The sequence below is a fragment of the Pseudoxanthomonas sp. 134C1 genome, from assembly GCF_057773065.1.
This window is the reverse complement of the sequence record NZ_JBYMTH010000009.1, coordinates 1-54,493: the sequence shown is the minus strand read 5'-3', so window position 1 is coordinate 54,493 and position 54,493 is coordinate 1. Positions and strand designations below refer to the sequence as shown.

54 protein-coding genes and 1 riboswitch (1 of these 55 cut by a window edge) are annotated in these 54,493 nt (G+C 67.7%); of the genes, 17 read left to right on the top strand and 37 right to left on the bottom strand.

The annotated features are described in order from the left end of the window. From AC3DEZ_RS15700 to AC3DEZ_RS15680, 5 genes are all read right to left on the bottom strand, one after another. Nucleotides 1–1,656, bottom strand: partial view of an AsmA family protein gene (locus tag AC3DEZ_RS15700; protein ID WP_488389052.1) — the 5' portion only. It extends 285 nt beyond the left edge of the window; the window shows 1,656 of its 1,941 coding nt (coding positions 1–1,656); its start codon is at nucleotides 1,654–1,656; its stop codon lies beyond the left edge, outside the window. Between the two features lie 86 nt (nucleotides 1,657–1,742). Then, on the bottom strand, nucleotides 1,743–2,414 hold the full coding sequence (trhA, locus tag AC3DEZ_RS15695; protein ID WP_488389051.1) for a PAQR family membrane homeostasis protein TrhA: 672 nt from the start codon (nucleotides 2,412–2,414) through the stop codon (nucleotides 1,743–1,745). A gap of 92 nt (nucleotides 2,415–2,506) precedes the next feature. Continuing rightward, nucleotides 2,507–4,111, bottom strand: coding sequence for a peptide chain release factor 3 (locus tag AC3DEZ_RS15690; protein WP_447104869.1), 1,605 nt, complete (start codon nucleotides 4,109–4,111; stop codon nucleotides 2,507–2,509). A 65-nt stretch (nucleotides 4,112–4,176) separates the two neighbouring features. Continuing rightward, nucleotides 4,177–5,157 carry a peptidoglycan DD-metalloendopeptidase family protein gene (locus AC3DEZ_RS15685; protein WP_488389050.1) on the bottom strand — a complete coding sequence of 327 codons (981 nt, stop codon included), beginning with the start codon at nucleotides 5,155–5,157 and terminating at the stop codon, nucleotides 4,177–4,179. Beyond that, nucleotides 5,154–6,260, bottom strand: a complete 1,107-nt coding sequence (locus tag AC3DEZ_RS15680; RefSeq protein WP_447104871.1) for a phytase — start codon at nucleotides 6,258–6,260, stop codon at nucleotides 5,154–5,156. Before AC3DEZ_RS15680 ends, AC3DEZ_RS15685 begins: the two co-directional genes overlap by 4 nt. Nucleotides 6,261–6,352: 92 nt before the next feature. After that, nucleotides 6,353–6,471, top strand: a riboswitch (SAM riboswitch). A gap of 78 nt (nucleotides 6,472–6,549) precedes the next feature. On the opposite strand from AC3DEZ_RS15680, the gene metX reads away from it, so the two are divergent. Genes metX through AC3DEZ_RS15665 form a run of 3 tightly spaced genes read left to right on the top strand, consistent with a single transcriptional unit; the run spans nucleotide 6,550 to nucleotide 9,889 of the window. Next, nucleotides 6,550–7,596, top strand: coding sequence for a homoserine O-succinyltransferase MetX (metX, locus tag AC3DEZ_RS15675; protein ID WP_488389049.1), 1,047 nt, complete (start codon nucleotides 6,550–6,552; stop codon nucleotides 7,594–7,596). After that, nucleotides 7,593–8,813, top strand: a complete 1,221-nt coding sequence (locus tag AC3DEZ_RS15670) for an O-succinylhomoserine (thiol)-lyase (RefSeq protein WP_447104873.1) — start codon at nucleotides 7,593–7,595, stop codon at nucleotides 8,811–8,813. Before metX ends, AC3DEZ_RS15670 begins: the two co-directional genes overlap by 4 nt. After that, entirely contained in the window at nucleotides 8,810–9,889 is a 1,080-nt protein-coding gene (locus AC3DEZ_RS15665; protein ID WP_488389048.1) for a Rossmann-fold NAD(P)-binding domain-containing protein, read from the top strand. The genes AC3DEZ_RS15670 and AC3DEZ_RS15665 overlap by 4 nt, the downstream gene beginning before the upstream one ends. A gap of 87 nt (nucleotides 9,890–9,976) precedes the next feature. Here the strand turns inward: AC3DEZ_RS15665 and AC3DEZ_RS15660 are convergent, their stop codons facing one another. Then, on the bottom strand, nucleotides 9,977–11,359 hold the full coding sequence (locus AC3DEZ_RS15660; protein WP_488389047.1) for an L-serine ammonia-lyase: 1,383 nt from the start codon (nucleotides 11,357–11,359) through the stop codon (nucleotides 9,977–9,979). Nucleotides 11,360–11,433: 74 nt separating this feature from the next. Between AC3DEZ_RS15660 and AC3DEZ_RS15655 the strand changes: the two genes are divergently transcribed. Beyond that, the gene (locus AC3DEZ_RS15655) at nucleotides 11,434–11,658 is read left to right on the top strand and encodes a glutaredoxin family protein (protein ID WP_447104876.1); all 225 of its coding nucleotides are present in this window, start codon (nucleotides 11,434–11,436) and stop codon (nucleotides 11,656–11,658) included. Between the two features lie 4 nt (nucleotides 11,659–11,662). Here AC3DEZ_RS15655 and AC3DEZ_RS15650 read toward each other — a convergent pair whose 3' ends face one another. From AC3DEZ_RS15650 to AC3DEZ_RS15615, 8 genes are read right to left on the bottom strand one after another with little or no spacing between them, the layout of a single operon-like run. After that, on the bottom strand, nucleotides 11,663–12,814 hold the full coding sequence (locus AC3DEZ_RS15650) for an FAD:protein FMN transferase (RefSeq protein WP_488389046.1): 1,152 nt from the start codon (nucleotides 12,812–12,814) through the stop codon (nucleotides 11,663–11,665). Nucleotides 12,815–12,839: 25 nt separating this feature from the next. Further along, a complete protein-coding gene (locus tag AC3DEZ_RS15645; protein ID WP_488389045.1) occupies nucleotides 12,840–13,475 on the bottom strand; it encodes a hypothetical protein in 636 nt (211 codons plus the stop codon). Between the two features lie 9 nt (nucleotides 13,476–13,484). Then, entirely contained in the window at nucleotides 13,485–13,982 is a 498-nt protein-coding gene (locus AC3DEZ_RS15640) for a nitrous oxide reductase accessory protein NosL (RefSeq protein WP_488389044.1), read from the bottom strand. Continuing rightward, the gene (locus AC3DEZ_RS15635) at nucleotides 13,979–14,803 is read right to left on the bottom strand and encodes an ABC transporter permease (RefSeq protein WP_447104880.1); all 825 of its coding nucleotides are present in this window, start codon (nucleotides 14,801–14,803) and stop codon (nucleotides 13,979–13,981) included. Before AC3DEZ_RS15635 ends, AC3DEZ_RS15640 begins: the two co-directional genes overlap by 4 nt. Beyond that, a complete protein-coding gene (locus AC3DEZ_RS15630; RefSeq protein ID WP_488389043.1) occupies nucleotides 14,800–15,726 on the bottom strand; it encodes an ABC transporter ATP-binding protein in 927 nt (308 codons plus the stop codon). Before AC3DEZ_RS15630 ends, AC3DEZ_RS15635 begins: the two co-directional genes overlap by 4 nt. Beyond that, complete coding sequence (gene nosD, locus AC3DEZ_RS15625) at nucleotides 15,710–16,981, bottom strand: nitrous oxide reductase family maturation protein NosD (RefSeq protein WP_488389042.1); 1,272 nt, start codon at nucleotides 16,979–16,981, stop codon at nucleotides 15,710–15,712. The genes AC3DEZ_RS15630 and nosD overlap by 17 nt, the downstream gene beginning before the upstream one ends. Further along, a complete protein-coding gene (locus tag AC3DEZ_RS15620; RefSeq protein ID WP_488389041.1) occupies nucleotides 16,978–19,203 on the bottom strand; it encodes a 4Fe-4S binding protein in 2,226 nt (741 codons plus the stop codon). Before AC3DEZ_RS15620 ends, nosD begins: the two co-directional genes overlap by 4 nt. A gap of 20 nt (nucleotides 19,204–19,223) precedes the next feature. Next, nucleotides 19,224–19,691: a c-type cytochrome gene (locus tag AC3DEZ_RS15615; RefSeq protein ID WP_488389040.1), complete on the bottom strand. Its 468-nt coding sequence runs from the start codon at nucleotides 19,689–19,691 to the stop codon at nucleotides 19,224–19,226. A 206-nt stretch (nucleotides 19,692–19,897) separates the two neighbouring features. On the opposite strand from AC3DEZ_RS15615, the gene nosZ reads away from it, so the two are divergent. Continuing rightward, entirely contained in the window at nucleotides 19,898–21,826 is a 1,929-nt protein-coding gene (gene nosZ, locus AC3DEZ_RS15610) for a TAT-dependent nitrous-oxide reductase (protein WP_488389039.1), read from the top strand. A gap of 120 nt (nucleotides 21,827–21,946) precedes the next feature. Here nosZ and AC3DEZ_RS15605 read toward each other — a convergent pair whose 3' ends face one another. From AC3DEZ_RS15605 to AC3DEZ_RS15590, 4 genes are read right to left on the bottom strand one after another with little or no spacing between them, the layout of a single operon-like run. Further along, entirely contained in the window at nucleotides 21,947–22,921 is a 975-nt protein-coding gene (locus AC3DEZ_RS15605; protein WP_488389038.1) for an alpha/beta hydrolase, read from the bottom strand. 9 nt (nucleotides 22,922–22,930) lie between these two features. Next, nucleotides 22,931–23,491: a YceI family protein gene (locus tag AC3DEZ_RS15600; RefSeq protein ID WP_488389037.1), complete on the bottom strand. Its 561-nt coding sequence runs from the start codon at nucleotides 23,489–23,491 to the stop codon at nucleotides 22,931–22,933. Further along, nucleotides 23,488–24,099, bottom strand: a complete 612-nt coding sequence (locus tag AC3DEZ_RS15595) for a cytochrome b (RefSeq protein ID WP_488389036.1) — start codon at nucleotides 24,097–24,099, stop codon at nucleotides 23,488–23,490. The genes AC3DEZ_RS15600 and AC3DEZ_RS15595 overlap by 4 nt, the downstream gene beginning before the upstream one ends. Further along, nucleotides 24,077–24,775 carry a YceI family protein gene (locus tag AC3DEZ_RS15590; protein ID WP_488389035.1) on the bottom strand — a complete coding sequence of 233 codons (699 nt, stop codon included), beginning with the start codon at nucleotides 24,773–24,775 and terminating at the stop codon, nucleotides 24,077–24,079. The genes AC3DEZ_RS15595 and AC3DEZ_RS15590 overlap by 23 nt, the downstream gene beginning before the upstream one ends. Before the next feature lie 104 nt (nucleotides 24,776–24,879). On the opposite strand from AC3DEZ_RS15590, the gene AC3DEZ_RS15585 reads away from it, so the two are divergent. Together AC3DEZ_RS15585 and AC3DEZ_RS15580 are read left to right on the top strand one after the other, a co-directional pair. Further along, nucleotides 24,880–28,425: a hybrid sensor histidine kinase/response regulator gene (locus AC3DEZ_RS15585; protein ID WP_488389034.1), complete on the top strand. Its 3,546-nt coding sequence runs from the start codon at nucleotides 24,880–24,882 to the stop codon at nucleotides 28,423–28,425. 138 nt (nucleotides 28,426–28,563) lie between these two features. After that, a complete protein-coding gene (locus tag AC3DEZ_RS15580; RefSeq protein WP_488389033.1) occupies nucleotides 28,564–29,469 on the top strand; it encodes a hypothetical protein in 906 nt (301 codons plus the stop codon). Between the two features lie 41 nt (nucleotides 29,470–29,510). Here AC3DEZ_RS15580 and AC3DEZ_RS15575 read toward each other — a convergent pair whose 3' ends face one another. From AC3DEZ_RS15575 to AC3DEZ_RS15555, 5 genes are all read right to left on the bottom strand, one after another. Next, a complete protein-coding gene (locus tag AC3DEZ_RS15575; protein WP_488389032.1) occupies nucleotides 29,511–29,696 on the bottom strand; it encodes a hypothetical protein in 186 nt (61 codons plus the stop codon). Nucleotides 29,697–29,773: 77 nt separating this feature from the next. After that, nucleotides 29,774–30,421 carry a hypothetical protein gene (locus tag AC3DEZ_RS15570; RefSeq protein ID WP_488389031.1) on the bottom strand — a complete coding sequence of 216 codons (648 nt, stop codon included), beginning with the start codon at nucleotides 30,419–30,421 and terminating at the stop codon, nucleotides 29,774–29,776. Nucleotides 30,422–30,444: 23 nt separating this feature from the next. After that, nucleotides 30,445–31,518 (bottom strand): uroporphyrinogen decarboxylase, encoded by a 1,074-nt coding sequence (hemE, locus tag AC3DEZ_RS15565; RefSeq protein ID WP_488389030.1) that lies wholly within the window; start codon nucleotides 31,516–31,518, stop codon nucleotides 30,445–30,447. 115 nt (nucleotides 31,519–31,633) lie between these two features. Then, nucleotides 31,634–31,885, bottom strand: coding sequence for a WGR domain-containing protein (locus AC3DEZ_RS15560; RefSeq protein ID WP_447104894.1), 252 nt, complete (start codon nucleotides 31,883–31,885; stop codon nucleotides 31,634–31,636). 29 nt (nucleotides 31,886–31,914) lie between these two features. Beyond that, entirely contained in the window at nucleotides 31,915–32,868 is a 954-nt protein-coding gene (locus AC3DEZ_RS15555; protein WP_488389029.1) for a GlxA family transcriptional regulator, read from the bottom strand. Nucleotides 32,869–32,961: 93 nt separating this feature from the next. Here AC3DEZ_RS15555 and AC3DEZ_RS15550 point away from each other — a divergent pair, with 93 nt between their 5' ends. Both AC3DEZ_RS15550 and AC3DEZ_RS15545 read left to right on the top strand, forming a co-directional pair. Further along, nucleotides 32,962–33,588: a cysteine hydrolase family protein gene (locus AC3DEZ_RS15550; protein ID WP_488389028.1), complete on the top strand. Its 627-nt coding sequence runs from the start codon at nucleotides 32,962–32,964 to the stop codon at nucleotides 33,586–33,588. Nucleotides 33,589–33,711: 123 nt separating this feature from the next. After that, nucleotides 33,712–34,023 carry a cupin domain-containing protein gene (locus AC3DEZ_RS15545; protein ID WP_488389027.1) on the top strand — a complete coding sequence of 104 codons (312 nt, stop codon included), beginning with the start codon at nucleotides 33,712–33,714 and terminating at the stop codon, nucleotides 34,021–34,023. Nucleotides 34,024–34,567: 544 nt separating this feature from the next. Here the strand turns inward: AC3DEZ_RS15545 and aroB are convergent. After that, on the bottom strand, nucleotides 34,568–35,677 hold the full coding sequence (gene aroB / locus AC3DEZ_RS15540) for a 3-dehydroquinate synthase (RefSeq protein WP_488389026.1): 1,110 nt from the start codon (nucleotides 35,675–35,677) through the stop codon (nucleotides 34,568–34,570). Next, entirely contained in the window at nucleotides 35,674–36,216 is a 543-nt protein-coding gene (locus AC3DEZ_RS15535) for a shikimate kinase (protein ID WP_488389025.1), read from the bottom strand. The genes aroB and AC3DEZ_RS15535 overlap by 4 nt, the downstream gene beginning before the upstream one ends. Before the next feature lie 102 nt (nucleotides 36,217–36,318). On the opposite strand from AC3DEZ_RS15535, the gene AC3DEZ_RS15530 reads away from it, so the two are divergent. Further along, nucleotides 36,319–36,522 (top strand): dodecin family protein, encoded by a 204-nt coding sequence (locus tag AC3DEZ_RS15530; protein ID WP_141453826.1) that lies wholly within the window; start codon nucleotides 36,319–36,321, stop codon nucleotides 36,520–36,522. A 428-nt stretch (nucleotides 36,523–36,950) separates the two neighbouring features. Here the strand turns inward: AC3DEZ_RS15530 and AC3DEZ_RS15525 are convergent, their stop codons facing one another. Next, nucleotides 36,951–37,766: a kinase gene (locus AC3DEZ_RS15525; protein WP_488389024.1), complete on the bottom strand. Its 816-nt coding sequence runs from the start codon at nucleotides 37,764–37,766 to the stop codon at nucleotides 36,951–36,953. 62 nt (nucleotides 37,767–37,828) lie between these two features. Here AC3DEZ_RS15525 and pdxH point away from each other — a divergent pair, with 62 nt between their 5' ends. Genes pdxH through AC3DEZ_RS15510 form a run of 3 tightly spaced genes read left to right on the top strand, consistent with a single transcriptional unit; the run spans nucleotide 37,829 to nucleotide 39,681 of the window. After that, on the top strand, nucleotides 37,829–38,431 hold the full coding sequence (gene pdxH, locus AC3DEZ_RS15520) for a pyridoxamine 5'-phosphate oxidase (RefSeq protein ID WP_488389023.1): 603 nt from the start codon (nucleotides 37,829–37,831) through the stop codon (nucleotides 38,429–38,431). After that, nucleotides 38,428–38,883 (top strand): aminoglycoside 6'-N-acetyltransferase, encoded by a 456-nt coding sequence (aac(6'), locus tag AC3DEZ_RS15515; RefSeq protein ID WP_447104902.1) that lies wholly within the window; start codon nucleotides 38,428–38,430, stop codon nucleotides 38,881–38,883. The genes pdxH and aac(6') overlap by 4 nt, the downstream gene beginning before the upstream one ends. 3 nt (nucleotides 38,884–38,886) lie before the next feature. Beyond that, entirely contained in the window at nucleotides 38,887–39,681 is a 795-nt protein-coding gene (locus tag AC3DEZ_RS15510; protein WP_488389022.1) for a cobalamin-binding protein, read from the top strand. Between the two features lie 45 nt (nucleotides 39,682–39,726). Here AC3DEZ_RS15510 and AC3DEZ_RS15505 read toward each other — a convergent pair whose 3' ends face one another. The 8 genes from AC3DEZ_RS15505 to AC3DEZ_RS15470 all read right to left on the bottom strand — a co-directional run bounded on the left by AC3DEZ_RS15505 (nucleotide 39,727) and on the right by AC3DEZ_RS15470 (nucleotide 46,641). Continuing rightward, nucleotides 39,727–41,145, bottom strand: coding sequence for an MFS transporter (locus AC3DEZ_RS15505; RefSeq protein WP_488389021.1), 1,419 nt, complete (start codon nucleotides 41,143–41,145; stop codon nucleotides 39,727–39,729). A 139-nt stretch (nucleotides 41,146–41,284) separates the two neighbouring features. Next, the gene (locus AC3DEZ_RS15500) at nucleotides 41,285–41,749 is read right to left on the bottom strand and encodes a DUF4426 domain-containing protein (RefSeq protein ID WP_488389020.1); all 465 of its coding nucleotides are present in this window, start codon (nucleotides 41,747–41,749) and stop codon (nucleotides 41,285–41,287) included. Nucleotides 41,750–41,763: 14 nt separating this feature from the next. Continuing rightward, complete coding sequence (gene proC / locus AC3DEZ_RS15495) at nucleotides 41,764–42,609, bottom strand: pyrroline-5-carboxylate reductase (RefSeq protein WP_488389019.1); 846 nt, start codon at nucleotides 42,607–42,609, stop codon at nucleotides 41,764–41,766. A 93-nt stretch (nucleotides 42,610–42,702) separates the two neighbouring features. After that, nucleotides 42,703–43,074 carry a hypothetical protein gene (locus tag AC3DEZ_RS15490; protein WP_488389018.1) on the bottom strand — a complete coding sequence of 124 codons (372 nt, stop codon included), beginning with the start codon at nucleotides 43,072–43,074 and terminating at the stop codon, nucleotides 42,703–42,705. Between the two features lie 159 nt (nucleotides 43,075–43,233). Further along, nucleotides 43,234–43,605 (bottom strand): hypothetical protein, encoded by a 372-nt coding sequence (locus AC3DEZ_RS15485; protein WP_488389017.1) that lies wholly within the window; start codon nucleotides 43,603–43,605, stop codon nucleotides 43,234–43,236. Between the two features lie 46 nt (nucleotides 43,606–43,651). Further along, nucleotides 43,652–43,984, bottom strand: coding sequence for a hypothetical protein (locus AC3DEZ_RS15480; RefSeq protein WP_488389016.1), 333 nt, complete (start codon nucleotides 43,982–43,984; stop codon nucleotides 43,652–43,654). Between the two features lie 237 nt (nucleotides 43,985–44,221). Continuing rightward, nucleotides 44,222–45,601: a hypothetical protein gene (locus AC3DEZ_RS15475; RefSeq protein WP_488389015.1), complete on the bottom strand. Its 1,380-nt coding sequence runs from the start codon at nucleotides 45,599–45,601 to the stop codon at nucleotides 44,222–44,224. Nucleotides 45,602–45,876: 275 nt separating this feature from the next. After that, nucleotides 45,877–46,641: an addiction module antidote protein gene (locus AC3DEZ_RS15470; RefSeq protein WP_488389014.1), complete on the bottom strand. Its 765-nt coding sequence runs from the start codon at nucleotides 46,639–46,641 to the stop codon at nucleotides 45,877–45,879. Between the two features lie 415 nt (nucleotides 46,642–47,056). Here AC3DEZ_RS15470 and AC3DEZ_RS15465 point away from each other — a divergent pair, with 415 nt between their 5' ends. Beyond that, entirely contained in the window at nucleotides 47,057–47,653 is a 597-nt protein-coding gene (locus AC3DEZ_RS15465) for a hypothetical protein (RefSeq protein WP_488389013.1), read from the top strand. A gap of 302 nt (nucleotides 47,654–47,955) precedes the next feature. On the opposite strand, the gene AC3DEZ_RS15460 is transcribed toward AC3DEZ_RS15465, so the two are convergent. Continuing rightward, nucleotides 47,956–49,725 (bottom strand): hypothetical protein, encoded by a 1,770-nt coding sequence (locus tag AC3DEZ_RS15460; protein ID WP_488389012.1) that lies wholly within the window; start codon nucleotides 49,723–49,725, stop codon nucleotides 47,956–47,958. Between the two features lie 442 nt (nucleotides 49,726–50,167). Here AC3DEZ_RS15460 and AC3DEZ_RS15455 point away from each other — a divergent pair, with 442 nt between their 5' ends. Together AC3DEZ_RS15455 and AC3DEZ_RS15450 are read left to right on the top strand one after the other, a co-directional pair. Next, nucleotides 50,168–51,259: a glycosyltransferase family 4 protein gene (locus tag AC3DEZ_RS15455; protein WP_488389011.1), complete on the top strand. Its 1,092-nt coding sequence runs from the start codon at nucleotides 50,168–50,170 to the stop codon at nucleotides 51,257–51,259. Beyond that, nucleotides 51,256–51,981 (top strand): polysaccharide deacetylase family protein, encoded by a 726-nt coding sequence (locus tag AC3DEZ_RS15450; protein ID WP_488389010.1) that lies wholly within the window; start codon nucleotides 51,256–51,258, stop codon nucleotides 51,979–51,981. The genes AC3DEZ_RS15455 and AC3DEZ_RS15450 overlap by 4 nt, the downstream gene beginning before the upstream one ends. Nucleotides 51,982–52,368: 387 nt before the next feature. Here the strand turns inward: AC3DEZ_RS15450 and AC3DEZ_RS15445 are convergent, their stop codons facing one another. After that, on the bottom strand, nucleotides 52,369–53,088 hold the full coding sequence (locus AC3DEZ_RS15445) for a hypothetical protein (RefSeq protein ID WP_488389009.1): 720 nt from the start codon (nucleotides 53,086–53,088) through the stop codon (nucleotides 52,369–52,371). Beyond that, a complete protein-coding gene (locus AC3DEZ_RS15440; protein WP_488389008.1) occupies nucleotides 53,078–53,629 on the bottom strand; it encodes a hypothetical protein in 552 nt (183 codons plus the stop codon). The genes AC3DEZ_RS15445 and AC3DEZ_RS15440 overlap by 11 nt, the downstream gene beginning before the upstream one ends. A gap of 508 nt (nucleotides 53,630–54,137) precedes the next feature. Here AC3DEZ_RS15440 and AC3DEZ_RS15435 point away from each other — a divergent pair. Beyond that, complete coding sequence (locus AC3DEZ_RS15435) at nucleotides 54,138–54,491, top strand: polysaccharide deacetylase family protein (RefSeq protein WP_488389159.1); 354 nt, start codon at nucleotides 54,138–54,140, stop codon at nucleotides 54,489–54,491. Nucleotides 54,492–54,493: the final 2 nt, after the last annotated feature.

Sequence of the window (54,493 nt, the reverse complement as noted above, 5' to 3'; positions counted from 1 at the left end):
GGTGGTATCGAACGCGAGTGTCCGTGCGTGCATCACGCCGTCCTGCACGGCGAAATCAGCGAACGCGCAGCGCACCGGCACGGTCTTGTCGCGGGTCAGCAGGAATTTGAGCGACTCGGCGATGTCCAGTCCCGCCAGTTCCATCAGCAGATTGCTGATCCGGCCCTTGCCCATGCCGATGGCGATGTCGCCATCGGCGCTGCCGAGGATGCGGGCGATCGAGTTGCCGGTGCCGGTGATGGCCAGGTCGCCACCGATGCGGCCGATGGCGGTGCGGGTGATCTCCGCATCCGGGAACAGCTCGCCGAGGTTGAGCCGGCGCACCGCGATGTCGGCGCGGGTGCGGATGGTGTCCGTGCGCGCGTCCATGCGGATGGTCGAGCGGATGTCGCCGTCGGCGACACCGAAATTGAGTGGATCCAGTTGCAGCAGTCCGCCGTCCAGGCGCAGGTGCGCGTCCATGTCGTCCAGGGGCAGTTTCGGCGCGTTGATGCGATGCGCCTTCCAGCGCACGTCCGCGTCCATCGCGCGCAGTTTCGCCAACTGGTAGGGGGTATCCGGAAGCACGCGCGCATCCGCGTGCTGTTGGGCCGCCTCGGCCTTCTGTTCGGCGTTGCTGGTTTCGGCGCCTCCCGTTTGCGGCGGGGCGCCCACGAAACCGGCCAGATCGTCGAAGTCGAGCCGGCGCGAAACCAGATCGGCCTTCAACAGCGGCCGCGCGCGGCCCACCGTCACGCTGGCCGAACCCCCGAGGTCGCTGTCGCCCACCTGGCCGGTGAAGCCGTCGTAGCGCCAGGTGTCGCCATCGCGGGTGAAGCGCCCGTCCAGCCGGTACGGTGGCGTGGGCGGAATGGCGATGCCGAGCAGCGGATACAGATCCTGCATGTCGCGTCCGGCCAGTTGGAGATTCAGATCGAAGCCCCGCAGGCGCAGAGGATCCAGCAGGCTGCCGCGCGCATGGGCGCGGGTGGCGCCGGCCTGCGCGCGCAGATCGATGCGATAGGGTTGGGTGTCGCGCAGCGCCAGTGGCGAGCCGGCATGTCCCCGCAGTTGGAACGGCTCGCCGCTCCAGCGACCGCCGCCACGAACGGCCACCGATGGCGCGCTTTCCGTTCCGCGTTGCGCCACGCTGTCCAGGCGGATGTCGATGTCGGTTTTCTCCGGCGCATCGAGATAACGCAGGCGGCCCTGGCGAACCCAGAGGCGATGGAAGCGGACGTCGGTCTTGCCGCTGGAACCGAAGTCCCAGTTGCCTTTTTCGCCGGGGCCGGTTTCCAGGCGCAGCGCAGGTTCGACCAGGCGGATTTCCGGAATGCGGACTTCCCCGCGCAACAGCGGCCAGATCGTGATGTCGAGTTCCGCGCGCCGTGCCGTGGCCATGGTCGGTTCTTTCGACCAGGTCGCGTTGCCGAAGCGCAGCGCGTCGCCGCGCACGGTGGTGATGCGTCCGAGATCCACGTCCAGATTGCCGCCAATCCGGAATTCGCGGCCCGTGCGTGCCTGGACCTGGCGTTCCAGCGGACCCTTGAACCAGTTCCAGTCGAACAGCAGGAACAGGATGATCAGGGTGGCAGCCACTCCCGCGAAGATGAGCCCGGTGCGGCGTGATGGCCGGGGCCAGCGGAATGGCGTCTTGCGGGCAGGGACGCGATTCATGCGTCCACTTAGCCAGCCCGGTTGTTCAGGCGGTGCGAAAGCCGGGTCAAGCCGGATTTCGCGGGTTCAGCCGGTGGATGGGGCGCTCAGGCGCCCGAGAGGCGAGGCCGCAGGACCTGTTCGGTGACGGCGATGAAATGGCAGACGCTGCCGGCGATCACGAACAGGTGCCAGATCGCGTGCGAATAGCGGATTGATTCGCGATGGTAGAAATACGTGCCCAGCGTATAGAAGAGGCCGCCGGCGAGCAGCCAGCCCAGGGTCCAGGCATCGAGCGAGGTGAGCATCGGCTTGATGGCCACCATCACCAGCCAGCCCATCGCGATGTAGATCAGCGTGGACAGCCGCTTGAAGCGACCGGTGTAGAAGAGTTTGAAGATCACGCCGGCGACCGCGAGCGTCCAGATCGCCGCGAACAGGCTCCAGCCCCACGGCCCGCGCAGGCCGATGAGGGTGAAGGGGGTATATGACCCGGCGATCAGCAGGTAGATCGCGCAGTGGTCGAACACCTTCAGCCGGCCCTTCGCGACCGGATGCTGGATGGCGTGATAGAGCGTGGACGCGGTGTACAGCAGCAACAGGGTCACGCCGAACACGATCGAGGCGCCGAGCTGCCAGCCGTCGCCGTAGATGGCGGCCAGGGTAATCAGCACCGCGCCGCCGGCGAGGGCGGCCATCGCGCCCAGTCCATGGGTCAGGGCGCTGGCGATTTCGTCACGGATGTGCGCGGCGCGCGGGTGGGGGTGTTCGGCGGTCATGCGCGGACGTTACCGCAATGCAGCAAGCGCTGCATCCATACGCCGCCCGTGCCTTCAGCATGGAGCCGGAAAACACGGGGGGAGCGAGGCGATCAGTCGACCGCTGCAACGTGCGCGTGTTCGCGGGTGGCCAGGAACTGCACGGCCGGCGCGCGTTCCTGCGCCAGTTGCAGGTTGACCCGCGTCGGCGCCAGATAGACCAGCTGCCCGGCCGCATCCAGCGCCAGGTTCATCGCGTTCTTGTCGCGGAACTCTTCCAGCTTCTTCGCGTCGTCACAGCGGATCCAGCGGGCGGTGGCGACGCTGACGTTCTCGAAGCTGGCGTCCACGCCGTACTCGTCCTTCAGGCGATAGGCGACCACGTCGAACTGCAGCACGCCGACCGCGCCGAGGATGAGGTCGTTGCTCATCAGCGGGCGGAAGAATTGGGTCGCGCCCTCCTCGCTGAGCTGGGCCAGGCCCTTCTGCAGCTGCTTGAGCTTGAGCGGATCCCGCAGGCGCGCGCGGCGGAACAGTTCCGGCGCGAAGTTGGGGATGCCGGTGAAGCCCAGTGATTCGCCCTCGGTGAAAGTGTCGCCGATGGAGATGGTGCCGTGGTTGTGGATGCCGATGACATCGCCCGGCCAGGCTTCTGCGGCGATCTCGCGATCGCTGGCCATGAAGGTCAGCGCGTTGGCGAGCTTGACCTCCTTGCCGTTGCGCACGTGGAAGGCCTTCATGCCGGCTTCGAAGCGGCCTGAACACACCCGCATGAACGCGACGCGATCGCGATGCTGCGGATCCATGTTGGCCTGGATCTTGAAGACGAAGCCGGTCAGCTTGTTCTCGGTCGGCTGCACGCTCCGGCCGGTGGTGGCGCGCGCCTGCGGCGAGGGCGCGTGCTCGACGAAGAAGTCCAGCAGCGGCTGCACGCCGAAGTTGTTCACCGCCGAGCCAAAGAACACCGGGGTCTGCCGGCCCTCGCGGTAGGCCTGCAGATCGAAGGAATGCGAGGCGCCCTGCACCAGCTCCAGTTCGTCGCGCAGGTTGGTCAGCATCTCGGTGCCGATGCGCGCTTCCAGCTGCGGATCGTCCAGCGAGGCGAAGATGGTCGAGTCCTGGCGGGTGAAGTTGCGGCCCTGCTCGTACAGGTGGACCTCGCCGGTCAGCAGGTGGACCACGCCCTTCAGGCGGCTGCCCATGCCGATCGGCCAGGTCACCGGCGCGCACTGGATGCCGAGCACGCGTTCGACTTCGTCGAGCAGGTCGATCGGCTCGCGGCCCTCGCGGTCGAGCTTGTTGATGAAGGTCATGATGGGGGTGTCGCGCAGGCGGCACACTTCCATCAGCTTGATGGTCCGCTCTTCCACGCCCTTGGCGACGTCGATCACCATCAGCGCGGAGTCGACCGCGGTCAGCACGCGATAGGTGTCCTCGCCGAAGTCGGCGTGGCCGGGCGTATCCAGCAGGTTGACGATCTTGTCTTCGTACGGGAACTGCATGACCGAGGAGGTCACCGAGATGCCGCGTTCCTTTTCCAGCGCCATCCAGTCGGACGTGGCGTGGCGGGCGGCCTTGCGACCCTTGACCGAACCGGCCATCTGGATCGCGCCGCCGAAAAGCAGCAGCTTTTCGGTCAGCGTGGTCTTGCCGGCGTCAGGGTGGGAAATGATGGCGAAGGTGCGGCGGCGCGCGGCTTCGGTTGCGACTTCGGACATGGCGACGGCGCCCGCGCGGGCGCTGGGAACAGGGGAAAGGAGGGCGATTATACCGGGTCGGGTTGTCAGGGACCTGGCCGCCCCGCCGGCGCGGGCCCGATGGGCGGTGATTCCGCGTGCTGGCTCGGGAACCGCAGCAGGCCCAGCGGGCCGAACATCCGGAACGGGATGGATTCCAGCGCCATGCCGCGGTTCACCTGGATGACGAAATGCAGGTGCGGGGCGGTGCTGAAGCCGGTGTTGCCGGACAGGCCAATGCGCTGGCCCTTGTGCACGTACTGGCCTTCACGCACCTGCACGCCTTCCGGCTTGAGGTGGGCGTAGACGGCCATGCTGCCGTCGCCATGGACGATGCGGATGAAATTGGCGCGCCCGCCGAAGCGTTCACGGTTCAGTCCCGCCTTGTCGAAGTCCGATTCCACCTGCATCACCATGCCTTCGCGGGAGGCCAGGATCGGGGTGCCCTCGGGAACCGCGAAGTCGATCGCGTACAGGTTCTGGGTGTCGTTGTGGCTGAAGCTGCCGCCCGGTCCCTGATCCACCCGCACCCGTCCGTATTCGAAGGGCAGGCGGTACTCGTAGTCCTGGGCCTGGGCGGACGGGTCGCCGGGCAGGCTGTCCAGCGCCAGCTCGAAGTCGCCGCCATGCATGGGATCGCGCATGGCGATGCTGGCGACCACCACGCTGCTGCGCGCCGGCACCACCGCGGTGGCCGGCAGCAGCGGCTGGGCGATGACATTGCTGTTGCGCTTGAAGCCCAGGCGTACTTCGACCGGGCCGTGCAGCAGGTTGTCCGCCCAGGCCTGGTAGCGCATGCCGCTGCGTTCCAGCCGCAAGCGCACCAGCGCGCTGGGCGTGTTGTGGAAACGCATGACGTCCACGCTGGCATCCACCAGCTCGCCCGCTTCCGGGGGCCGGTCCCCGTACTGCGTGTAGCCCTGCTTGTCCTTCCAGCGGTACAGCCGCGCGGCCTCGCCCGGCACGGCGCCACCGAGCAGCGCGGCGGCGGCGAGACAGAGCAGGGTGGAGCGCAGGACGGGGTTCACGGCAAGCAGTCGTTTCCTAGATCCAGGGCGCGCGCGACGTCATGCAGATCGAAGGCGGCGAGTGATTGATCATTATGCAGCGCGAACAACGCGCCGGCGGGGAAGCGCCGGGTCGACGCCGCGTAGATGGTCTCACCATCGGTGTTGGCGACCTGTTCACCGCGGAAGATGCCACGCGGTTGGAGGGTGGCGCGATCGAAGACCCGGAACAGGGTGGGCGTGAGCTGGTCCACCGCGATCCAGTAACCGCGATCCATCGCGCAGGTCCACAAGGCGACGCCTTCGGCATCCGCGTCGAAGGTGGGCAGGCTGTAGCCGCGGTACTGGCCTGACAGGCTGTAGTCGCGCAGGGTCGAGCCGATCCGGCGGTCCTCGTCCGCGATCAGCAGGCGGTCGTGCGCCGGGTCGCCGGCGATCGATTCGACCATGCGCAGCGCGCCGGCCTCGTCGGTGGCGCCGAAGGTGCCGAGCAGGCGCGCCCGCACCGTGCCGTCCTCGTTCTCCTCGACCCGGAAATGCTTGATGCGCTGGTCGAGTTCGGACATCGGCGGCAGTTGGCCGGTGCGGAAGTCGGCCATGAAACTGTCGGTGACGAACAGGTCCAACTGGTTCGGCCCGGTCTCGTCCAGCCACAGGCCGTAGGGCACCTTCAGCACGTCCTGGCCGATCTGGGCCACCGGGGTGAAACCGGGCAGGCGCATGACCTGCACCCGATGGTTGTCGCGTTCGGCGACGAACAGCAGGTCGCCGAACACGGCGATGCCATTGGGTCGGCCGAACTGGCCGGGCCCCGGCCCGGGGCCGCCGACGGTGCGCAGGCGCTCGCCGGTATCGGCGTCGTAGACCGCCAGCCGATGGCTGGATTTGGCGGTGGCGATCAGCCAGACCTGGCCATCCTCGGTCGGCCAGGCGGCCAGCGAGTCCAGTTCATCTTCCGGAACCGGGGCCGACACCCAGGCTTCGGGAACGATGGCGTCGGCGGCGGTGGTCGGCGTCGGCGCGGGAGGGCGGGAAGTGTGGCGGGTCTGGGTGGCGCAACCGGCCAGCAGGGCGAGGGCGCCGACGAACAGGTATTTCCTCATCATCGCGGAATTATGCGGCATGGGTCACGGAGCCGGGAGGGGTATTCCGGAAGATCCATCGCTCCATCCGTATAAAGCGATTGACAGGGGCAAAAACCGCTGGCAAAGTGCGGTCACCATCGAGACCGGCAGAGGGACAGGCCCGAAGAAGCCGGGGCAACCAGCGACGCGCAAGCGCCGTGGTCGGTGCCAAATCCTGCGGGGACCTCCGCGTCTGCCCGAAAGATGGTTCGTACCGTGCCTCTGCACGGCGAACGCGAGCTCCGCGAAAGCTCGATGGCCGCAAGTCCCCTCTTCATCGGACACCGCCATGAGCTTCGCCACCGCCGCCGCGTCTTCCCTGTCGTCCTTGCCCGCGTCCTGTACGGCCGATGCCGTCCTCCTTGCCCAGGACGGCATCACCGCCCGCCGCGGCGAAATCGCGCTGGAACTGGACATGCGCCACGCCGGACGGCATCTCATCCGGCTGCGTTACGAACTCTCGGGCGCGGTGGACGCGCCGGTGGTGTTCGTCGCCGGCGGCATTTCCGCGCACCGGCACCTGGCCGCCAGCGCCACGTTCGCGGAAAAGGGCTGGCTGAACGATCTGGTCGGCACCGGCCGCGCGCTGGATCCGGCACACCGCTGCCTGCTGGCGATCGATTTCATCGGCGCCGACGGCAAGCTAGACGCGCCGATCGATACCGCCGACCAGGCCGACGCGATCGTGAAGCTGCTGGATGCGCTGGGTATCCGCCAGCTGCATGCCTTCGTCGGCTATTCCTACGGCGCGCTGGTCGGCCTGCAGCTGGCGACGCGCCATCCGGCCCGGCTGGCGAAGCTGGTGGCGGTCAGCGGCGCGCATCGCGCCCATCCCTATGCCGCCGCCTGGCGCGCGCTGCAGCGCCGCGCGGTCAGCCTGGGCCAGTTGCAGTGCGCCGACGCGGAAGGGCTTTCTCTGGCGCGCCAGTTCGCCATGCTCAGTTACCGCACGCCGGAGGAATTCGAGGAGCGTTTCGACGCCGCCGCCGAGATCGTGCATGGCCGCGTGCGCTGCGCCGCGGAGGATTACCTGGACGCCGCGGGCGCGCAGTACGTGGCGCGTACCCCGGTCACCGCCTACCTGCGCCTGTCCGAATCCATCGACCTGCACCGCATCGATCCGGCCGCCGTGCGCGTGCCGACCACGGTGGTCGCGGTCGAGGGTGACCGGCTTGTGCCGCTGTCCGATTCCGTGGCCCTGGTCGAGGGGCTGGGCACGCGGGGCAACCTGCGTGTGCTGCGCTCGCCGTACGGCCACGACGCCTTCCTGAAAGAAACCGATCGCATCGACGCGATCCTCAGCACTGCCCTGCGCGGCAACGGAGAAAACGCATGAGCCAGTTCGAAGCCGCCGGCGACAGCCACTGTCGTCCCGCCACCGCCGCCGTCCGCGCCGGCATCGACCGCGATACCGCCTACGGCGCGGTGACGCCTCCCATCGTGCTGTCGTCGAACTTCAGCTTCGACGGTTTCGGCAACAAGCGCGAATACGACTATACCCGCAGCGGCAACCCGACCCGGGATCTGCTGGGCGAGGCGCTGGCCGAGCTGGAAGGCGGTGTCGGCGGGGTGATCACCTCCACCGGCATGGGCGCGATCAACCTGGTGCTCAATGCGCTGCTGCAGCCGGGTGATCGTCTGGTGGTGCCGCACGACGCGTACGGCGGCAGCTGGCGCCTGTTCAACGCGTTGGCGAAGAAGGGCCACTTCGAGCTGATCACCGCCGATCTGACCGACCCGCGCTCGCTGGCCGACGCGCTGGCGCAGTCGCCGCGGCTGGTGCTGATCGAAACACCCTCCAATCCGCTGCTGCGCATCACCGACCTGCGCTTCGTCATCGACGCCGCGCACAAGGCCGGCGCGCTGGCCGTGGTCGACAACACCTTCCTGTCGCCGGCGCTGCAGAAGCCGATCGAATTCGGCGCGGATCTGGTGGTGCATTCGACCACCAAGTACATCAACGGGCACAGCGACGTGGTCGGCGGCGCGGTGGTCGCGCGCGATCCGGAAGTCCACCAGCAACTGGTGTGGTGGGCCAACGCGCTGGGCCTGACCGGCTCGCCATTCGACAGCTTCCTGACCCTGCGCGGCCTGCGCACGCTGGACGCGCGCCTGCGCGTGCATCAGGAGAACGCCGATGCCATCGCCGGTTTGCTGGATGGCCATCCGGCGGTGTCGAAGGTCTATTTCCCCGGCCTGGCCTCGCATCCGGGCCACGCGGTGGCGGCACGCCAGCAGAAGGGTTTCGGCGCGATGCTGAGCGTGGAGCTGCACGGCGGCGAAGCGGCGGTGCGCGCGTTCGTCGAGGGGCTGCGCTACTTCACTCTGGCCGAATCGCTCGGCGGCGTCGAGAGCCTGGTCGCGCATCCGGCGTCGATGACGCATGCGGCGATGACCGCCGAGGCGCGCGCTAAGGCGGGCATCTCCGACGGCCTGCTGCGTCTGTCGGTGGGCATCGAGGCCACCGAGGATCTGCTGGCCGATCTGTCCGCCGGCCTGGCGCGCGCGCAGCGCGCCGCCGTGGAGGCCGATCGAAAACTCGCCGACGCATGAACGCGGTCGTCCAGCTTCCGGCGGCGCGCCGCCGGCCGTTGCCGCGGCTCGCGCTGTTGGGCACCGGCGTGGTCGGCAGCGCCTTCGTGGCGCGTTATGAGCGGCTGCGCGATCGGATCGAAGGCTTGCCCGAGTTCGTCTGGCTGGCCAATTCGCGCAGCGTACAGGCATGCGCGGCCGCGCCCGCCGATGCGCTGGACGCCGCGCGTTCCGCGCCGGCGCGCGAGGCGGATCTTCCCCCGTGGGCGGAAGCCGAATCGCTGCGCGATGGCGATCTCATCGTCGATGCCACCGCCAGCGACGCGGTGGCCGACTGGCACGCCGAATGGCTGGCGCGCGGCATCCACGTGGTCACCGCCAACAAGCTGGGCAACGGCGGCGCGCTGGCGCGGGCCGAGGCCATCCAGCGTGCGCGCCGGGATTCGGGCGCCGGTTACGGCGACGGCGCCACGGTCGGCGCCGGACTGCCGTTGCTGCGCAGTCTGCGCGCGCTGGTGGCCGGCGGCGATCGCATCCACCGGGTGGAAGGCGTGTTGTCGGGTTCGCTGGCCTGGTTGTTCAATCACTACGACGGCATGCGGCCGTTCTCCGGATTCGTGCGCCAGGCGCGCGACGCGGGTTACACCGAACCGGATCCGCGCATCGATCTGTCCGGCGAGGACGTGCGCCGCAAGCTTCTGATCCTGGCGCGCGCGGCGGGCCTGCCGCTGCACGCGGAAGCGGTGCGGGTGGAATCGCTGGTGCCGGAAGCGCTGGCGGCGTTGCCGATCGGCGAACTGGACGGTGCGCTGGATCAGTTCGACGCGCCGCTGGGCGTGCAGTTCCGCGAGGCTTATCGCAATGGCGAGAAGCTGCGCTTCCTCGGCCGCTTCGATGCGGAAGGCGCGAGCGTCGGCCTGCAGGCGCTGGCGTCGACCCATGCGCTGTGCGGAGGCGGTGGCACCGACAACCGCGTGGCGATCTTCAGCGATCGCTATCCGGATCAGCCGCTGGTGGTGCAGGGGCCGGGCGCGGGCGCGGAAGTGACCGCGGCGGCGCTGCTCGACGACGTACTGGCGATCACCAGAGGCCTGTAGCGCCGGGCTTGCCCGGGCTGGCGGGACGTCCGAAGAGAAGAGCGGCGGAGCGAGCGCCGCTCTACGGGGCGGGGCGCGGTTCGGGAATCAGCACTCGATGACGTTGACGGCCAGGCCGCCGCGGCTGGTTTCCTTGTACTTGTCCTGCATGTCGCGGCCGGTGTCGCGCATGGTTTTGATGACCTTGTCCAGAGACACCTTGTGCTTGCCGTCGCCGCGCATCGCCATGCGGCTGGCGTTGATCGCCTTCACCGCGCCCATCGCATTGCGCTCGATGCAGGGAATCTGCACCAGCCCGCCGATCGGATCGCAGGTCAGGCCCAGGTTGTGCTCCATGCCGATTTCGGCGGCGTTCTCGATCTGGCTGGGCGAGCCGCCGAGCGCGGCGACCAGACCGCCGGCGGCCATCGAACAGGCCACGCCGACCTCGCCCTGGCAGCCGACCTCGGCGCCGGAGATGCTGGCGTTTTCCTTGTAGAGGATGCCGATGGCGGCGGCGGTGAGCAGGAAGTCGAAGATCCGCTGTTCGCTGGAGCCGGGGCAGAAGCGGTCGAAGTAGTGCATGACCGCCGGGATGATGCCGGCCGCGCCATTGGTGGGCGCGGTGACCACGCGTCCGCCGGCGGCGTTCTCCTCGTTGACCGCCAGCGCGTACAGGTTGACCCAGTCCAGCGTGGTCAGCGGATCGCGCATGTTGGCTTCCGGCTTGCTCGCCAGTTCGCGGTGCAGGGCGGGGGCGCGGCGCGAGACGTGCAGGCCGCCCGGCAGGGTGCCTTCCTCGCGGATGCCACGGGTCACGCAGGCCTGCATCGCGCTCCAGATCGCCCGCAAGCCTTCGCGGATCTCGTCCTCGCCGCGCCAGCACGTCTCGTTCTCGAACATCAGCTGGGCGATGCTCAGCCCGCTGCGCTGGCACTGTGCGAGCAGTTCGTCGCCGCTCTTGAACGGGTACGGCAGCGGGGTCTCGTCGGCGACGATGCGATCCACCGCCGCGTCGTCCTGGTTGACCACGAAGCCGCCGCCGACCGAGTAGTAATCGCGGGTGGCGATGACCTCGTCGTTGGCGTCGTAGGCGGTGAAGCGCATGCCGTTGGTGTGGTAGGGCAGCTTCTGCCGCTTGTTCATCAGCAGATCACGCTTCTCGTCGAAGGCGAGGGCGTGGACGCCGCCCAGCTGCAGGGTCTTGCTGCCGCGGATGCGCTCCAGCGCCGGAGGGATGATGTCCGGGTCGATCTCGTTCGGGTAATGGCCTTCCAGGCCCATCAGCACGGCCTTGTCGGTGCCGTGGCCGCGCCCGGTCAGGGCCAGCGAGCCGAACACCTCGGCGCGGATCCGCGCGGCGTCTTGCAGGCGGCCGGGTTCCTCCAGCCAGCGCGCGACGAACCGCGCCGCCGCCCGCATGGGGCCGACGGTGTGGGAGGAACTCGGCCCGATGCCGATCTTGAAGAGGTCGAAGGTACTGACTGCCATGGCGCGTATTCTATGCCGTCGCCGGCGAAAGCCGCTCCCGCGACGCAACAGATCGGATTCCGGAGGTCGTTTCCTTGCCGCTGACCCTCTACCAACGCGACGACTGCCACCTGTGCGACCTGGCGCTGGCCGTGCTGGCCGAGGCGCGGGTGCCGGAATTCGAGAGCGCGTTCATCGACGACGACGACGATCTGGAAGCGCGCTACGGCGTGCGGGTGCCGGTCCTGCGCCGCGCGGACGGGGCCGAACTGGATTGGCCGTTCGACGCGTCGGGGCTGGCGCGTTTTCTGGCCGGTTAGCCGGTTAACCGGATCCGGCGGGAGCGGGCGGCAGTTCGATCGGAATCGGCGGCAGCCCGCCGGTCGCGTCGCAGCCGCCGTCACCGGCGCCCGGATGCAGGCGAAAGGCGCCGGCGGCGGTGCCATCGTGCAGCCGCAGGCGGTCACGCAGGGCGGGGGTGATCAGCACCTCGCCCTCGTGGGTGACCAGCAGCGCGCAGTTCAGGCGCATGCGCCGGACCATCGCGTCGAAGCCCGCCGGGCCGGCCACCATCAGCGCGGTCGCGGCCATGTCCGCCAGCACCGGGTCGGTGGCGATCACGCTGGCCGCGGCGCTGGCCCGCTCGGGCCGGCCACTGCGCGTATCGACGATGTGGCCGCCGTCCTGGCGCGTGCCGGTGCGTCGGCGCTGGTAGTCGCCGGAGGAGGACAGGGCTTCACCGTCGCGCAGATCGATCGCCCCGAGTACGCCGCCCGGCCCCCGCACGCCGGCGGTCCAGGGACGGCGGCCGTCGCGGCCCATCGCCAGGACGAAACCGCCGACATAGAGCAGCGCGTCGTCGACCCCTTCCGTGCGCAGCAGCTGCCGCATCTGCGCGGCGGCATAGCCTTCGGCCAGTCCGTTGAAATCCAGCTGCACCTCGCGGCGGCGCGACGTGACGATTCCCTGCGCGTCGACCCGCACGTCGCGCATGCGTGGCATTGCGGCGCGCAGCGCGGCCACCTGCCGTTCCGTCGGCGCGGCGGTGCGCACCGGATATTGGCTGGTGTGGAATCCCCACGCGGCGATGAGCCGGCCGGCGGCGGGATTGAACAGGCCGTCGCTGCGCGTGTCGCCTCTCGTGGCGGCATGGATGAGGCCGGCGATGTCGCGTTCGACCCGATGCGGGCGCCCTTCCGCCAGCGCGGCGTTGAGGCGGGTGACATCGCTGGGTTCCCAGGGATGCCAGGCACGGTGATCGTGAATCAGCAGCGGGCCCATCGCGGCCAGTGCGCGCGCGGCGGATTCCCGGTCCGGTGCGCGCAACTGCACGGAAACCCGGGTACCGAAGGCCAGGTATTCCCCGCGCGCCTCGACCGGCGGGCGCCACCACAGCATCGCGGCGACGATCAGTGATGCGATCGCCACGCAGGCGAACACGCCCTGCCGGACGCGCGGGCGGGGCGCGGGATTCATGCCGGCGTGCCCGCGGTCCGGTCCGTCATTCGCGGGCGGCGGGCAGGCGTCCATCGGCGATGGCGCGCAGGACGATACCGATCAAGGCAGCGCAATCGGCGGCCTCGACGTCAACGTCCGGCGCGACGACCGCGCCGTCGGGCAGATGCAGATGCGGACCGCCGGCGGCCGGCAGGCGCGGGTGCGACACCGGCGCGGTATCCAGCCGCCACAGCCGATCGCCGCGTCGCCATTCGAACGACCAGTCGCGTGGCGTCAGGACGCGCGCCAGCACTTCCAGTCCGTCTTCGCCGCGCAGGCCGAGCCCGTCCAGGTGCCGTTCGGGCGGATGGACCAGGAACGTGGCCGGCAGCTCGTCCGGAATGCCGTCGGCGATCGCCGGCCATTCCCCATCGTCGCGGATATGCCGGCAATGCCAGTCCAGCAGTTCGCGCGCGGCCTGCTGGCGCTCGCGCATGAGCTCCAGCGCCAGCCAAGCCTCGTAGCCGGGATGTTCGGGCAGGCGGCCTTCGCGGATCGCCGCGAGCACGGCGTCGGCGTCCCCGCAGTCCAGTTGTTCCAGCAGTTCCTTGTGCCGTTCGCGCAGTTCGAACATCTGCCGGGACAGGCCGGCCATGCGGGTGGCGACGACGGGTTCGATACCGGTGAAGAAGGGATCCATGTCAGTGCCTCATCCGTGCATGTCGTGGCTGGCCCCGCCGTCCAGCTGGACCATGTCCGCGCTGATGTCGGCGAATGCCAGGACCTTGCCGCCATGGGCGGCGGCGAATCTGTCCGCGTCCTCGCGGCTGGCGAAGCTGGCGAAGGTCGGACCCATGCTGCCGGTGCGCGAGGAACCCTGCACGTAGAACGCCCCGGTGGCGTCGATCCAGTGACCCTTGGGCACGTCCCAGTCGGTCTTGCCCATGTCCTGGACATAGACGCCGGCGACCTTGCGCACCTGCTCGGGTCGCAGGGTGATCGACAGCAGTTCGAGGGTGTCGCAGTAGTACTCCACCTTGCCGTCGGCATAGCGGATCTGGCCCTTCGGGCCGGGATAGTCGCGCAGCACCATGCCGTCGAGTTCGCATTGCTGTCCGGCGTCCGGATCGACCGGCTCCACGCTGGCCAGCGGCTGGGCGCAACCGGCGACCAGCAAGGCCACCAGCGAAACACGTAACGCTTTCATCGGAATCTCCAAAGGGCCACCCCGAGCGGGGCGAGGATCCAGGCCACCATCACCGAGCCGAGCACGCGCGGATCGCCCCAGGCATCGGGCAGCAGCGTGCCCAGCCCGAACGCGTTGCGCAGGGTTTCGGTGGACATGGCGTTGAACACGCGGAACACGTCCGCGGGATTGAGCAGCAGCGCCCAGGGCGCCCAGGCCGAGGAATGCCGGCCGGCGGTGGCGACCAGCGCGCCGAGCAGGGCCAGATCGAACACCAGCACGAAGCCGAACCACAGCAGGATGGCCGCGCCGGTGGCGCGGGCGCGATCACGCACCAGCACCGACACCAGCATCGCCAGACTCAGGAACGACAGGCCCAATGCGATCACGCTGGCGACGAACAGCGCGTACAACCGGATGCCGGCCGCGTCGAGTTGCGCGGCCAGCGGCACCAGCGCCGCACCGAAGCCAATCAGGGTCGCCAGCACCAGCGCCGCGCCGAGTCCGAGGTATTTTCCGAGCAGGAGTTCGGCGCGGGTCAGCGGCATCGACAGCATCAGGTCCAGGGTACCGCGCTCGCGCTCGCCGACGATGGCGTCGAAGCCGAGCAGCAGCGCGATCAGCGGCACCAGGTAGATCGCCAGGCTGGTGAGGCTGGCCACGGTCACGCCGATGCTGCGGAAGCCGACCGTGCCGGATTGCGCGCCACCGGCGTAGGCGATCAGCAGCGCAAAGGCCGCCAGCACCACCGCGACCGCGAGGATCCAGCGGTTGCGCAACCGGTCGCGCAGTTCCTTGCCGGCCACCGTGCGCAGGGCGCGCCATTGCAGTCCGCCGATCATGCGTGGCCTCCGGCGTGGCGCTGGCGCAGGTACAGGTCTTCCAGGGTCGGCGGATGGATCTCCACGTCGACCAGGGCCGCGCCGGATTCCGCCAGCAGCGGCAGCAGGCCGGTGCGGTGCGCGCGCGCCACGCTGATCGTCAGCACGTTGTCCGCCGTGGTGATGACCGGGAAGCCGGCGTCTCCCAACCGTTGTCCGATGCGCCGCGCGGCGTCGGCGTCGCGCGTGTGCAGGCGGGCGCGGCTGGGCAGATCCGACGCGGCGGCCAGGCTGTCCACGCTGCCCTGCGCGATGACCCGGCCGTTGGCGAGGATGGCCAGGCTGTCCAGGTGCGGCTGGATTTCCGCGAGCAGATGCGAACTGAGCACGATGGTGGCGCCCGCGCGCTTGAGCGCGGCCAGGGTGTCGTAGAAATCGTGGATGGCCTGCGGATCCAGGCCATTGGTCGGTTCGTCGAGAAACAGAAGTTCCGGTTGGCCCAGCAGGGCCTGGGCGAAACCGAGCCGCTGGCGCATGCCCTTGGAGTACTCGCGCACCGGCCGCTTCATCGCGTGGGCCAGCCCGACCTGTTCCAGCAGATCGGTGCATTGCCGCGCGTCCGCCGCCTTCAGCCGGGCGAAGAAGCGCAGGGTGTCCAGGCCGCTCAGGTTGTCGTAGAGCGCGACGTTTTCCGGCAGATAGCCGATGCGCTGGCGCAGCCAGCGGAAGGCGGCGCCACGCACCGGCGTGCCATGGATGCGGATCTGTCCGGCGCTGACCGGTTCGATTCCCAGCATCATCTTGAACAGCGTGCTCTTGCCGGCGCCGTTGTGGCCGACCAGTCCGAACGTCGTGCCGGCCGGGATGGACAGGCTCACGCCGTCGACGGCCTGCACCGGACCAAACCGCTTGTCGACCCGCTCCACTTCAATCGCGTGCTGCATCGTTCCGCGTGGCTTCGAGCCACGCCCTCCAGTCCTTGTGTCGCGGCACCATCGCCGGGCGCGCGTCGGTCACGGTGGCCACCCGCAATACGGGGAATTGCCGGGAAATCAGCCGCAGGGTGCTGATCGCGGGGCTGCTGTCGAGCAGCTTGGTGAACGGATAGCGCGTCACCAGCCAGTCGACCGCGTCGCTGGCTTCCATCGGCGTGTCGCCGAAGCCGTCGCCATCGCCGTCCCAGCCCAGGTAGTTGCTCCAGTAGTTGCCGCGCCGCTTGCCCCATTCGACGTCGCGCGAGGCCACGTAGCGGATCTGTTCCTGGTTGTTGACGAAATCGTTGCCATCCACCTGGTTGTTGAACGATCCGGCCCACAGATGGATGCCCACCCGGTTGCCGATCACCAGGTTGCCGCGCAGGACGTTGTACTCGGCGTCGTAGATGAAGAAGCCGCGCCCGTTGCCCGCCGAGATGTTGTCCTCGATGGTCGAGTCCTGCAGGGTCCGCAGCATGATGCCGTGATCGGTGTTGGCCCAGGTGCGGTTGCCGCGCACGGTCAGGTTGCGGACTTCCATCAGCGCCAGCCCGCCCTGGTTGTGGTGGCTTTCGTTGTCCTGCCACAGGTTGTGGTAGGAGTTCATGTAGTGACTGCCGTAGCGCACGTGGTGGATGACGTTGCCGATGAACTCCGCGTGATGGGACACGTCCACGTAGATGCCGTCGCGGGCGAAGCTGATGTGGTTGCGCGCGATGCGGGCGCCGCGGGTGTTGTACAACTGGATGGCGTTGCCGCGCTGCGACGAGAGCTTCTCGCGCATGCCGGTGATCAGGTTGTCTTCGATGCGGACGTCGTCGGATTTCTCGATCCAGAGGCCGAACAGCACGTGGGCGAAGTCGCAGTGGCGGACCACCGCGCGGTGCGCGCCCGGCTGGATGTAGATGCCGGCGTTCTGTCCGCCCAGGTCGTCGCCGCTGTCGCGCACGATCAGGCCTTCGATGCGCACGTCGGGCGCGACGACGCGGATGACGTCGCCTTCGCCGCCGCCGCTGATCGTCGGCCGGCCGATGCCGCGCAGGGCCAGCGGCTTTTCGATCCGCAGGCGTTCGGCGTAGTGGCCGCGCGGGATTTCGACGGTGTCGCCCGGGGCGGCGCGTTCGACCACCTCGCCGATGCGTTCGCCCGGCTGGACCCGCCACACCGCCGCCGCGACGGGTGCGGTGCAGGCCAGCAGCAGGAGCAGGGCGCCCAGTCGCTTCATTCCACCAGTTCCAGCGGAATGAAATGGCCGTCGCGTCCCACCGGCGTGAGCGGCAGGCCGGCGCGCTCGCGGCGCTTGCGTTCCTTGGCCAGCGGCGGACAGGAATGGTCGTCGTGGTACAGCACCATGCAGTCCAGGCACTGCATGCATTCGCTGGGATCGATCCGGCCTTGCGGATCGATGGCCTGCGAACCGCAGCCGACCGCGCAGGCCTTGCAGGTGGTGCATTCGGCCTTGCGGCGCAGCCCGAACAGGCGCCAGCGCGAGGGCAGGGCGAGGCCGGCGCCGAGCGGGCACAGGTACTTGCAGAACGGCCGTTCCATGAACATCGAGGCCGCCAGCAGCGCCGCCCAGAAGACGATGAACGGCCAGGCGCGCGTCCAGATCGAGACGAAGAACGTGCTCTTGAACGGCTCCACCTCGGCCAGCAGCTCGGCCAGCGCCATCGAATGGAAGGAAGCGGCCACCAGCACCACGAGGATCACGTACTTCAGCCAGCGCAGGCGGTGGTGCCACTTGCCCGGCAACTGGAACTGCCAGCGCGCCAGCCCGATTTTTCCGGCGAACTTGTACAGCAGTTCGCTCAGCGAGCCGTAGGGACACAGCCAGCCGCAGAACACGCCGCGTCCCCACAGCACGATGGTGATGGCGATGAAGATCCAGAAGATGAAGATCAGCGGGTCGCTGAGGAACAGATCCCAGCGCCAGCCGTCGCGCAGCGCGTGCAGCAGGGTCAGTCCCTGCACGATCGAGGGCTGCGCCAACTGGCTGAAGCCGAGGAAGCCCACCGCGATCAGCCATACCGCGATGTGCGGCCACAGGACCCAGCGCTTGTCCACGCGGGTGGAGCGGGCGGCCCAGCGCCGGTGGGTGGCGTAGAACACGAACACGAACACCAGCAGTGCGGACATGCCCGCGATCTGCCAGGCCTTGGCCTTCCAGATGCGGATCCAGGCCGGCGTCTGGCTGGCGACGGCGGGTCGTCCCCCCTGCAGGTAGACCGCGGGCAGCCAATAGGCCGCATCGAAATTGGCGTAGTCGCGGTTGCCTTCGTCGGTGTTGCGATGGGCCAGGAACGACAGCTTCCACGGATAGGCGGCGGAGAACTCACCGCTGCGCAGGATGAAGATGCCGGATTCCGCGTGGGACGGCGCGCCGTTCGCGTGGATCCGGTAGAGGTTGCGGTAGTCGGTGTCCCGGAAATGGTGGACGTCGATATCCTGCGAGACCTGGATGCGGTCGTAGATGCCGCCGCGCACGAACGCCGAACCCTTGAACGAACTGGTGCCGTTGCCGAGCACGAATATCGCGTGCTCGCCGGGCCGCAGTTCTTCCATCAGTTGGCGATAGCCCGCATCGCCGAGGATGCCGCGGCCGATGGCGGGCGCATTGAGATACCCGAACCACAGATCGATGAAGGGCTGATCGCCGGCGGGCGCACCGACGTCCGCCTGGCTCACGGTCAGCCGCTGCACGCTGCCTTCCTTGACCAGCGCGTTCCAGTCGCGTGGCGGCACGGCGTCTTCGACCAGCCGCGCCTGCGGCCGCGCCACCGCCTTGATCAACCCGACCTGGCGGGCGACGGCGTAGCTGCCGCGACTGACCAGCTGGTTCTCCGCCATCACCGTCACGGTCGCGCCGCTGATGACATCCATCGAGACTTCGCCTTCCTCGGCCTTGCCCAGCTCGAAGCGGGAGCCGGCGGGCTCGCCGACGTACTGTTCGACGTAGCGGTTCAGTTCCTTCTCGGGAATGCCGGCGAGCAGGATCGGCTCGCTGTGCTTGAGGATGCGCACGCCGGTGATCCGGCCGCCCGCGTCCATGCCGGCCAGCGTGATCATCGGCTTGCCGGAGTAGCCGACGATGTCGGGGGTCACGTCACTGGACAGGAACACGTAGCCGACCGTGCGCAGCTTGCCGCCTTCCTCGCGCAGCCCGCGCACGAATGCGGGATTGCCCTCGCGCAGGCCGAACCGCGTGGCTTGCGGCAACACGCTGTCGCAGGCCACGTGGCGGCACATGTCGGGATCGGTGAACAGCGCTTCCGGCAACTGCGCTTCGTAGGAACCCGCCTGGGCCCAGCCCGCGAACAGGCAAAGCAGCAGGAAGACCAGGCACGGCCATCCCTTCGCGTTTGCCCGTCGCGTTCGCCGCGCGATGCCCGGATGCGATGCGCGCGGAGCGAACTCCCCGGCGGGGGAGGACTGGATGATCGAAGGCATGGCGGAACCCGTGCTGGTCGTTACTTGGACTTGCTCACCATGTAATCCACGGCGGCCTTGACCGCGTCGTCGTCAAGGCTGGGGTTGCCGCCGCGCGCGGGCATCACGCCCTTGGCGCCGTTGAAACCTTCCAGCGCGTGCTTGTGCAGGGTGTCGGCGCCCTGCGCGGCGCGGGCGCTCCAGTCGGCCTTGTCGCCGACCATCGGCGCGCCCAGCGCGGTGGTGCTGTGGCACATCGCGCAGGTCTTCTTGTAGGTCTCCTCGCCCGGATGCCCGGCCGTGTCGGCGGCGGGCGCGCTGTCGGCCGCGGCCACCGTGGCATCGGCGGCGGGCGCTTCCGCCGGCGCCGCTTCCGCCTCGGACGCGACGACGGGGGCGGATTCCGCGGCATCGACGGCGTCCGCTGATTCGGGCGCCTGCCCGGAGCAGGCGGCCAGCACGAGGACGACCGCCGCGAGCGCGAGCAGACCAGGGTTTCGATTGTTCATGGAGGGGACTCGGAGGAAAAGGAAAGAGGTCGTTCCGCGGAACCGGTCCGCGTGCGCACACCGGGCGCGGTCGACGCAAAAGGTAGTGGGCCGAACTTCCGACCGCCTTGATTTGAGTCAAGGAGAACGCCGTATCCCCGCGCGTATCGTTGCGCCGCAACCCAACGTTACATCCAGACGAAACTGTCCATCAGAGGAAAGCAGCGATGAAGAACAACGAGAGCGGGATGGAGATCCGGGATCCATCACGCCGGAAGATTCTCGGGGGAGCCGCCGCGCTGGCGGGAACGGGATTGACGCTCAGCCTGACCGGGTGCGGCGCGGCATCCGACGGCAAGGGCGCGGCCGCGACCGGAGCCGCGGCGAAGGCGGCCGGCGGCAGCGCCGGCCATTTCGAGGTGCCGCCCGGCAAGCTCGACGACTACTACATCCTGTCCTCGGGCGGGCATTCCGGCGAAGTACGCATCCTGGGCTGCCCGTCGGGCCGCACCATCAAGCGCATTCCGGTGTTCAACATCGATCCGATGGTGGGCTGGGGCATCACCAATGAATCCAAGGCGATCATCGGCACCCGTCCGGATGGCCAGCTGAAGTACTGGACCGGCGACACCCACCACGTGCATGGCTCGTACACCGATGGCACGTACGACGGCAAGCGCTTCTGGGTGAACGACAAACTGCACAGCCGCGTGGCGCGCATCCGTGGCGACACCTTCGAGGTCGATCGCATCACCGAGCTGCCGAACGTGCAGGGCCACCACGGCATCTTCACCGACAAGCGCGACCCGGTGGACAGCAGCGTCAACCACACCACCCGCGTGTTCGCCGGCGCCGAGTTCCACATCCCGCTGCCCAACGACGGCCACGACATGGACAAGCCGGAGGCCTACGGCTGCCTGTTCTCGTGCCTGGACGCGGAGACCATGGAAGTGCGTTGGCAATGCCGCGTCGACGGAAACATGGACCTGGTGGCGACCAGCTATGACGGCAAGTATGCCGCGTCCAACCAGTACAACGTCGAGGGCGGCATCCACTACGAGGACATGATGTCGGCCGAGCACGACGCCTGCGTGTTCTTCGACATCGCCCGCATCGAGGCGGCGATCAAGGCCGGCAAGTACGCCACCGTCGGTGATTCCAAGGTGCCGGTGGTCGATGGCCGCAAGGCCGCCAACGGCGATGCCGCCACCGCGCTGACTTGCTACGTGCCGGTGCCGAAGAACCCGCACGGCGTCAACGCCAGCCCGGACGGCAAATACTTCGTCTGTTCCGGCAAGCTGTCACCGACCTGCTCGGTGATCGATCTGTCGCTGGTGGAGAAGTGGTTCGCCGGCGAAATCAAGAACGCGCGCGATGCGGTGGTGGCCGAACCCAACCTGGGCCTGGGCCCGCTGCATACCGGCTTCGACGGCCGCGGCAACGCCTACACCACGCTGTTCCTGGACAGCAAGATCGTCAAGTGGAACGTCGATGCCGCCATCAAGCAGTTCAAGGGCGACAAGAGCGTCAAGGTGGTCGTGGACAGCATCGACGTCCACTACCAGCCCGGCCACGGCTTCACCTCGATGGGCGAGACCAGGAACCCGGACGGCAAGTTCTTCAACTCCGGCAACAAGTTCTCCAAGGACCGCTTCCTGCCGGTCGGCCCGCTGCACGTGGAAACCGAGCAGCTGATCGACATCTCCGGCGACAAGATGGTGCTGGTGCACGACCATACCGCCTATCCGGAGCCGCATGACGCGATCATCGTGGCCGCCGACGTCATCAAGACCCGGCAGATCTACAGCCTCGACGAGTTTCCCAACGCGGTCAGCGCGCAGACCGCCGGAGTCGAGCGCAACGGCAACAAGGTCCATGTCCGCCTGACCTCGCAGGCACCGGCGTACTCGCTGCGCGAGTTCACGGTGAAGAAGGGCGACATCGTCACCATTACCCTGACCAACCTGGACAAGGTGGAGGACCTGACCCACGGATTCGGCATCCCGAAGTACAACATCAACTTCATCGTCAATCCGCAGGAGACCAAGTCGGTGACTTTCGTGGCCGACAAGCCGGGCGTGTACTGGTGCTACTGCACCCACTTCTGCCACGCGTTGCACCTGGAAATGCGCACGCGGATGGTGGTCGAAGGCTGACCGGGCGCCGCCCGCCGGCGTTGGCGGTATCGCGTCGGCGGGTTTTTCCCGTCAGAAAACAGAAAGCCCGCGCCATGGCGCGGGCTTTTTGCTTGAGCCACGGGGCGCTTCCGGAATTGTTCACCCGCTGCTGCCGCGATGCGGATCGTTCACGGGGCCTGGCGGAGGGCGGGAGCGTGCCCCGGATCCGGCGATGTGTTTTGCGCGGTCGGGCGCAGGGGGCGCACCGGAAAGTTGATGATCGAGAAAGCCGAACACGCGCTTTTCGTATTCCCCGGGCGCGTGCGCGAGGAAATCCACGTGCGCCGCGTCCGGCAACAACCAGAATGCCTTGGGCCCGCGCGCGCGTTCGAACAGGGCACGCGATTCGGCGGGCAGGGTATGCCGGTCCCGACCTCCGGCCACGACCAGCACGGGTGCATCCAGATCCCGGATCCGGTCCAGCGGCGACAGTTCATCGATGGACACGCCGATCCGCCATTGCGCCTGCAGGGTCAGCAGTGGCGCGAGCAATCCCGCCATGCCGTCGCCCAGGCGCATGGCGATGCGGTTGCGCACGGCCTGGCGCGCGTTTGAATAGACCGCTTCCAGCACCACCGCGTCGAACCCGCTGGGTTGCGGGGCCAGCAGTATCGAGGCGCCGCCGAGGGATACGCCGATGGCGGCCAGGCGGCTGCCGGGCACGCGCCGCTTCATCCAGTCCCGTGCGGCGATCACGCCACGCGATTCGCGCGCGCCCAGCGTGATCGCATCGCCCCGGCTTTCGCCATGGGCCTGCAGATCGACCAGCAGGACCGAATAGCCATGACGATGCAGCAATCTGGCGCGTCCGAGCATGGCGCGCCGATCCGCGCGGATGCCGTGCAGCAGGAGCACGGCCGGGCGCGCGGTGGCGCCTGTCACCCACCAGCCACGCAGGGGCGGCGCATCCGGGACCGGAATGGTGACGGTTTCAATCGGCAGATCCGTGGGCGCGTCACCCAGGGCGGCCAAACGCGGGGCCAGCAATGCACCGCCCACGAACCAGGCCGCCAGGACGGTCGCGAGGCAGAGCAGCGCGACCGCCAGCAAGGCGCGCGGGATGACGCGCCGCATGGGCGTGGATTACTTCGCCGGCTTCAGCACGACCTTGGTGCTGATGGCGACGTCGTTCGGGATGGTCTTGGTGTCGGCCCACTCGCCGCCGCCGACGCCGAAGTCCAGGCGCTTGACCGTGGCCTTGCCGGCCAGCACCGGCTGCGCGCCCGGGGTCCAGCTGAAGGTCAGGGTGACCGGCTTGCTGACGCCGCGCAGGCTCAGGCTGCCGTCGGCGGCGTACTGGTTGCCGCCGAGCGCGCGGAACCTGGTCGCGGTGTAGCGGGCCTGGGCGAACTTGGCGACGTTGAAGAAATCACCGGTCTGCAGGGTGCTGTCGCGATCGTCGTTGCCGGTGTGTGTGCCGGCCAGTTGGATGGTGACGTCCAGCTTCGAGGCGGCGAGGTTGGCCGGATCGAAACTCAGCGTGGTGTTGAAACCGCCGAACTTGCCGGTGAAGGTTTCGCCCTGGTAGTTGCTGGCGAACACCAGGGTGGAGCCGGGCGCCTGCACGTAATCGGCAGCGAACGCGGGCGCGGTGGCCAGCAGCAGGGCGGCGGCGATGAGGCGGGCGCGGGGGAGACGGATCATGGTGCGGTGTCCTCGGGGGTGGGCGCGGCGGGAGACGTGGTGGGGGAGGCGATGGCCGGACGACGGCGTCCCGGCAGCATCCGCCGCAGGGTGTCGTCGTTCTGGAACAGATGGTGGTAGAACGCGGCGCCGGCATGCAGCACGACTACGGCCACCAGCACCCAGAACATCGATTCGTGCAGGGTCTCGGCCAGTTCGTGCAGTTCGGGATTGCGGGCGGTGATCGCGGGCAGGTTGAACAGCTTGAACCATTGCAGCGGATAGCCGGCGGAGGAGTTCAGCACCCAGCCCGACAGCGGCATCGCGAACATCAGCAGGTACAGCGCCACGTGGGTGAGCGAGGCGATGCGCTGCTGCCAGCCGGGCGTGCCCGGGATCGCCAGCGGCGCGCCGGCGTATACGCGCCAGATCAGGCGCAGCGCCACCAGCGCGAGGATGGTCAGGCCGATCGATTTGTGCAGCGCGTAGATGTTGATCTTGCGCGGGCCGTTCGGCAGATCGCCCATGGTCAGGCCGATGTAGGCGATGACCAGCAGCAGGATGACGATGAGCCAGTGCAGGGTCTGGCTGACGGCGCCCCAGCGTTCAGGGGTGTTCTTCAGGGTCATGGAGGGTGGGCTCCCGAGGGGTGGCTGGGGCGGGGGCCGCGGTGGCGGCCTCGTCTTCGCTGTCATCGGCCTTGCCGGTCCGGGTGGCTTCGGCTTCGATGCGCAACGCGACGGTGTCGCCAATCACCGACTTCCATGCGGTGATGCCGAAATCCGAGCGTTGCAGCGAGGTGGTGGCGGAAAAGCCGGCCGTGCGCCGGAACGGCGGCAACGGATGGCGCTTGATCGCATTGAGTTTGACGTCCAGGCACAGCTCGCGGCTGACACCGTGCAGGGTCAGGGTGCCGCAGACCGTCGCATGGTCCGGGGCGGCGGCTTCGACCCGGCTGGAAATGAAACGCGCTTCGGGAAACCGTTCGGCGTCCAGCAGATTGCCGGCCAGCACCGCCTGGTTCCATTTCGCGTCGCCAAGGTCCGCGCGGGCCAGCGGCACGCTGACGTCCAGCCGCGCCGTCATCCAGTCGTCGGGATCGAACACCAGCGTGCCGGTGCTGCCGGACACCGTGCCGATGGCCTGGGAGAAGCCGGCATGCTCCACCGCGAACATCACCCGTGTATGCACCGGGTCCAGCGCGTAGGCCACCGGCCCCCGCGCCAGCGCGGGGCAGGCGATCGCGAGCAGGGCGAACAGCGCGCCGGTCCGGGCATGGCGATGGCGTGGGGACGTTGAAGTCATGGGCGGGGATTCTAGGCGGGCCCGGCTGAAGATACTCCGCTTGCACCTGCAACGGTCCGTTGCGACGATTCGCCGGGGGAACGACAGAAAAGGAACACGACGGCATGGGATGGCGGATCTGGATGTTGGCGGCGTGGCTGGTCTGCGCGACGGTGCAGGCGGGCGTGCCGGAGATTCCCCGGTTCCGGATGATGACGGTCGCCGATGGCCTGCCGTCCACCACCATTCCCGCGATGGCCCGGGATCGGGCCGGTTATCTGTGGCTGGCCACCTGGGACGGCGTGGCCCGCTACGACGGCGTGAACTTCAAGGTATGGCGGCACGATCCCGATGATCCGGCGTCGCTGCCCGGCAACGTGGTCCAGGCGCTGCACGTGGACGGCCTGGATCGGGTCTGGGTCGCCACCGAGAACGGTGGCCTGAGCATGATGGGACCCGAGCGCCGCGGGTTCCGCCACTTCCGCAGGGCCGAATATCCGCAGATGGGCAGCGACGATGCCTTCGCCATCACCAGCCACGGCGGCGAGGTGTGGTTCGGCACGTTCGGCGGCGGCCTGCACCGGATCGGCGCCGATGGCCAGGTCCAGCGCTTCAGCGCGGTGGAGGGCGATCCGGCCAGCCTGCCGTCGGACAACGTGCTGTCGCTGGCGTTCGATCCCCGCGGCGAACTGTGGATCGGCACCATGAGCGGCCTGGTCCGCTACGACGGCAAGCGCATGCAGCGCGAAGCCTTGCCCGGTGGCGAGTCGTTGATCATCTATTCGGTCACCGTCGACGGTGATTCGATCTGGACGGGCACCTCGGCCGGCGTGTACCGCTGGCGTCGCGACGGAGGCTGGAGCACGCCGCCGTGGTCGCCGATGTTCGAACGCCCGAATGCGGTGATGGCGATGACCGCGGACGGCCATGGCGAGTACTGGCTGGCCAGCCAGGGCGGCCTGTGGCACACCGATGGCGATCGCGCGCCCGCGCCGATCGCGCAGGACAGCCAGGGCGTGGGCGTGGGGCGCGTGTTGCAGACATTGCTCATGCAGCCGGACGGTGGCCTCTGGGTGCCGGTGCCCACGCGCGGCGTGGCCTATCTGCGCTCGGACTGGCGGCGGATTGCCTCGTTCACGCCCGCGCAGGGATTGGGAGGCGGGCTGTATCGCGGCCTGGCGACCTCGGCGTCGGGGGCCGGCGTGTGGCTGGTCAGCAGCATCGGCGGGGTGGAACGGCTGGATACCGCCAGCGGCGAAGTCGAGCCGCTGAGACTGCATGCGCAGCGCCTGAAGGAACTGCGCTTCACCTCGGTGCTGGAGGATCGCCAGGGCCGCCTGTGGCTCGGGCACCGCAACGGCATCATCCGCATCGATCCGCGCAACGGAGAAAAGCGCGAATGGTCGAACGCCGACGGACCGGATCAGGTTCCCGATGGCACCTCGGTGGACTGGCTGGTGCAGACCGGCGACGGCACCCTCTGGCTCTCCACCCAGATGGGATCGCTCCAGCACCGCGACAGCGATACCGGGCAGGTCCTCGACAACCTGGCCCGCTCCGAACAGGACAGCGAGCCGAGCGAGATCGACACCATGCTGGCCGGCCCCGACGGCCAGTTGTGGATCGCCAGCAACCGTGGCATCGAGCGATGGGATCCCGCGCAGCACCGGTTCGTCACCGTGATCGGCGCGGGCGTGGAGCGGGTGCTTTCCTTCGCTTTCGCCGCGCCTGACGAGCTCTGGCTGCATCGGTTGTCCGGGATGGAGCACTGGCGTCAACGCGATGGCCGCTGGACCCAGGTGCGCCAGATCGCGCCTCGCCAGGGCCTGCCGGCGCTGGAATCGACCGGCATGCTCATCGATCCGGAAAAGCGGGTATGGCTGGCGACCCGGCGCGGTCTGTTCCGCATCGAGGCGCCCGACGATCAGGCGCCGGTCCGCGTGCGCAACTTCGGCGTGCGCGATGGCCTGATGAGCCAGGAGTTCAATGATCGCGGCCTGCTGCTGGCCAGCGGCGGCCTGCTGGTCGGCAGCACGGCCGATGGCTCGGTGATGCTGCTGGACACCGCGCTGCCCGACCCGCCGCCCCTGGTTCCGCACCTGCTGCTGGACGGTCTGCAGGTGAACCAGCGCGATCGCATCGTGCAATTGCCGATGAAGGGCGGATTCCAGCTGTTGCCCGAGGATCATGATCTGCAGCTCAGCCTGCGCCTGCTCAGCTTCGAGGACCCGCTGGCGCACCGCTACCGCTCGTGGCTGGAAGGGTTCGATCAGGGTTGGGTCGATCAGGGCGCCAGCGGCGAACGCTCCTTCTCCAACCTGAGACCGGGACACTATCGCCTGCGGATGCAGGCGTTCGACGCGGCGGGCAACGCCTCGGAGGAACGGCAGCTTTCATTCGAAGTCCTGCCACCGTGGTACCGCAGCGTCTGGGGCATCAGCCTGCTGGTCGCGGCCGGCGCGTTGCTCCTGGCGCTGCTCGCGGCGGCCTACCGGCGGCGGGTCCGCCGGCGCACCGCCTGGCAACTGGCCGAACACAAGCGCGAGGTGGCCGAGCAGGCTTCGCTGGCCAAGACCCGCTTCCTGGCCACCCTGGGCCACGAGGTGCGCACGCCGATGACCGGCGTGCTGGGCATGAGCGAACTGTTGCTGTCCACTCCACTCACCGAAACCCAGCGCCACTACACCACCGCCATCCAGGGCGCGGGCGCGCACCTGCTGCGGTTGGTCAACGATGCGCTGGATCTGGCGCGCATCGAGGCCGGCAAGCTGGACATGGACATGCAGGACGTCGAGCTGCGCGGCCTGATCCGCGAGGTCGTCGACATGACCGCGCCGATGGCGGAAAAGCGTGGATTGTCGTTCTCCGACGAATGCGCCGATGACGTGCCCGCGCATGTGATCGTGGATCCGCTGCGGCTGCGCCAGATCCTGCTCAATCTGCTGGGCAACGCGATCAAGTTCACCGAGCGCGGCGGTGTTGGCCTGCGTGTGCTGGGCCTGCAGCCGCAGGGCGTGCGCCTGGAGGTCACCGATACCGGCCCCGGCATCAATGCCGAACAGCAGGCACGCCTGTTCCAGCGCTTCGAACAGGCCGATGGCGCGCGCACCGCGTCGCGCTATGGCGGCAGCGGCCTGGGGCTGGCCATCTGCCAGGAACTGGCGGTGGCGATGGGCGGCAGCATCCGGGTCGAAAGCCGGCCCGGGCTGGGCACGCGCTTCATCGTCGATCTGCCGCTGCAGCACGTGATACCGGCCAGCGCCGCCGCGCCACGCGCCACGCCGGCATCGGCGCAGGCACGGCGCATCCTGCTGGTGGAGGACGATGCCACCGTGGCGGAAGTGATTGCCGGATTGCTGCGCGCGCGCGGCCATCATGTCGTGCACGCCGCCCATGGCCTGGCCGCGCTGGGCGAAACCGCCAGCCAGGTCTTCGACGTCGCCCTGCTGGATCTGGATCTTCCCGGGCTGGACGGTCTGGCCCTTGCCCGGCAGTTGCGGCTGGGTGGTTTCCGCGCGCCCCTGATCGCCATCACCGCGCGCGCCGACGCCGAGGCCGAACCGCAGGCGCGCGCGGCCGGATTCGATGATTTCCTGCGCAAGCCGGTGACCGGCGACATGCTGGCCGAAGCGATCCAGCGTGCCTGCGATGCGGTGGCGGGCAATACGTGATGCATGCCGGCATGTCCGGCAGTGACGGGGAGGCGGATGATGCGCAGCGGGAACGGAAAGCGGAGGAATGCAAAGCCCGGAGGTGGATATCGGAGTCGCCTGGGCGGGTGGCTGCTGCTGTTCGCCATCCCGACCGCGATGGCGGACGAACCGCCGGCGCAGGACGCGCGCGCGCCCTTCCTGGGCGCTTTCCTGACCGAAACGCGAATCCTGTATCCGCTGAGCATCGATGGGTGGGAAGCGCTGGGAGAACGCCGCTACGAAATGGCCGAGTTCGGCGCCTCCGTACGCTACGAAGATCCCTCCCGGGAGGATCGCTGGATGGATGCGTATTTCTATCCCGCCGGCGTGCTTCCTTCGGGACGCCTGCGCAGGGACGTCGAGCAGACCATGCACGAAATCAGCGGCCGGGTCGGCGTTCCGGACGGTTACGAACGCGTCGAGATGGGAACGCTGAAGCCTTTCTCCATCAACCTCGGCGAAGGCCGGGACAAGCGCAGCCTGGAAGCCTATTCGGTGTCGATGCGGATCCAGCGCGACGGCAAACGCTATCACTCGGCGATGGTGATGCTGGTCAGCGACATGTACTACATCAAGACCCGCATGACCGTGGCCGAAGACAAGATCAAACAGGAGCGCGCGCGAACCCTGCTCGAGAAAAACACCGTCGAACTCGTTCGCGCGCTGCGCGTGTCCAACACCGGACGGTGCTGGAATCCGGCACCGATCCTCAAAACGGACCCGCCCCTGGATACCGGCAAGCCGGGTGTGGTGGTCAGCACCGCGGAGAATGGCGTGCCGTCGGCCGTGGCGTACGCAGATCGGGTGGAGGCGCTGGAACCGCAGTCGCCCCAGGCGCGGCTCATGCAGTTGCTGGCGGGAACGATCACCGGCCGCATCGGGCCGGGCTGCGTGCCGGCGGAAGACATGAATCCGCCGGTGCCGGAGGGCATGCGCGAACTGCGCTTCGAATACAGCGCGCCGAAAGAAGACAGTGACGGGAAATCACCCCGCCTGCGCGGGCAGCGTACGGGCGTGGGGTAACGGCAACGGGATACGAGTGGCACGATGCGTGCTTTTGCTTTTCAGCCTTTTTGTTGCTGCAAGAACATCAGTCCGACAAACCATCCGATCAGCGTCCTTGACCCGCCATTCGGCTGTTGGAAGCCAAAAAGGGGCGGCACCCGCGAAGCGGGTGACGGGGGATTTGCTCTTTGCGCCTGAAGCAAATCCCCCTCAAGGGCTTTTTCAACCGCCGCATGGCGGGTCATCCCTTTTTTCAAAGGGGGAGGCAAAAGCCGGGTCTTCCCCAATCCCCAATCCCCAATCCCCAATCCCCAATCCCCGCCTAATCCGCCCAGCCTTCGGCATAGATCGTGCGACCGGCATCATCGGGATCCGCATGGATCCAGATGCCGCTGATTTCGTCCACGCGCAGATAGAGCGCGCCTTCGCTTTCTTCCATCCGGCACTCGGGTGCGCCTTCGCGCTCCTGGCGCATGTGGCGCTTCGCGCAGTCGGCTTCCAGTTGCGCGCGCAGATCGGTGGCGACCCGCGCGTAGGGCTCGGCGAGCACGTACTGGTGATCGCCCCAGAGTTCGGAATCCATCCGCCGGATTTCGATGACCGCGTGTCCGGCCAGCCAGACCCGGCCGGGCTTGAGGAAGGCGGTGGCGGTGAGCGCCATCAGCGCGGTTTCGCCTTCGGGCGCCTCCATCGGCTGGCAATCCAGATGGATGCGGTCCGCCGCCTCGCGCCAGGGATACGGCAGTTCGTCCACGCGGCGCGCGCGCACGGCCTCGCAGCCCGGCGCGCGCGGCAGGTCGTTGTCGTCCAGCGGCGGCGGCAGGCCGGTGTCCTGCACCAGCATCGGGAAGTCGTCGCCGCGGACTTCGATCGTCACCGGCGCGCGTTCGCCGGCCAGCGCCGCGGATGCGGCGAGGCCGGTGGTCATCAGGACGAAGGCGAGGGAAAGCGCGTGGGGGCGGCCGTCCATTGCGGGCTCCGGAAGCGTCGCGCCTATCGGGCGCTGAATTCGTGCACGGCATCCACCAGCACGGCGACGTGCTCGGGATTCATGTCGGGCGACATGCCGTGGCCGAGGTTGAAGATGTGGCCGTCGCGGCTGCCGCCGGCGCCTTCGGCGTAGCTGTCCAGGGTCGCCTTCACCTGCGCGCGGATCGCATCGGGCGAGCCGTACAGCACGGCCGGATCCAGGTTGCCCTGCAACGTCACCTTGCCGCCGGTGCGACGGCGCGCGTCGGCCAGTTCGATCAGCCAGTCCACGCCCACGCCTTCGGCGCCGCTGTCGGCCAGCGCTTCCAGGTGCGCGGCGTTGCCCTTGCCGAACAGGATCAGCGGCGTGCGATCCGCGCCTTCGCCGCGTTCGAGCTCACGCGCGATGCGGGTCAGGTAGGGCAGCGAGAACTCGCGGTACATCGCCGGCGACAGCACGCCGCCCCAGGTGTCGAACACCTGCAGCGCCTGCGCGCCGGCCGCGCGCTGCGCCGACAGGTAGGCGATCACCGCGTCGGTGTTCACCGACAGCAGCTTGTGCAGGGTGGCCGGATCGTTCAGCGCCATCGCCTTGATCCGCGCGTAGTCCTTGCTGCCGCCGCCTTCGACCATGTAGCAGGCCAGCGTCCACGGGCTGCCGGAGAAACCGATCAGCGGCACCTGGCCATCCAGTTCGCGCCGGATCAGGCGCACTGCGTCCATCACGTAGCGCAGTTCGGTTTCCATGTCCGGCACCGCCAGTTTTTCCGCATCGGCGGCGGTGCGCACGGTGCGTTCGAACTTCGGGCCTTCGCCTTCGACGAAGTACAGACCCAGGCCCATCGCGTCGGGCACGGTCAGGATGTCGGAGAACAGGATCGCCGCGTCCAGCTTGAAGCGGCGCAGCGGCTGCAGGGTCACCTCGCAGGCGATCTCCGGATGCTTCGCCATCCCCAGGAAGCTGCCGGCGGCGGCGCGGGTGGCGCGGTACTCCGGCAGGTAGCGGCCGGCCTGGCGCATCAGCCAGACGGGCGTGCAGTCGACGGGTTCGCGCTTGAGGGCGCGCAGCAGGCGATCGTTCTTCAGGGAGCTGGACATCATGTTCCTTGTGGGGGAGTCCGGCGTGGTTCCGCCGGGTGGAGAAATCGCGCGTGGCGCGGAGGATGCGGGCATGCCGTTCAGGCGGCGCGGAAGCCGGCCGCCGTGGAAGTGCTCACGGCTGGGACGCTCCCTGCGTGAAAGTGATCTGATAGCCGCGCTTGAGATGGGTGTCGCGGGCTTTCTCGAAGGCCGCGTCGGCTTCGGACTGGAGCAGGTACTGTTCGCGCTTGAGCTGCGCGCGGCCGCCAATCTGCCCGCTCTCGCGCAGCAGCTCCCAGCCGCCGAACAGGTCCGGTTGCAGGGTCAGCTGGACGTAGCGGGGAGCTTCGCCCGTCTCGGGGCGTTGCTGCAGGAAGACGCGCATGGGGCGGATTGTAGCGAAGCGGCGGCCGTTCAGCCGCCGCGGAAGCTGCGCCGGTAGGCCGAGGGCGAGGTGCCCAGGGCGGTGGCGAACCGTTGCCGCAGCGACACCGCGCTGCCGAAACCGGCCTCCGCGGCGATGTGGTCCAGCGGGCGGTCGGTGGTTTCCAGCAGCCGTTGCGCCCGCGCCAGCCGCTGGTGGGCCAGCCAGTCGCCGACGCTGGCGCCGGTGGCCCGGCGGAACCGGCGGGTGAAGGTGCGCCGGCTCATCAGCGCCCGTTCCGCGAGTTCGTCCACGCCCAGCCGCTGGTCCAGGTGCGCGAGCGCCCAGGCCAGCACCGCGCGCAGGCGGTCATCGCCCGGATCGGCCGGCAGCGGCTGTTCGATGTACTGGGTCTGGCCGCCCTGGCGATGCGGCGCCACCACCAGCCGGCGGGCGATGCGGTTGGCGACCTCGGCGCCGTGGTGGCGGCGGATCAGGTGCAGGCAGCAGTCGATGCCGGCGGCGGTGCCGGCCGAGGTCAGCAGTTCGCCGTCGTCCACGTACAGCACGTCCGGCTCCAGCCGCACCCGCGGATAGCGGCGGGCGAAGGTGTCCAGCGCGGCCCAGTGGGTGGTGGCCGGACGCCCATCCAGCAGCCCGGCGTCAGCCAGCACGAAGGTGCCCAGGCACAGGCCCACCAGCCGGGCGCCGTTCGCATGGGCCCGCCGCAGGGCCTCGCGCAACGCCTCGGGAGCCGGTTCGTCCTGGTCCCGCCAGGACGGAACGATCACGGTGTCCGCGCCCTCCAGCCCCTCCAGGCCGTGTTCGGGTTGCAGGGCGAAGCCGGCGTCGGTGCGCAGCGGGCCGGGCTCCACCGCGCAGACCCGCAGATCGAAATCCGGCAGGCCCGGCGTCGGCCGCGATTCGAACACCAGGCAGGGCACCGACAGGTGGAAAGGGCTGATGCGGTCGAAGGCGACCACGGCGATGCGGTGCAGGGACATGGCCTGATTCTATCGAAAGATGTGCTTCGGGCCACTCGTGGCGTTTCGACCCGCCGCCCAGAATGCCGCCACACCCCACCGGAACCGAACGCCATGTCCTCCCCCCGCCGCGCCCTCATCGTCATCGACGTCCAGAACGAGTACTTCACCGGCCACCTGCCCATCGAGCATCCGCCAGTCGGCGAATCCCTGCCCAACCTGCTGCGGGCGATGGACGCCGCTCACGCGGCCGGCATCCCGGTCATCGTGGTCCAGCACACCGCCCCGGCCGGCGCGCCGGTGTTCGCTCCCGGCACCGCGACCTGGGAACTGCATCCGGACGTGGCCCGGCGCCCGCGCGACCACTACATCGAAAAATCGCTCGCCAGCGCCTTCGCCGGCACCGATCTGGCCGACTGGCTGGCCGCGCGCGGCATCGACACCCTCGCCGTGGTCGGCTACATGACCCACAACTGCGACGCCTCGACGATCTACGAAGGCGCGCACCGCGGCCTGCGGATGGAATTCCTGCACGACGCCACCGGCGCGCTGCCGTACGCCAATGCGGCCGGCGCGGCCAGCGCCGAGGAAATCCACCGTGTCTTCAGCGTGGTCTTCCACAGCAACTTCGCCGCCGTGGCTTCCACCGACGAATGGATCGCCGCGCTCGACGCGCAGGCGCCCCTGCCGGTCGACAACGTGCCGCAATCCAACCAGCGCGCCCGCGAAGCACTCGCCTGATCCACAACCCCGTGGGAGCGATGTCAGTCGCGATGGGGCTTTCCCGCGATCTTCATCGCGACTGACGTCGCTCCCACAAGGAGCAGCCGGATCCCGATGCCACTTGCCTCCACGGAGCGCCCCATGACCCTCATCCGCAGCCGCGACTACACCGCCGATCGCCCCTGGGGCGCGCTCGACGTCGCCCATCTGGACGGCATCAGCGTGCGTCTGCACTGGACCGACCAGCCATACCGATGGCACGTCAATGACGGCCAGGAGGTCTTCGCGGTGATGGATGGCCGGGTGCGCATGCATTGGCGCGAGGGCGGTGTCGAACACTCGGCGGTGCTGGAGGCCGGCGACGTGTTCCATGCGGACATCGGCACCGAACACCGGGCGGAGCCCCTCGGTGTGGCGCGAATCCTGGTGATCGAACGTGCAGGCAGCGCGTAGGCGCCGATCGTGTAGGCACCGGCAGCGCCCGGCTGTTGCCCCTTGCCCCGCCTGCGGGGGAAGGTCGGGATGGGGCCGCTTCCAGTAGCGCGAGAACGCGGGGACGTTCGTCCCCACCCCAGCCCCCCGCAAGCGGGGGAGGGAGTTGAATCCATGATTCGTTCGCGTTCCATGCGGAAACGGGCACCGAACATCGGGCCGAGCCGCTCGGCGCGGCGCACATCCTGGTGATTGAACGCGAAGGCAGCGTGTAGGCCCTCGCAGCACGCGGTTGTGCCCCTTCCCCCGCTTGCGGGGGAAGGTCGGGATGGGGGCCGCTTCCAGCGGCGCGGGAACACAGGGGACGTTCGCCCCCACCCCAGCCCTCCCTGCAAGCGGGGGAGGGGGAGCCAAGTCCGAGGGTCGTTCGACTCCCCGCATGCGGAGAGGAAAGAAACCGCATCGCGTGCGCGCGGGACTTCACCTGTGGGAGCGACGTCAGTCGCGATGGGCTTTCCCGCGATCTTCATCGCGACTGACGTCACTCCCACAAGGGAGGAGGAATTCAGCCTTCTCCAAGCACCTTCAGCACCTGCGCCTCGTCGACATCCGGCACCACTTCGGCACGGCCGATGCCGCGCCACAGCACCAGCCGCAGGCGTCCGGCCTGATTCTTCTTGTCCAGGCGCATCCGCGCCAGCAGCGCATCGGGCGCCAATCCGGCGGGAAGGGCCGTCGGCAGGCCATAGGCGTGCAGCAACGCGATCAACCGTTCGGCATCGGCAGCCTCCGACATCCCCAGCAGGGCGGACAGCCGCGCGGCCAGCACCATGCCCACCGCCACCGCCTCGCCATGGTTGAGATTGTCGTTGTCGGGGCTGCCGTAACCCTGCTCGGTCTCGATGGCGTGGCCGAAGGTGTGGCCCAGATTGAGCAGGGCGCGCTCGCCGCGTTCCAGTGGATCCCGTTCGACGATTTCCGCCTTGTGCTCGCAGCTGCGCGCGATGGCCTGCGCCAGCGCGGTCGGTTCGCTCGCCAGCAGCGCGGCGCGTTCGGCTTCCAGCCATTGGAAGAACAGCGGATCGCGGATCGCGCCGTACTTGATCACCTCGGCCAGACCGGCGCGCAGTTCGCGCGGCGGCAGCGTGCGCAGCGCCGCGGTGTCGGCGAACACCGCGCGCGGCGGATGAAACGCGCCGACCAGGTTCTTGCCCTGTGGAATGTCCACCGCGGTCTTGCCGCCGACCGAGGAATCCACCATCGACAACAAGGTGGTGGGCAACTGCACGCAGTCCACGCCGCGCATCCAGCAGGCGGCGGCGAACCCGGCCAGATCGCCGACCACGCCACCGCCGAGCGCGAACACGCAGGCGTCGCGGGTCGCGCCGAGGGTGGCCAGCGCGTCGATGGCGTGACCGAAATGCGCCAGCGTCTTGGACGCCTCGCCGGCCGGCAGCACGAAAGTGCCGATCGCCAGTTCCGGGCGGGCCGCGTGCAGGGCCTCGCGCACGGCGGCGGCATACAGCGGCGCCACCGTCGAATCGCTGACCAGCAGCGCGTGGCGTCCACGCACGTGCCGCGCCAGCGCGGCGCCGTCGGCGAGCAGACCGGGCCCGATCGTGATGGTGTAGGGAGTGTCGCCGCCGACATCGACGGTGCGGGAAAGCGGATTCATGCGAGGGTCTCGGGGCGTCGCCAGCGCGAGGCCAGCAGATGGCACAGGCGTACGGTGGCTTCGGGCGGCATCAGGTGATCGGTATCGAGGCTGAGATCGGCGACTTCGGCGTACAGCGGTGTGCGCGTGCGCGCCATCTCGCGCAGCACCTGCTCGCGATCGGGACGCTGCAGCAGTGGGCGGTTGGTGCAGCGCGCCAGCCGCCGGAGCTGGCTTTCCACGCTGACTTCCAGGTGGACCACGAAACCGCGGTCCCGCAGCATCGCGCGGTTGTCCGACGACAGCACCGCGCCACCGCCGGTGGAGATCAACTGGCCTTCGCCGGCCAGCAGATCCCGCAGCACCTCGGTCTCGCGCTCGCGGAAGCCGGCTTCGCCGGCATGCTCGAAGATCTCCGGAATGGTCGCGCCCGCCCGTTCGACGATGGCCTGATCGGCATCGACGAACACCAGCCCGAACCGCTCGGCGACACGCTTGCCGATCGATGTTTTGCCGGCGCCCATGGGGCCGACCAGCACGAGGTTGGGGGCGGGATTCATCGCCGGGGATGCTAGCACCCGTGGCGGGGGCTTAACACGCTCTGTCCTAGGGTGGACACCCCGGCGGATGCCCGCCCAGCCACAGCAAAAGGAAGAAACGCCATGTCTGTCGCCAAGATCATCGAAATCAACGCCGCCTCCAAGACCAGCATGGAAGACGCGGTGAAGGTCGGCTTGAAGAAGACCTCGGAAACCGTCAAGGGCATCAAGGGCGCATGGGTCAACGAGATCAAGGTGGTGACCGACGACGCCGGCAACGTCACCGAGTGGCGGGTGAACCTGCGGATCAGCTTCGTGGTGGCGTAACCGGACCAACCCTCCTTGTGGGAGCGACGCAAGTCGCGATGAGGCTTTCCTAGGGTGTCAGTCGCGATAGGGCTTTCCCGCGACGGCTATCGCGACTTGCGTCGCTCCCACAAGGAGGTTCTGCGCGCGCCAATCGGCGACGACCTCGAAGCCCGGCGGTTGCGGAACCACCGCCGAATCGCCGGAATCTCTCCTGTGGGAGCGACGTGAGTCGCGATAGGGCTTTCCCGCGACGGCCATCGCGACTTGCGTCGCTCCCACAAGGAGGTTCTGCGCGCGCCAACCGGCGGCGACCTCGAAGCCCGGCGGTTGCGGAACCACCGCCGAATCGCCGGAATCTCCCCTGTGGGAGCGACGTGAGTCGCGATGAGGCTTTCCCGCGACGTCTATCGCGACTCGCGTCGTTCCCACAACGAGGCGATGCGGGGTCACCGCGGACACCGGTGCTCGTCCAGCGCCAGCGTCCGATCGGCTCGCGCCGGCAGCGTGCGCAGCGCCTGCCGGCTGACCCGTTCGAAGAACTGCACGAATCTCGCAATGCCCGCGGCGTCCATCGACGCGGCGTCCGGTCGCGCACGCGCCAGCTGGCGTTCCTGCTGCGCGCGCCAACCGGCGACGACCTCGAAGCCCGGCGGTTGCAGGAACCAGAGCCGATCGAATCGCCGCCACAGCGCCGGATAGTCGCGGCGCAGCGCGTCGTTGCAGTACCGCCGCCAGCGGGCGTCCGCATCCTGTTCGCGTTCCAGCGCGTTGAGCGGCGCGCGCAGGGCATCGTCGTCCTCGGCCGGCGTGCCGAGGAACCAGCCTTCGAAAATCACCAGATCGGCGACTGGCAGCCGTTCCCACGCCGACTCGGGCGCGCGGTCGTCCGCCAGCTTGTCGAAGCGCGGCAACACCACCGGCTGGCCCGCGCGCAGCGCATCCAGCAGCGCGCAGGCCAGATCCACGTCATGGGTGCCGGGCGGGCCGCGGGTGGCGAGCAGGGAATGGACCTGCCGGGCCAACTGCCGCCGTTCGGCGCGGGTCAGGTAGACATCGTCGATGGACAGCACCGCCGGGCGCCGTCCGCGCTGGCGCGCGAGCATCGCGATCTGGGCGGCGAGCGTGGACTTTCCCGACCCCTGCACCCCGCTGATCGCCAGCACCGGCACCGCCGCAGGCACCGCCAGCGCGTCGGCCAGCGCCGCCTCGACCCATTCGGGCGCGAAGCCTTCGCCGTCGCCGGGATGCGTGGATGCGGACATCGCGCGACAATAGCGCATGACCGCCGCGCATCGCGCGGCACCCTCGACCTGCCGGGTGCGCAATGACCGATCTGTACGCCGAAGCCCTGACCACGTTCGCCGGACTCTACGAGGAGGCCCAGGCTTCCCCGCGCGAACTGGAAGCCAATGCCATGACCGTGGCCACCGCCACCCCGGACGGCCATCCGTCCGCGCGCACCGTGCTGCTGAAGGCGTTCGACGAACGCGGCTTCGTGTTCTACACCCACCTGCACAGCCACAAGGGCCGCGAACTGGAGATCAACCCGCGCGCGGCGCTGCTGTTCCTGTGGCGCAGCCTGCGCGATGCGGGCATCCAGGTGCGCATCGAGGGCGTGGTGGAGCAGGTGGACGCCGCCGAGGCCGACGCCTATTTCGCTTCGCGCCCGCGCATGAGCCAGATCGGCGCGTGGGCGTCGCAGCAGTCGGAAACGCTGGCCTCGGCCGAGGCCTTCGAGCAGCGCATCACCGAGACGGAAGCGCGTTTCACCGGACAGGAGGTGCCGCGTCCGAGTGGCTGGAGCGGTTTCCGGGTGATGCCGGAGGCCCTGGAGTTCTGGTACGGCGCGCAGTTCCGCCTGCACGAACGCTGGCGCTACGAGCGCGACGCGGCCGGCCAGTGGACCAAGCGGATGCTGTTCCCGTGAGCGATGGCTGGAGCATCCGCCAGGCGCAACCGCGCGACACCACCGGCTGGGCGCGCCTGCGCCAGGACCTGTGGCCGATGGACGAACCCGGGCAGCAGGCCGCCGACATCCTGGATTTCCTGGCCGGCGACGCCGCCGGTTTCCTGGCCACCAATGCGGACGGGCAGGTGATCGCTTTCGCCGAGGCGAGCCTGCGGCATGACTACGTCAACGGCACCGAGGCCTCGCCGGTCGGCTTCCTGGAAGGCTGGTACGTGGATCCGGCCTGGCGCGGCCACGGCATCGGCCGCGCGCTGGTGCAGGCGGTGGAAGCGTGGACGCGCGAACAGGGCTGCAGCGAACTGGCTTCCGACGCGTTGCTGGACAACCGCGACAGCCAGGCCGCGCACGCCGCCTGCGGTTTCGAGGAAACCGAGCGCGTGGTGTATTTCCGCAAACGCCTGGACGACTGACGCATGGGCCCGCAACGCATCGTCTGCCTGACCGAGGAACCGACCGAAACGCTGTACGCACTCGGCGAGCAGCACCGCATCGTCGGCATCAGCGGCTTCACCGTGCGGCCGCCGCAGGCGCGCCGCGAAAAGCCCAAGGTCAGCGCGTTCACCAGCGCCAAGATCGGCGAGATCATGGCGCTCAAGCCGGATCTGGCGATCGGCTTTTCCGACATCCAGTCGGAGATCGCCGCCGAACTGATCAAACAGGGCGTGGAAGTGTGGATCGCCAACCACCGCAGCGTGGAAGGCATCCTCGACTACATCCGCCGGCTGGGCGCGCTGGTCGGCGCGACGGAGAAGGCCGACGCCTGCGCGCGCGGCATCGAGGATGGCCTGTGCGTCATCGAGCAGGCCGCCGCCGCGCTGCCGCGCCGCCCGCGCGTGTACTTCGAGGAGTGGGACGAACCGATCATCACCGGCATCCGCTGGGTCGCCGAGATCGTGCGCATCGCCGGCGGCGACGACGTGTTTCCCGAGTTGTCGGCCGAACCGCTGGCGAAGCAGCGCATCCTCGCCAATGGCGACGAAGTGGTGCGGCGCGCGCCGGACATCATCCTGGGGTCGTGGTGCGGCAAGAAGTTCCGCCCCGAGCGGGTCGCCGCGCGGCCCGGCTGGGACACGATCCCGGCGGTGCGCGACGGCGAACTCCACGAGATCAAATCGCCGCTGATTCTCCAGCCCGGCCCGGCCGCGCTCACCGACGGCGTGCGCGCGATCGCCGACATCGTGCAGGCCTGGGCCGCGCGCCAGCGCTGAACCCGCAGGAGCAGCCATCGGCGCGGCGGCGTTGCGCGCCGCGCTTCACGCCTGGGCGGCCGGACGCACCCGTCCGGCCAGCAGCGCGCCGATGATCGCCAGCACGACGGTCATGCCGAAACTGAGCCCGAACGCCAGCGTCGGCGCGCGTTCCAGCAGCGCCGCCACCAGCGAACCAGCCAGCGCCAGCACCGTCGCGATCGCCAGCGCGTCCATCAGCTGCAAGGCGGAACTGTTGCGCCCCTGCGCCTGCGGCGGTGACAGCGAGAGCGTCAGCACCGACAGGCTGGGGTAGGTCAGGCCCATGCCGATGCCGGTGATCGCCCAACCCGCCAGCGCCAGCCCCAGCCCGCCCGGCAGAAACACCGCCAGCGGCAACGGCAGGATGCCGATCGCCATCATCGTCAGACCGAGCCGCAGCAGCGTCGCGCGCGACCACGCGCGCCGCGTGTTGCCCTGGTACCAGGAGCCCATCGACCAGCCCAGCGCGCCGACGCTCAGCGCCACGCCCGCCCACAGCGGCGAGAGTTTGAATTGCTGCGCCAGCATCAGCGGAATGAATATCTCGGCGCCGAAGAAGGTCGCGCTCGCCAGTCCGCGCAACGCGATCACGCTCGGCAAACCGCGCCGCAGACTCAGGCTGCCGTCCGGCAACAGCTTTCTCGTGGCCCAGATCAATGCGATCAACGCGACGACCAGCAGCAGCGCGCCGCGCGCGTCGTGCCGCTGTCCGGCCAGATGCAGCAGGCAGGCCGCCGCCGCCGCGAGCCCGGCCCATGGCAACAACGAACGCCCGCCCGTGGTTTCGGCGACCGTCGGCGGCAGCGCCTTCAGGCCGGGGCGCAATGCCCAGGCCGCCGGAATCGCCAGCAGCGGCACCGCGAGGAACACCCAGCGCCAGCCGACGTGCTCCACGATCAACCCACTGATGCTCGGGCCAATCAGCGAAGGCACCACCCAGGCGGCCGAGAACGCGGCGAACACGCGCGGGCGCAGCGCTTCCGGATACGCGCGCGCCACCACCACGTACAGCGCCACCGACATCGCGCCGCCGCCGAAACCCTGCACGACGCGCCCCAGCAGCAACACCGGCATGTTCGGCGCCAGTCCCGCCACGATCAGGCCGGCGACGAACCACGCCACGCCCCACCAGACCACGCGCGCGGGGCCGTGCCGATCACTGGCGCGGCCGGCGTGCACCATGCCGACCACGCTCGCGGCCAGGGTGCCGGCGAACGCCAGCGCGTACAGCGACAGACCGTCCAGCGCCCGCGCGACGGTCGGCATCGCGGTGGCGATCGCGAGCGCCTCGAACGCGCCGAGCGACACCAGCGCCACCATGCCCAGCGTCATCGCGCGACGGCGCGGCGACAGCAGACTTTCATCGGCGGTCGCGATGACCGCGGCAGCCGGATCCGGCGCGATGTCGGGGGGGACGGATGAAGACAGGGACGACGATTCCATGACAGGGACGGTGGAGCGGGGGAGGCGCGGAGCATGCGCCCTCAAGCGTGGTTGAGGTCAACCGCCGCGTTCACGCGCTTGCGATACCGGCGATGCCCGCATCGCAAGCCGGGGAAAGCGCGCAAGACTCGCCGTGTCGTCAGAAATTGCGCTGGAACTGCAGCTTCTCGCTGCGGCCGTCGGCGCGCACGGTCAGATCAAAACGGTAGGTATCGCGCGGACCGACCTTGAGCGTGCCGATGTGATCGACATAATCGCCGGTGCGCACCGCGCGGAACGCCAGCGCCTGCCGCTTGCCGGACAGGTCGCGCGCCTCGCCCTCGACCTCGCCCTCGGCGACGCTCTCCTCGCCACCGGCGACCTGGCGCAGGGCGATGACGACCAGCGCCGTGCCCGGCTCGCGCTGGACCTGGTATTCGCGCGCCACCGCCTCGCTCAGCGACAGCGTCGGCAGCGCGTTGAAGTGCACGCGCAGGGAACCGAAATCCTGCTGCGCCTGCGCCGGCGGCACGAACTCGGCCACGCGCGGCGCTTCGCCGGACGAGCACGCGGCCAGCGCGAGCGAAAGGGCGCAGGCCATCCAGGCGGTCTTGATCATCTTCATGGCGGGTGTCGGTCTCAGTCGTTGGCGGCGGACAGTTGGCGTCCGCGTTCGGTGGCGGCATGGATGGCCTTCGCCACCAGTGCCTCGAAGCCGCCGGCCTGGAAGGTTTCGATCGCGGCCTGGGTGGTGCCGTTGGGTGAGGTCACCCGCGCCCGCAGGACACCGGCGGGCTCCCCGGATTCCACCAGCATGCGCGCCGCACCCAGCAGGGTCCGCGCCGCCAGCTCGCGCGCCGCGTCCGTGGACAGGCCCTCGGCTTCGCCGGCCGCCTGCATCGCCTCGGCCAGCAGGAACACGTAGGCCGGTCCACTGCCGGATACCGCGGTGACCGCGTCCATCAGCGCTTCGTCGGCAATCGCCACCGTCGGCCCCACCGCCGCCAGCAGGGCAGCGGCGGCGTCGCGCTGCGCGGCGTCGGCGCGATCATTCGCATACAGCCCGGTGATGCCCGCGCCCAGCAGCGCCGGCGTGTTGGGCATGGCGCGCACCACCGCCACGTCGCCGCCCAGCCAGCGCTCCAGTTGTTCGGCGGTGATGCCGGCGGCGATCGAAATCGCCAGCGGCCGCCGCGCCTGCGCCAGCGCGGACAGATCGCCGCACACCGTGCGCATCACCTGCGGCTTGACCGCCAGCAGCCAGACATCGGCGTCGGCGGCGGCATCGGCGGCGGACGCGTGGACCCGCACGCCGAAGTCCCGCGCCAGCGCGTCGCGCAACGCTTCGACCGGCTCGGCCACATGGATGGCCTCCGGCGCGTGTCCGCGCGCGATCAGGCCGCCGATCAGGCTGCGCGCCATGTTGCCGCCGCCGATGAAGGCGAGCGTCGCGGCAGTCGGGGAGGAAGAAGACGACGAGGACATGCAGGCGGTCCGGAGCGGAATCGCAGCGATTCTAGCGCAGTGGCACGACCCCGAACCGGCGGGCGCGGGGATCCATGATCCACCCGCACGGATTCAGAAAAGACTGCAACGCACGCCCTTGCCCAGCACCGCGCCGAGCATCGCGCCAACCACGGACGCCACCACCGCGATGATCGCCGCATCGGAAAACAGCACCGAAAACCGTCCGTGGCGTCGCAGGCGATGCAGGTGCCACGCGAACATCGCCGCCAGGCCCACCGCCCACGCCGTCGCGGACGCCACGGGCGCCAGCACGCCAACCCCGAACAGCACGATCACCCCCAGTATCCAACCGCCGCCGCCGCAGGCGGTCAACCAGAAGCCGACGCAGGCGAGGGATGCCAGCAGCGGCACGGCGAGCAGCGTGAACGCGGCGGCACCCACGCGCTGACCGGCGGAGAGGGCGAAGGGGGATGGAGATTTCATGGGACGACCGACAGCGGAAATGGAGCCAGGGAGACGATGATCGCGGAACAGGCGTGTCCAGTCTGGGGGCGGGATCTTCCGCGCAACCTGGGAAAGTTCCGAAAGTTCGAGCGGATGCCGGGCAGGACGCCTGTCGCGGCCAGACGCGGTTCCGGAAAACTACCGCTCGCGACCCGGCACAAGTCCTTCCAGGATCTCGGGAATGGCGTCGAACTTGCTCTTGATCCCGCGCACGCCATTCTCGTTGATGTCGTCGCAACGCCCCACGACGCGCGCTTCGGCGTTTCCGGACGGCGCCAGGGTGAGTGTCGCGCCATCGCAATACAGCCGCGCCAGCACATGCGGCGAACGCTTCTGTCGGACTTCGGCATACCAGCACTCGTCGGCGCAGCCATCCGATCCATAGATCAGGCTCTCTCCTTCATGCGGCCAGCGCAGTTCAAACGGCGCCTTGGTCTGGGCCAGCGCCTGCGGCGCAAAAACGGCAAGCAGGAACAGCGTGCAGGCGATGGCGGTGGACCATCGCAGCAAATGGATTCCGGAGGCGTGCGATGGTCTTTCCGCGTACATGTGGGGATCAGCTGCCGATGTATTGAAGATGGAAAACCGGCTCTGCGGTCGTAAAGCTGACTTCTGCATGGAGTATGGGTTCAAGAGGTCGTCCTCCCGCCCATAGATTGACCTCGACCCCGATGGAGTCTGGGGCGTTCATCTGGAAGATGTCGCTCACCCGGCTTCGACCGAAGTCGGGTGATTCCAGTTCGCTGGGTGAAATTCCGTACGCATCAAGGATCTCGACGATCTCCTCAAATACTGGGGCGCTGATACCGAATCTTTCCGAAAGTGCCGGGAGATCGCCTTGACTGATGAGTTGGCAAAATGCCCCGACCAATGCCTGGACCGCGTTCACGTGATCGCTATCCACGGTGTGTCCCTGAGTTCTGAACCTTTGGTTGGGTTTTCATGAAATGAATGGCTTGGCCCCTCTTCATCATCCGGGTGGCCGCGATGCCTTGATGATGGCTGGTGGTGACGCCATTTTGCGTCGCGTCATCGTAACGCGCTCGCGGTGGTGGATGGTCGCTCCAACAGCAGCATCGGGAACTGTCAACAGCCTGAATGACAACAGGCGCCTCCGCTACCTGGGTCATGGCGTTTCCTCCGATGGTTCAAACACCATGGACAAGACGCTTCCCACAAGCTGGAATGGCTCGGCGTACCAGACCCACGCCTCGTTGGCTTGGACGACCGAAAGCGCCAACCTGCTGGTACGTGGTTGACGTTGCGCAGACGCTAGCGCAGTCGTCAGCTTCTCGACATCGTCGTTGGTTGCCGGGAGCCCTTGTTTGGAACGTTGCCAGATGCGAGCGCCGGTTTGCGAGGTATTGGGAATCTGGCAGCGGATACCGACCTGGATGTGCTTGTGGAAAGCGCCCATCGGCAAGGCTTCGGCGTGTGTGGCTTCGCAGTCCGCATGTTCCAGCGTGGATCTCATCGCCATGGCCAGCGCATCGATGCGTCCTTCCGGCGGGATCCCGAACAAGCGGGTATCACTGCCGTTGGCCGCTACCCCGATGCCCTCCAGGCGCCGGGTCAGTTCGATTTCCATTCGGCTTTCATTCCACGCTTTCGCTAGGCCGAGTCTATCCAGGAACGCTTTCAGCTTGACACGTGGTCGGGCCCCATTCGGATCGCCGGGACTGGGGAGGGAAGACAGCAGGTAAGCATCAAGACGCCGCTGGCTGTCCGGATCGAAGCGGAGATAGGCGCGCAGATGCAGATTCGCGGCCTGCACCGCCGTGGCGGGCGCGTCAGCGTGCATGAGCAGACCGAAGAAATACTCCAGCCAGGACGGTGGTGGCCAGGTCGTTTTCCAGGCACCGGTTCCGCCCTGATGGACGGGCATGACGGCTAGCGCCGGTTTCAGCTCAGCATTTGCCATCGCGTCCGCCATGTCCTGCATGGCGCCCAGCAATGCATGGGAGGAGACCCCGGGCGGCTGGTCCATCAGCGCCACCATGCGCCGCATCGCGCGCGCCGCATCGGGGAGGTCGCAGCGGATACGAACTTGGGTATAGTCGCCGTCCACACCGATGAAGCGGTCTACGCGGTCGAGAAGTTGTGAATCACCGTGCGCTGCATCCAGGGCCCGGCAGCGCGATCGCCGCACGCCATCGGCCAATGCCTGCGCGATGCGTGCGACGCGGACCTTGCGGCGCTCGGTGAGCCGCACGCCGCGTTTCTCCAGCAGATCCAGCAAAATGAGCTGGTACATGGCCTGGGGCATCGAGGCGAGGTCGTCGGTGTTGAAGAGGGAGATTTCCCCTTCCTCCCGCAGATAGCGATTGAGCCGCCCCACGCTGGCGGCGTCGGCCTGGAGATAGGCACTCAGATACAAATCCGTGGCTTCCACGGCGGACAGCGGATTCTGGGCACAGAGATCGAAGCAGGCAGCCGCGAACGTCGCCAGCAGCAGGCCAGCGGCGCGAAGGCGGCCGACGCGACCGGGGAGTAAGCGGAGTGGCATGGGGGGACGGAGAGCGAGCACGGAAGTGCTAGCGTAGACAGCGCTGTATCGCGGAGAACTAGGAATGTTCTTAAAAGGTTGGTGGAAGCGTGGATACTCACCTAGAGCAGGCGCGGAGGGAAATCGTATTGCCCGCTCCCAGCGAGCGCGCACCTTCACGCGAGCGGCGCCTATGCGGTCAGGTCTAGGTGGCACCACGGGTCGCAAGAGGGCGTAACGAGGGTGGTCACGCGATTTTCAGCCGCCAGCGACACGCCCGCCATCGGTTCATGCTTCTACTTGGCCTTGTTGGTCTGAATTTCCACAGTGTCCTGGACCGTTCCGATGCCCTTTCGCTTCTGGACAATCCTGTGAGTTACGGCCGGTTTCCTGACGACCGGTCTTTCAGGCGTGAGCGCATGGCGAACTCCGAGCGCCTTTGCCATCTTTTCGACGGTGTCCAGCGTTGGATTGCCTTCGCCCCGCATCACCTTGTACAGCGTCTCCCGGGCAATACCGGTATCGCGTGAGAGCTTGGTCAGCTTCTGCGCGCGAGCCACATCGCCCAGCACCGCCGCGAGAAAGGTCGCATCCTCCGGAGCCTCTTCCAGGGCTGCCTCGATGTAGCGGCGGATATCTTCTTCGTCCCGCAGATGTTCCGCAGCATCCCAGGGACGGGTTTTGATTTCTGGGCTCATGGGTCTGATTCCCTTTGCAGCTGAATAATCGTTGTGGCGCAGACGGTCAATCGCGGGGAATCTGGTCCTTCGGGAAGCCAAGTCTCGTCGACCATGGCGAGTGCCTGGGCAATGTTCTTGCGAGTCCTTGTCGCCTCCGCACAGCAGGAGGTAGGTAATGCCGGCACGCGTGACGTCGTAGATGCGGTAGCCGGGGCCGTGGTTGACCCTGAGTTCCGACACGCCTTTCGTCAGATTGCGGTGATCGCCAGGATTATCCATCGACAAACGCCGTATCCGTACGTTGATATGCACTTTCGCCTCCCTGTCGCGCGGCTTTTCGAACCCGTGCTCAAACACATCCGTGGTCTGAATGGTCGCCATGTGTCCACCATGCTGGACACTCTGTTTTCCATGCAGGTTCCTGTTCGCGACCATCCTGGGCCAATCGCGTTGTGGCGTTCCGCGCCCTTGACGCCATAAATGTCAGAGGCAGATCATTGGTTCAATGTGCGTTGACGGGTGCATGGGAGTGGGGCCAGCAGCCCCGCGTCGCCGCAAATCCGGCGGCCGGGATTGGTCTCCCAGACACTCAGGCGTACAAGCGCCCACCGACGATGCACGGCGCTTTTTTGTTGCCCGGCATTTTCGCTGGCGCACACCTGCCAACTTCACGGCGGGCGGTACGCGGGGGGCTTCGGCCCCGCCGGCTCCTGAGTCCGGTAGACCAACCCGTACCGTCCGCCACCCTGATTGGTCTCGGGGCGGCGGACTCCATTCAACTCGGGAGTCCCGCACCATGCGCAAGCACGGTCAAACCACCCCCGACAGCAACCCACGGGCGCAGATGGTCGCCTACTTCGGCGCCATCGCCGAAACCCTGGAATGGAACGACGAAACATGGTGGGCGCTGTGCGCCCGCATGCTGGCATCCGGTCTGCCGGTTGGCGATCTGACGCTGCGTCAAATCCATGATCGCATCCGCGAAACCCGGGAAGGCAATCACACCCCATCCGTCTTCCCGCAACACCCGCCTCATCCGCCACAACCAGTCTTTGAACATGAACGAAGCGATTCAACATCGCATCATCCAGACGCCCCCGAAACCCCGCGCGCACGCGTCTCGACCGAGATCACCATGCGTGTCAGCGAAGACAGCATCGCCCTGTCCGGCTTGCTCGACATGGGCGGACTGATGGTGCGCAGCACACGCGGCTGGCGCCGCATTCCTGACGGCTGGATGCTGACCGCCGAACCGATATTCTTCCGCGATCACGAAGACCTGCTGGGCCACGAACTGGCCGAGTACCTGGGCAATCTTCCCCTGCCGCTAACGCTGGCCGATGCGTTGCAAGCGCCCCGGGGAGGCGATGACGAGAGGATGGATGAGGTTTGATTGCCCGCACTGGGATCCTATGTCCCTGGTGGTGGCCCGCCTGTACTTTCGTGGGCCGGCCACCACCGCGGAGTACGCCGGTTTGTAGACGTTGATGGATCGGTCTGCATGGCAATGGAGCGCCCAAGTGATGCGGTCCTCAACCAGGAAACTAGAAATTTGTTCGGTCAAATAGTGTTTTCAGTAAGTTGGACCACGCGATAGGCACTCGGACAGGAAAGTCGGAACGCTGTGCGGCGTGCGCTGACTGCCGGCAAGCCACTCGGCCTGCCACTCAGTGAACCGCTCCCTTTCACTATCCCTTACCGTTGCGGCGGCATTCGAGCGAAGGGCTCCAGCGCCTTCTGCAACTCGGCCGCAATGCGCCCCGCTTCCGGCATTCCCTTCCCGTGCGATACCAGGCCACGCGAACGCACGGGGTTGATCAATGGATCCAAAGGGACCCGGGTCAAGGGAACACGCTGGATGACGTGTGCCAACTCACATATGCGCTTGACGCGCTCCGCCATGGCTGCCGTGACGCCAAATACATTCGTCGTGCCGTAAGTCCCGGTGCCGTCCATCAACTCCACCTTCACCATGACATCGCACTTGGCGGGATACATGGGCAAAGCCGGAATCACTAGCGTGGGTCCCAATACCGTCATCGAGAAAGCCCCGGTCACCGACCAGACGATCAAGTGGACACCGCGACCAGAGACGGACGTCAGGTCTACATCGAGTGTCAACGATTCCCCCCCGACCATCATCCTCGCGCAACCGAATCCCGTTGCCTCGCGACGCGGTCTGATTCTCAGGCGGGGGTTGATGCGCAATGGAACCGTAACTGCATGGCTTCCATCCGGATTTGGCAGCTTGCGGACGACGCGCCTTCCGAGCAGAACCGAACCGGCCATCACGATCGGTTCCAACTGGTAAGCGCCAGCGGTCACTGTCGTACTCTGCAAGCTGACCGCGTACTCGTCGTCGACGGCAAGCGGCGACAGCTGCGGGACGGTCTCGACTTCGTCGGGCGGTGTTCCGGGCGGCGTCGCCGGATCCGACACCATCGGCAACTGTCTGGCTGCCGGCGGCGCCACGATCTGTCCGTTCGTTGAGGCGATGGCGCCAGCGACATCTGGCGCTGGTCCAAAACCGGAATTGCACATCCCGAACACCGCCTGGAGCGATTCACCCTCAACCAGATAGTCCTCTGGCGTGATCGCAAGCGGTTGTGACAGCACAATCGCCGGCGGAGGCAACTTGGCTCTGACCTGGGCGAGAAAGAGTCCGTCGCATCCGCGGCCCTGGCGATCCATGATCATCGCCGGACTCTGCGCAAGATCGATGTCGAAGATTCGCGGCGCATCGGGATGTTCGTTGTCGTAGACGGTCAGCGCGTACTGATCTGCCCCGTAGCGTTCCAGGGCATACCCCACCACGATATGCCCGACGGCGTCGCCGTAGTTCCAGACCAGTCCGACCGGAACGGCATTGCCCGCCGACAACTCGGTCCATATCTTCGCAAGCTCCTCCCGGGTCCTGTCCCGCAGCCAGTCATGTCCCCAGTCGCCGAAGACGCTCGCGATCGCCTTCCACATCACGACGCGTGGCGTGTTGTCGAGATGACTCTCCAACTGTCCATTCCACATTCGCTGTCGCAGCCAGCTCTGTACGGACGTTGGGTCGTCGGGGTCATACACCGGGTTGGCCTCGCCTCGCGGTGGCAACCATCCCAGACGGTGGTAGTCCAGGGCGGCGGCCGTCATTCCACCGCAGAGGTTGTCATTGCCGTTACCCTTTGCGATCTGGCCAACCACGGCATCCACGATCATCTCCGAGATCTTGGGTGCGGCCAGGAACAGGAACGGGCCCGCAGCCGCGATCAGCGGGATGACCGGGCCTAGGGCGATTCCGGCGACGGGCGCAATCATTGGCGATGCCGCCATGACGATGGGCGTCAGCGCGGCGGCGGCGATCGGCAGTGCGTCCTTGAGGATGTTTGCGATTTCATCTTTCTCGCGCTCGTCGAACGTCCAGTTGTTTGGGAACGCAAATCCATCGACGTCTTGAATGAAGTCAACCTGCGGCATGGTCTTGCTCCGTTTGCGGTGGCCCCCCGATTTGCACAGATGGGTAGTGAGGTGCGGAAGGTGTGGAGCCAATCCGCCACGCATGACCAATGCAAGGACGAACGAGTGACGCGCGCGACCTCGGACGTCCGTTTGTCGGGAAGGGAATACTGGTTACATGGCGGGGCCGAATCGCACGGACACCCGGGCGCGAATCTGGCCGATGTTCCTCCCCGCTCTCATTCCCTGCGACGGAACAACAGGCGATTGCAGATACGATGCGAGTGCCTGGTTCGCCGGTTCTGGCATGAGCTGGCCGGGCGCGCTCAGATGAGCCGGGGCCGTGCTCCGCACGTAGCTTCAGGCGTGCCCACAGCGCCCCTGACCACTTTCAGAGTCGTCCGATGGTCCGCCCGTCAGCCGGACGGCAAGGTCGCGCAACACTCCTGCGCGCGTCCTTCCCATGCTTTCCCATCGCCCCCTTCGATTGCTTCAGGTCGTCCATACCCAGGGTTATGGCGGCCTGGAACGGCAGGTGTTGTCGCTGAGCCGCGGCCTGCGCGACGCCGGCCATTCGGTGACGCTGGCCTTGCAGGCCGGATCCTGGTTGCAGCGGCAGGCCGAGGCGGAGCGGCTGGAGTGGATGCCGCTGCGCTTTCGCGGGCTGATCGATCCGGTGTCGCATCTGCGCCTGCGCCGGCTGGTGCGCGAGCGTGGCATCGATGTGGTCCACGGGCATTCGCGACGCAGCGCCTTCTACAGTGCGTTTGCCGGTGGGTTGGGACGCTGCCGTTCGGTGGCGACCATCCACTCGTTGCAGACATGGAAGGGATTCCGCCGTAACCAGCGGATGATCGCGGTGTCCGAGGCGGTGCGCGAGTTCCTGATCCGCAAGGGGCTGCCGGCGGCGCGGATCGAGCGCATCTACAACGGCGTCGAGGCGCTGCCGGATACGCGCGAGGTCGAGCGCATCGCGGCGCGGGAACGGCTGGGCATCATGCCGGAGCGACTGGCGATCGGCATGGTCGGCCGGATGGTGCCGCACAAGGGCCATGACCTGCTGGTGCGCGCGCTGTCGCTGCTGGGCGCGGTGGGCGAGCCGATGGATCTGGTGATGCTGGGCGACGCGTCGGGGGACTGGCCGGAAGAACTCGTCGGCTTGATCCGCCGGCTCGGACTCGACGCGCGGGTGCGCCTGCCGGGCTACCAGGACGACGTGGCGACACTGCTGCGCGGCATGGATGTGTTCGTCCAACCCTCGCGCAGCGAGGCGTTGTCGCTGTCCCTGCTGGAAGCGATGGCCGCCGGCCTGCCGGTGATCGCCGCGCGCACCGGTGGCATGCCGGAAGTGATCGAGGACGGCGTCAACGGCCTGTTGTTCACTTCCGACGACGCCCACCACCTGGCCTGGCAGCTGAAGAGGCTGCTGGATCCCGTGCAGCGGGAGCGCCTGGGACGGCAGGCGCGTCGCACCCAGCGGCTGCGTTTCAGCGCACGCGGCATGGTCGATGACACCGTCTTGTTGTACCGCCGGCTGTTGGAGCCGTCCGCGTGAGCGGGATACTGCCGGTGCTGATGTACCACAGCATCGGCCCGGTGCCGGTGGACAGCCGTCGGCGCAGCATTTTCGTCGGCGTGCGCGCGTTCGAACGGCAGATGGCGCTGCTGACCCACTGCGGCTATCGCGGCGTGACCATGAACGAGGCGCACGCGGTGCTCCAGGGCGGGACGCCCTCGTGGGAAAAGCTGTGCGCGCTGACCTTCGACGACGGCTTCTTCGACAACGTGAGCACCGCGCTGCCAATCCTGAAACGGCACGGCCATCGCGCCACCTGCTACGCGGTGTCGGACCGGATTGGGCAACGCAACGCGTGGTCGGAGGATGTGCTGGGGGTGACCAGCCCGCTCGCCGACGAAGGCGCGCTGCGCGAATGGATGGACGCCGGCATGGAGCTGGGCGCGCATACCCGCACCCATGCGCGCCTGACCACCCTGGACGCCGCGCGGCTGGAAGATGAAGTGGGCGGCGGCAAGCGCGCGCTGGAGGACCGCTTCGGCGTCCGCGTCTCCCAGTTCTGCTATCCCTGGGGCGCGCATGACGACCGGGTGGTGGAGGCGGTGCGGGATGCCGGCTTCGAGGGTGCGACCACGATCGTGCGCGGCCGCGCGCGGGCGGGCGTGGACCCGCTGCGCGTGCCGCGGGTCCATGTGCTCAACCAGCATCACCTGCTGCAGTTCTGGCTGAAACTGGAAACCCGCTACGGTGATCGCCCCTGATCGTGAGGCGCCTGCGCTACCGGCGCCACGACCGCGGATGGAAGTGGCATCAGGTATCCGGTGTCCCCGAGGTAGGCGTCCCACGCCCAATCCGGTACTTCCCGTTCAACGCGACCATCACCGCATTTTGCCGGGTCAGCACGACCTGGGCGACCTTGTCTTCCGCTTCCAGAAACCCCTCGACACCATCCAGGTGTACGTTGACGAGACGAAGATCCGCGTGCGGGGGGCACTGAGTTCGATGACGCGAGGTAACTCATCAAAAAGAGCACCTACACGATAACCGGTAGCGGCGGGTTCACCGCCGCGCTGGAACTGAAAACCGCCCTACAGTGAAAAAGCCGCCCCGGAGGGCGGCACTCGTCACCATCTTTGCAGTGGCTACGGCTACGGCCTCGGGTAATTGCGGCCTTTTCCGAGGTTCTTGAAGAATTGGTATGCATCTTTGTCCGCGAGGGAATGCTCAACCGGACTCAGGTGCGAGTATTTCTGCTGATAGATGGTGCCAGCCTTTGGATCTCCGGCCAGGTATGCGGCACGCATATAACCCGCACTTGTCGTAAGGTTGGCGTAGTGCGGTGACCGCATATAAACATCGGACAACACGTAGTAGGCGAACACGTTTCCACCTTGTATCGACTCACTGAGAATCCCAACTGCGTTCGTCAGCTCGTCGTTCGTTGAAAGGCTCAACGCCCACAAGCTTTGTGCAACTTTACTCCCGGTACGCCGATACTCTGATTCGTAGTCGGATGTCGTCCTGCTACTCAGATCCCGAATCTGCGCCAGCGTGGGATAGCCGTGGTCGAGTAACCACCTGGCTTCCTCCGCCGAGGACGCAACGTTGGGACTGTTCGCGCAGTCAACATCGGCACCTGGACATTCGTACTTCCGCGCAAGGTCCTGAGCCGTGGCTCGGAGACTGGATTGAGGAAGGCTTTCTGCCTGTGCCACTGGCTTGTCAGTAGATTCTGGCGGAGCGGATGCGGCCCTTTGTTCGGCGGATCCGACGCCTACCGCTTCACCCTGTTGTGTGAGCGCCCAGTAGCCAATGCCCACTGCCAACGCCAAGACGAGTACCGCCGCGATTGTTTTGTTAGCAGCCATTTCTGAGAATCTCCTTGTACCAAGCGTTACACTTGAGCTTTGGAAGAATCAGCTCAGACTTGACCCGGAGCGAATTTTCCGGGGCGAACCAATTGATCAGGGTTTGAGGGACGTTCAGGTCCGCAAGACTCACTCCAATCGTGTTCAACCAATCCAGATAGAAAGCGCCGAAGGTAAGTCCGTTCTCTCCGCTGATTCGGCTCATCATGCCTAAGCACGTCCGTAGTGCCGGAGAAATTCCTCCGGTCCATGGCGTTAGCGGCGGGTGCAACTCGTCGTAAGCCTTTTGATAGCTACAGGCAAACTTGATGTCCGCGAGCAGGTTTGCATTCGCGAGATCCGTGGGCACAGTCCCAGTCGCGAGCGAGGATGTATGGACAGCGAGTGCGTTGGAAATCGCCGTTCGTGTTCCGGGCGCAAGCACCGAATTGGATAGATTGTTGATCGCCGCCGCGAGACCGGATCCGGGATGATACTGACCTTGCCCGAAGGTGGGGCCAGCCAGTACTTCAGGCCCGGCGCACGGTGACGGTTTGTTCATCAGCAGCGAATTGCATACGGCGGGGTTTCCGCCTTCCCCGACGCCTCCGGGAAACGGCAGGCCGCCCCCGCCACCTGATGGAGGCGGCCCACTACCTTCCGTGCTTTCCCAGCACACGGTCTGGGTTCTGGTTAGTTCCGCCCCGGTTTGCACATCATGAACGACTGTTCTTACTATCGCGCACTGCGTCCCCGCTATTGCGCTGCTTGCGTAGGCACCTGCAAACAGCGTTACTACGAGAGCTATCGCCGCTTTCATAGTTCCTCCTGGACGTACCCTCAACTTCCTGTGATTCGGCCTAGCTACTACACAGCCCCTCTAGGCCGGCGTGCGCCGTGGCGCGGCCAGACTGTATGCAACACCCAAGACCGTTGTCAAAAATGGGGTGTTGATCAGAAGAACCATTCACAACAGCATTTATCCTCCCCTGCCATCACAGTTTCCAAGATTTGAGAAGATGAAAAGGTCCGTCATGCACTAAACCCGTGATGATACCGGCGAAGGCGCCCTGAGAGAGTGGATGGACACCGGCATGGAGCTGGGCGCGCATACCCGCACCCATGCGCGCCTGACCACTCTGGACGCCGCGCGGCTGGAAGATGAAGTGGGCGGCGGCAAGCGCGCGCTGGAGGACCGCTTCGGCGTCCGCGTCTCCCAGTTCTGCTATCCCTGGGGCGCGCATGACGACCGGGTGGTGGAGGCGGTGCGGGATGCCGGCTTCGAGGGTGCGACCACGATCGTGCGCGGCCGCGCGCGGGCGGGCGTGGACCCGCTGCGCGTGCCGCGGGTCCATGTGCTCAACCAGCATCACCTGCTGCAGTTCTGGCTGAAACTGGAAACCCGCTACGGTGATCGCCCCTGATC

Excerpts from the sequence above, each read along its gene's own strand:
- AC3DEZ_RS15490 (WP_488389018.1), bottom strand. The coding sequence starts at position 43,074 with ATGAAATCTCCATCCCCCTTCGCCCTCTCCGCCGGTCAGCGCGTGGGT.
- trhA (WP_488389051.1), bottom strand. The coding sequence starts at position 2,414 with ATGACCGCCGAACACCCCCACCCGCGCGCCGCGCACATCCGTGACGAA.
- AC3DEZ_RS15455 (WP_488389011.1), top strand. The coding sequence starts at position 50,168 with ATGCTTTCCCATCGCCCCCTTCGATTGCTTCAGGTCGTCCATACCCAG.
- AC3DEZ_RS15555 (WP_488389029.1), bottom strand. The coding sequence starts at position 32,868 with ATGTCCCTGCACCGCATCGCCGTGGTCGCCTTCGACCGCATCAGCCCT.
- AC3DEZ_RS15500 (WP_488389020.1), bottom strand. The coding sequence starts at position 41,749 with ATGAAGATGATCAAGACCGCCTGGATGGCCTGCGCCCTTTCGCTCGCG.
- pdxH (WP_488389023.1), top strand. The coding sequence starts at position 37,829 with ATGACCGATCTGTACGCCGAAGCCCTGACCACGTTCGCCGGACTCTAC.
- AC3DEZ_RS15575 (WP_488389032.1), bottom strand. The coding sequence starts at position 29,696 with ATGACCCGCCATGCGGCGGTTGAAAAAGCCCTTGAGGGGGATTTGCTT.
- AC3DEZ_RS15585 (WP_488389034.1), top strand. The coding sequence starts at position 24,880 with ATGGGATGGCGGATCTGGATGTTGGCGGCGTGGCTGGTCTGCGCGACG.
- AC3DEZ_RS15635 (WP_447104880.1), bottom strand. The coding sequence starts at position 14,803 with ATGATCGGCGGACTGCAATGGCGCGCCCTGCGCACGGTGGCCGGCAAG.
- aroB (WP_488389026.1), bottom strand. The coding sequence starts at position 35,677 with ATGAATCCGCTTTCCCGCACCGTCGATGTCGGCGGCGACACTCCCTAC.
- AC3DEZ_RS15650 (WP_488389046.1), bottom strand. The coding sequence starts at position 12,814 with ATGAATCCCGCGCCCCGCCCGCGCGTCCGGCAGGGCGTGTTCGCCTGC.
- hemE (WP_488389030.1), bottom strand. The coding sequence starts at position 31,518 with ATGTCCAGCTCCCTGAAGAACGATCGCCTGCTGCGCGCCCTCAAGCGC.
- AC3DEZ_RS15550 (WP_488389028.1), top strand. The coding sequence starts at position 32,962 with ATGTCCTCCCCCCGCCGCGCCCTCATCGTCATCGACGTCCAGAACGAG.
- proC (WP_488389019.1), bottom strand. The coding sequence starts at position 42,609 with ATGTCCTCGTCGTCTTCTTCCTCCCCGACTGCCGCGACGCTCGCCTTC.
- AC3DEZ_RS15475 (WP_488389015.1), bottom strand. The coding sequence starts at position 45,601 with ATGCCACTCCGCTTACTCCCCGGTCGCGTCGGCCGCCTTCGCGCCGCT.
- AC3DEZ_RS15690 (WP_447104869.1), bottom strand. The coding sequence starts at position 4,111 with ATGTCCGAAGTCGCAACCGAAGCCGCGCGCCGCCGCACCTTCGCCATC.
- metX (WP_488389049.1), top strand. The coding sequence starts at position 6,550 with ATGAGCTTCGCCACCGCCGCCGCGTCTTCCCTGTCGTCCTTGCCCGCG.
- AC3DEZ_RS15640 (WP_488389044.1), bottom strand. The coding sequence starts at position 13,982 with ATGAAAGCGTTACGTGTTTCGCTGGTGGCCTTGCTGGTCGCCGGTTGC.
- AC3DEZ_RS15510 (WP_488389022.1), top strand. The coding sequence starts at position 38,887 with ATGGGCCCGCAACGCATCGTCTGCCTGACCGAGGAACCGACCGAAACG.
- AC3DEZ_RS15630 (WP_488389043.1), bottom strand. The coding sequence starts at position 15,726 with ATGCAGCACGCGATTGAAGTGGAGCGGGTCGACAAGCGGTTTGGTCCG.
- AC3DEZ_RS15560 (WP_447104894.1), bottom strand. The coding sequence starts at position 31,885 with ATGCGCGTCTTCCTGCAGCAACGCCCCGAGACGGGCGAAGCTCCCCGC.
- AC3DEZ_RS15445 (WP_488389009.1), bottom strand. The coding sequence starts at position 53,088 with ATGGCTGCTAACAAAACAATCGCGGCGGTACTCGTCTTGGCGTTGGCA.
- AC3DEZ_RS15465 (WP_488389013.1), top strand. The coding sequence starts at position 47,057 with ATGCGCAAGCACGGTCAAACCACCCCCGACAGCAACCCACGGGCGCAG.
- AC3DEZ_RS15440 (WP_488389008.1), bottom strand. The coding sequence starts at position 53,629 with ATGAACAAACCGTCACCGTGCGCCGGGCCTGAAGTACTGGCTGGCCCC.
- AC3DEZ_RS15660 (WP_488389047.1), bottom strand. The coding sequence starts at position 11,359 with ATGGCAGTCAGTACCTTCGACCTCTTCAAGATCGGCATCGGGCCGAGT.
- AC3DEZ_RS15505 (WP_488389021.1), bottom strand. The coding sequence starts at position 41,145 with ATGGAATCGTCGTCCCTGTCTTCATCCGTCCCCCCCGACATCGCGCCG.
- AC3DEZ_RS15570 (WP_488389031.1), bottom strand. The coding sequence starts at position 30,421 with ATGGACGGCCGCCCCCACGCGCTTTCCCTCGCCTTCGTCCTGATGACC.
- AC3DEZ_RS15680 (WP_447104871.1), bottom strand. The coding sequence starts at position 6,260 with ATGCCGCATAATTCCGCGATGATGAGGAAATACCTGTTCGTCGGCGCC.
- AC3DEZ_RS15670 (WP_447104873.1), top strand. The coding sequence starts at position 7,593 with ATGAGCCAGTTCGAAGCCGCCGGCGACAGCCACTGTCGTCCCGCCACC.
- AC3DEZ_RS15580 (WP_488389033.1), top strand. The coding sequence starts at position 28,564 with ATGGCGGACGAACCGCCGGCGCAGGACGCGCGCGCGCCCTTCCTGGGC.
- AC3DEZ_RS15460 (WP_488389012.1), bottom strand. The coding sequence starts at position 49,725 with ATGCCGCAGGTTGACTTCATTCAAGACGTCGATGGATTTGCGTTCCCA.
- nosZ (WP_488389039.1), top strand. The coding sequence starts at position 19,898 with ATGAAGAACAACGAGAGCGGGATGGAGATCCGGGATCCATCACGCCGG.
- AC3DEZ_RS15665 (WP_488389048.1), top strand. The coding sequence starts at position 8,810 with ATGAACGCGGTCGTCCAGCTTCCGGCGGCGCGCCGCCGGCCGTTGCCG.
- AC3DEZ_RS15595 (WP_488389036.1), bottom strand. The coding sequence starts at position 24,099 with ATGACCCTGAAGAACACCCCTGAACGCTGGGGCGCCGTCAGCCAGACC.
- AC3DEZ_RS15530 (WP_141453826.1), top strand. The coding sequence starts at position 36,319 with ATGTCTGTCGCCAAGATCATCGAAATCAACGCCGCCTCCAAGACCAGC.
- AC3DEZ_RS15620 (WP_488389041.1), bottom strand. The coding sequence starts at position 19,203 with ATGCCTTCGATCATCCAGTCCTCCCCCGCCGGGGAGTTCGCTCCGCGC.
- AC3DEZ_RS15605 (WP_488389038.1), bottom strand. The coding sequence starts at position 22,921 with ATGCGGCGCGTCATCCCGCGCGCCTTGCTGGCGGTCGCGCTGCTCTGC.
- AC3DEZ_RS15535 (WP_488389025.1), bottom strand. The coding sequence starts at position 36,216 with ATGAATCCCGCCCCCAACCTCGTGCTGGTCGGCCCCATGGGCGCCGGC.
- AC3DEZ_RS15645 (WP_488389045.1), bottom strand. The coding sequence starts at position 13,475 with ATGGATCCCTTCTTCACCGGTATCGAACCCGTCGTCGCCACCCGCATG.
- AC3DEZ_RS15470 (WP_488389014.1), bottom strand. The coding sequence starts at position 46,641 with ATGGCGACCATTCAGACCACGGATGTGTTTGAGCACGGGTTCGAAAAG.
- AC3DEZ_RS15590 (WP_488389035.1), bottom strand. The coding sequence starts at position 24,775 with ATGACTTCAACGTCCCCACGCCATCGCCATGCCCGGACCGGCGCGCTG.
- AC3DEZ_RS15600 (WP_488389037.1), bottom strand. The coding sequence starts at position 23,491 with ATGATCCGTCTCCCCCGCGCCCGCCTCATCGCCGCCGCCCTGCTGCTG.
- AC3DEZ_RS15615 (WP_488389040.1), bottom strand. The coding sequence starts at position 19,691 with ATGAACAATCGAAACCCTGGTCTGCTCGCGCTCGCGGCGGTCGTCCTC.
- AC3DEZ_RS15545 (WP_488389027.1), top strand. The coding sequence starts at position 33,712 with ATGACCCTCATCCGCAGCCGCGACTACACCGCCGATCGCCCCTGGGGC.
- AC3DEZ_RS15525 (WP_488389024.1), bottom strand. The coding sequence starts at position 37,766 with ATGTCCGCATCCACGCATCCCGGCGACGGCGAAGGCTTCGCGCCCGAA.
- nosD (WP_488389042.1), bottom strand. The coding sequence starts at position 16,981 with ATGAAGCGACTGGGCGCCCTGCTCCTGCTGCTGGCCTGCACCGCACCC.